The following is a 57671-nucleotide window of genomic DNA, read 5'->3' on the forward strand; positions in this document are numbered from 1 at the left end:
CGGATAAATTTGCATCAAAAGCGGTCAAAAGAGCACGTTATTTCTACAGTTCTCTAAATTTATCTGCGAAAAGAGCCACTTTTTCCCAATTGGTGTACTCCACCTCTTTGGTCGTATCGGTTTCGCCACCCGTCATCGACATAATGAACCTAATCATAGTTCTGTCGAACCAGCTATAACGTGGGTAATAAAGTGCACCAGCAAAAACACCGATTAGCGTTGGTTTCCAAGGCGACTTAATTAGGAACTTGCGAATGTAGGCACTACCTTCAGGTGTATCCTTTCCTTGGTCCTCTTTACGAGCGGTTAGGTTTACGCAGAAAAATGCCACTTTATTTTGCTCCAATTGATTGAGATTTCGCTCAATAAACTGGTATAGCTTTTTATTAAGATGACCATAACGAATAGAGGCGCCTATCAACACTCTGTCGTATTGACTGAAGTCAATCGTCTCGACATTATGTAAATCCACCAGCTCACACTCGAAGTCTGGAAGTTGTTCATTTATATAGTGGAGAATTTTTTTAGTCTGCCCTTCGCGGGAAGAGTATAGAAATAATGCTTTTGCCACGATTTCCCCTTAGCTACGCCAAAACGTCGGCGTAAGTAGAATAAGTAAGGTAAAGATTTCCAAACGACCAAACAACATAGAAACAATCAATACCCATTTTGCTTTGTCGTTAACATCACCAAAGTGAAGCGCCACTTCTCCCAAGCCAGGACCGAGGTTGTTCAGAGTCGCAGCCACCGCCGAGAACGCGCTTAGCTCGTCCATCCCTGTAGCAATCAAGCCCAACATACAGACCACGAACACCAAAGCGTAAGCAGAGAAAAATCCCCAAACCGCATCAACGACTCTTTGCGGTAGCGCACTGCCACCCACTTTGATGGTGTAAACCGCACGAGGGTGCACCAAACGTTTTAGTTCACGCGCACCTTGTAAGGTAAGAAGCAGGATACGGATCACTTTCATGCCGCCGCCTGTTGAACCAGCACAACCACCTATAAAGGAAGAGAACAATAACAGCACAGGTAAGAAGAGCGGCCAATCCGCAAAACCTGTTGTCGTAAAGCCCGCTGTTGTGGATATTGATACGGTTTGGAACAGAGCCTGATCGAAAGCATCGTATGTCGATGTGTAAGAGTGATGTTTCAGTAATAATAGAAAGCAAATGATAAATAGCAGCACTTGAATAAACAAGAAGGCGCGAAACTCAGGATCTTTCCAGTAATACTTGGGATGTACGCCACCTGATGCAAATGCAGCAAAGTGCAGTGTGTAATTACATGCAGATATAAGCAGAAAAACCACCGTAATCAGGTTAATCGCGTAACTATCAAAGTATCCGATGCTGGCATCGTGGGTAGAGAAGCCGCCAATAGCAATGGTGGAAAAGCTGTGACTGATGGCGTCAAATGGCGTCATACCAGCTAACCAAAAAGCCGAAGCACAGGCGATAGTCAGGCTCAAATAGATGTACCAAAGCGCCTTAGCAGTTTCTGCTATGCGCGGCGTCACTTTAGTATCCTTGACTGGACCTGGGATCTCGGCGCGGTAAAGCTGCATACCACCGATGCCAAGTACTGGCAAAATCGCCACCGCTAATACGATGATTCCCATACCGCCGAACCACTGCAGTAACTGTCGATAGAATAGAATCGCTTTAGGTAACTCATCCAAACCAACAATAACGGTCGCCCCGGTCGTAGTGAGAGCAGAAAACGATTCAAAAAACGCATCTGTCACTGAGACGTTCGGGTTGTCAGCAATGAGAAAGGGGATCGAGCCTGCACTGCCAAGTACTGTCCAGAATAAGACGACAATAAGAAAGCCATCTCGAGCTTTAAGCTCGTGCTTATACCTGCGGTTTGGGTACCAACAAACGGCCCCACAAAACAGCAGAACAAAAAATGTCGTGACAAAAGGCACACCAGCACCATCTCGATAGATCAGCGCAACGAGTGCTGGCGCAAGCATAGTGACACTAAAGAGTGCGAGCAGTAGCCCGACGATTCGAATAATTGAACGAAATTGCATGGATAAATTGACTAGCGAAGCTGTCCCTGTTGCTTCCTGTTTTTCATTATTGTCCGTCTAGCGGAGTGACAATTGCCTTTGCCCCGCTTTTATTGATGATTGCTTGGGTAAACGCGCTCACTTCTCGAAGCTCAATTTCCACCACTAATACGACCTGATCGCTGTATTCAGCCTCGACTTCTATCGCGCCAAATTGCGGCATGATTGATTGTGCGATAGGCATAAACCCATAGTCTAACGTTAGTCTGAGCTTTGTGGTTATTTTTTTCTCAATAGTTTGAAGCAGCTTGAGCGCTTGTTGAACCCCACCCCCATACGCTTTAACCAAGCCGCCTGTACCTAACTTGATTCCACCAGAGTATCGCGTGACCACAGCCGTGATCTCCCCCACCCCAGATCCAGACAGCTGCGCCAGGATTGGTTTGCCTGCTGTTCCGGACGGCTCCCCATCATCACTAAAGCCCCATTTCATTGAATCTTCCGGGCGACCAGCAACAAAGCCCCAACAGTTATGTCTGGCATCAGCGTGTTTAGCTTTGATTTGATCAACAAATGCTTTTGCTGCTTCGATACTTGGCGTGTGTGCCAAATAAGTAATGAAGACGCTCTTTTTAATTTCTTCTTCAAATTGAGCGGGCTCTGCTGGAATCAGATAAGGCTTGTCATTCATAGGATTATGGATTCATGTCTATTTGCCTGAAGTCTATCACGAGTGTGATTTACCCGTCGCATAAGATCTGCCACAGCGCACAATGTTAAACACTTGTTTAAAAAATGTATTGAAATTAAACAATCCACGATCCAAACTAACTTTACTGGTCAAACCAGAACAAAAATAAAACGACTTCCTCGATACCTATTTGCCGAGGTACACGGCGTCGTTGAAATAGGTATACAGACAATCCACGATTGTATGTCATGGAGATAGACAATGATTTACCAAGCCGAAACCCTACAGGTAAAGGAAATACAAGATGGTATTGCAGAGCTAAGCTTCTGCTCTCCAAAATCCGTCAACAAACTCGACCTAGCGACATTAGAATCGCTAGATAAAGCTCTTGATGCGCTCATTGCCCATCAAGGCCTCAAGGGGTTGTTGCTCACTTCAGATAAAGACGCATTCATTGTAGGCGCAGACATTACCGAGTTTTTAGGTCTGTTTGCTAAAACGGATGCCGAGCTCGACCAATGGCTGCAATTTGCTAATAGCATCTTTAACAAATTAGAAGACTTACCCGTTCCGACCATCTCAGTGATCAAAGGCCACGCTCTTGGTGGCGGTTGTGAATGTGTGCTAGCAACAGACATGCGTATTGGTGACAAAACCACCAGCATCGGCCTACCAGAAACGAAACTGGGAATCATGCCGGGCTTTGGTGGTTGTGTACGCTTACCTCGCGTTATTGGCGCAGACAGCGCAATGGAAATCATCACCCAAGGTAAAGCATGCCGAGCTGATGAAGCATTGAAAATTGGCTTACTCGATGCTGTTGTAGAGACTGATGCTTTATACGAATCAGCACTACAAACTCTTAACTCTGCAATTAATGAGAAACTTGACTGGCAAGCACGCCGAGCACAGAAAACATCGCCTCTAACGCTGAGTAAGCTTGAATCAATGATGAGCTTCACCATGGCGAAGGGTCTGGTGGCACAAAAAGCAGGTCCTCACTACCCTGCCCCAATGACAGCCGTTATCACGATTGAAGAAGGTGCTCGCTTTGCACGTAATGAAGCGTTAGACATTGAACGTAAGCACTTCGTGAAATTGGCTAAATCGGAAGAAGCAAAATCACTCGTTGGCCTATTCCTTAATGATCAATACATCAAAGGCATTGCGAAAAAAGCAGCGAAGTCAGCAAGTAAAGACACGCAACGTGCAGCCGTATTAGGTGCAGGTATCATGGGTGGCGGCATTGCTTACCAATCAGCGCTAAAAGGTGTGCCAGTCTTAATGAAAGACATCGCGCAAGCATCGCTCGACCTAGGCATGACTGAAGCATCTAAGCTGCTGAATAAACGCTTATCTCGCGGTCGCATTGATGGCTTTAAGATGGCGGGTATTTTAGCGTCAATCACACCGAGCTTACATTACGCAGGTATTGAAAACTCTGATGTGATTGTTGAAGCTGTCGTTGAAAACCCGAAAGTAAAAGCAGCAGTTTTGAGTGAAGTTGAGTCCCATGTCGGTGACGACACCGTTATCACCTCAAACACCTCGACGATTCCTATCAACCTATTGGCAAAATCACTAAAACGCCCAGAAAACTTCTGTGGTATGCACTTCTTCAACCCAGTGCATCGTATGCCTCTTGTTGAGATCATCCGTGGTGAGCACACCTCTGATGAAACCATCAATCGTGTTGTGGCGTATGCTGCGAAAATGGGCAAATCACCAATTGTCGTTAATGACTGCCCAGGGTTCTTCGTTAACCGCGTATTGTTCCCATACTTTGGCGGCTTCAGCATGCTACTTCGTGATGGTGCTGACTTTACGAAAATCGACAAAGTCATGGAGCGTAAGTTTGGCTGGCCGATGGGACCGGCGTACTTGCTTGACGTAGTCGGCATTGATACCGCGCACCACGCACAAGCTGTGATGGCTGACGGTTTCCCTGAGCGTATGGGTAAACAAGGTCGTGATGCGATTGATGCACTGTTCGAAGCAGACAAATATGGTCAGAAAAATGGTAATGGCTTCTACAGCTACACCATAGATAAAAAAGGTAAGCCGAAGAAAACCTTCTCCGAAGCGATCTTACCGGTACTTGCTGACGTTTGTGCCGATAAGCAGGACTTTGACGATCAGACCATCATTCAACGTATGATGATTCCAATGATCAACGAAGTGGTGCTGTGCCTACAAGAAGGCATCATTGCCACTCCACAAGAAGCGGATATGGCACTGGTTTATGGTCTTGGTTTCCCTCCATTCCGCGGTGGCGTATTCCGCTATCTAGACAGCGTGGGTATTGCTGAATACGTTGAAATGGCAAAACAACACGCCGAGCTAGGTGCGATGTACCAAGTACCGCAAATGCTGATTGATATGGCGGCGAAAGGTGAAAGCTTTTACGGTGCACAACAGCAAGGTTCTATCTAAGGAGGGATTCTAAAATGACTAATCAAACAAGAAATGTTGTCGTAGTCGATTGTCTACGTACTCCAATGGGTCGCTCTAAAGGTGGTGCTTTCCGTCATACACGAGCAGAAGATCTATCTGCGCGCCTAATGAAAGGCATTCTTGCGCGTAACCCACAAGTGAACCCAAGCGAGATTGAAGACATCTACTGGGGCTGTGTACAGCAAACACTAGAGCAAGGCTTTAACGTTGCACGTAATGCGGCGCTGCTTGCTGGTCTGCCGATTGAAATTGGCGCCGTGACGGTGAACCGCTTGTGTGGCTCATCAATGCAAGCGCTTCACGACGGTACACGTGCCATCATGACTGGCGATGCTGAAATCTGCCTAATTGGTGGTGTTGAGCACATGGGGCATGTGCCAATGAACCACGGTGTAGACTTTCACCCAGGTATGTCAAAGAACGTAGCAAAAGCTGCGGGCATGATGGGCTTAACGGCTGAAATGCTTGGTAAATTACATGGTATTAGCCGTGAGCAACAAGACGAGTTTGCCGCTCGCTCTCACGCTCGTGCGCACGCAGCAACCGTAGAGGGTCGTTTTAAAAACGAAATTCTACCAATTGAAGGCCACGCAGCAGACGGCACACTGTTCACTCTGGATTACGACGAAGTGATTCGCCCTGAAACATCCGTTGAAGGTCTATCTCAACTTCGCCCAGTGTTCGACCCTGCAAACGGTACAGTAACGGCCGGTACATCATCGGCTCTGTCTGATGGTGCATCAGCGATGTTGATCATGAGTGAAGAGAAAGCCAATGAGCTTGGCTTGAAGATTCGTGCACGTATTAAAGGCATGGCCATTGCGGGTTGCGATCCTTCCATTATGGGTTACGGTCCTGTACCTGCGACGAAAAAAGCGCTCAAGCGTGCCGGTCTTTCAATTGAAGACATGGATGTGGTTGAGCTAAACGAAGCATTTGCCGCGCAGTCTCTGCCGTGTGCTAAAGACTTGGGCCTGCTTGATGTTATGGATGAGAAGGTCAACCTTAACGGTGGTGCGATAGCATTGGGTCATCCACTAGGCTGTTCTGGTTCACGTATCTCAACAACGTTGATCAACCTAATGGAAGCGAAAGACGCGAAATACGGTCTGGCCACCATGTGTATCGGTTTGGGTCAGGGCATTGCGACAGTATTTGAACGACCATAACAGTTCAAGACGTTGTTGTAGTGATCGAGCCAACAATCATAAGCAAATGAACTAGTACTAAAATTTTTGGTATTACACTTAAGGGCGACAATTGATGTCGCCCTTTGTTTTACATCAAACATGCATGAAGAGCATACATTAAATGCTCAAGTTTCATTTTATTCATAGACAAAGAAGACATACACTTAGACCAGTTGATATCTTGCTGCATGTGACCCAGAGTCATGCTACCGCACAATCGGAGAACCTTATGTTTAATGCTCTAGTTCTAAATCAAGAAGACAAACGTACTATCGCTAACATCGAGCAAATCGATGAAACACAACTGCCTGAAGGTGACGTTCTGATTGACGTTGATTACTCATCGTTAAACTACAAAGACGGTCTTGCGATCACAGGTAAAGGTAAAATCATCCGTAACTTCCCGATGGTGCCAGGTATTGACCTAGCAGGTACGGTAGTAAGCTCAGAAGACGACCGCTACCAAGCTGGTGACAAAGTTGTCCTTACTGGCTGGGGCGTGGGTGAAAACCACTGGGGTGGTATGTCTCAGCGTGCTCGTCTAAAAGCAGATTGGCTAGTACCACTACCAAAAGGTCTAGACAGCAAGAAAGCAATGATGGTTGGTACTGCTGGTTTCACAGGCATGCTATGTGTTCAAGCACTGCTTGATGCAGGCATCAAACCTGAAAATGGTGAAATCCTTGTAACTGGCGCAAGTGGCGGTGTAGGCTCAGTCGCAGTAACGCTTCTAGCACAGCTTGGCTACAAAGTTGCTGCAGTGACAGGTCGTGTAGAAAAAAATGGCCCGCTACTTGAAAAACTAGGTGCTAGCCGCATCATCGACCGTACTGAATTTGAAGAACCAGCACGTCCACTTGAAAAGCAAGTATGGGCAGGTGCGGTTGATACTGTAGGCAGCAAAGTACTGGCTAAAGTATTGGCGCAAATGGATTACAACAGTGCAGTTGCAGCTTGTGGTCTTGCAGGTGGTTTTGATCTACCAACCACAGTGATGCCGTTCATCCTACGTAATGTTCGCCTACAAGGTGTGGACTCAGTAATGTGCCCAACAGAGAAACGTATCGCTGCATGGGAAAAGCTGGTCGAGCTACTACCAGACAGCTACTTCGAGCAAGCGTGTACTGAAGTTGCTCTTGCTGAAGCACCGAAATATGCAGAAGACATCACCAACGGTCAAGTAACGGGTCGTGTGGTTATCAAGCTATAAACACTGACTCAGTGTAAACAGACGAAGAGCCGGCATTGCTGGCTCTTTTTTGTTAGCAGTTCAGTCCCATATCTTCGATACGTTTAGCTATCAGACGGCTACACTCTTCACGCACAATCGTTCTTAACCATTCTTGAGCGGGAGAATGCTCGCAACGCGCATGCCAAATCATCGAGTATTCAAACGGCGTGAATTGGAATGGTAACGGTTTCACCACTAAGTCATAACGCTCGGCAACCAGATACGCCAAGTCCGCTGGCACTGTGATGATAATTGGCAAGGTATCCATGATCGCCAATGCGGCTTCTAAATGGTACGCCCGCAGGACCATTTTACGCTTAGGTTTCTCCATCAAAGCTTGTTCGATCAGTGCCTTAACACCATCACTGATGGCGATCATGGCATGTGGATGACTCAGATAATCATCCAAGCTCATTTCTTTATTCGCTAATGGATGCTGTTTTGAAAGCATACACAGCACCCCCACTCGCCCCAACACTTCACTGCGTAGAGGCTCCACCGGGCCTGTCGGGCGACAAATCGCTAAGTCTGCACCTTCATAAGTGAGCTGATCTGATAAACGGTCGTGTTGCAGTGGTAAGAAGTTGAAAGACACGTTTGGCGCTTCTTGGTAAATTCTCGGCAAAGCGAACGGTAAGATCGTTTGCATGGCATAGTCGGTGGTCACGATGTTGAAAGTCTGTACGCATTGCAATGGGTCAAACTCAACCGGAGATAACAACTGACGTAAAGACTCTAATGGTTCGCCCAATGAGCGATCGATCTCTAACGCTTTCTGAGTTGGGATCAAATGCTGTCCCTGACGAGTAAACAGCGGGTCTCCCAATAAGTCGCGTAGACGACCAAGCACACGACTCATTGCCGATTGACTCAAGTTCAGACGTGTTGCCGCCTTACTGACACTGTTTTCTTCTATCAGTACTCGCAACGCAACCAGTAAATTTAAATCTCGGCGATAGATGTCTTCCAGTTCCACGAATTAGCCACTTATTTTGTATGTGTTTGGGTAAATTGTACTCTTTAGGCAAAAAAAATCCCGCCTTTCAGCGGGGAAGCCCAAGAAAAATGGGGATAGTGTCGGAATGAAGTGTCGGTAAAAATAGGTGAGCGTTATTAAAAGCATTCTGATCCAAGCAAGAAGCGCTAATTTTCTTGCTCAGATGCGCCAGACCATCTGCGCATCTCGATCCAAATCCCAATAATAGTGGCAACCATGCCTACTAGAGGCGTCAAAGAGGTGTCAGCTGGCGTCCTGAGTACCAATGCACAAAACGAGATAAAACACAGCACTGAGTAAATCGTAAGTCTGTCTAACGCTGTTAACATTGCCTCTCCCTTGCCAGTTGTTACCAAATTGTTAATTTAAGGTAAAACAAAAAATTCGGTTTGCCAAGTGGTTATTGAATATTTTTTCAACGAAAGTAAAATTCAACGCTCAGTTAGTTACGAGAATCACACTATGAGCTTTAATCCTGAACTGGCAAACAAGACATTAGAGGCGGAAGGACTGCGCTGCCCAGAGCCAGTGATGATGGTCAGGAAGACAATTCGCAACATGCAAGATGGTGAGATTTTGCTGGTCAAAGCAGACGATCCATCCACGACTCGAGACATTCCGAGTTTCTGCCGCTTTATGGACCACCAATTAGTTGCGGCACAAACGGAGCAAGTTCCGTATCAGTACCTGATCAAGAAAGGATTGGAATAATCTGGTCGAACTAAAAACGGCAGCCTATATTGGCTGCCGTTTGTTTATTCGTCGTATTCGAGTGTGCGAACTTCTGATTGGAGCTTGTTAAGTTGTTTCTTCATTGCCCGCATCTCTTCATGCATAGGAATGATGTGAGCGACACGAATCCACGCTTCTACTGTCAATCCAGTAAGGACGAACGATCCTGCTACAATCGGTAACCACATATCAGTTAGCACCATCGCTAGTAAACACAGCGCTAAACCAAAAGTGAATAAATAACTCTGACTCTTCGGGGACATCCCCATGTAACGTGTAAGCATAAACTTGCCCTCTCGCTATCATTCACACCATTAAACTACCATGACAAGTATGACACTTATATGTCATCCGTCACGCAACGGAACGATTTAGAGTCAGAGTTTGAACTCGCGCAGCGCGCCACTAATGATTGATAACTCACATCATTTCACGTGTAAAAAATCAGAACAGTGCAGCCCCTATTGCCAGAGCAATAAACAAAAATGCGGTGATTTTACGGATCAGCCCTAAAGGCATCTTGTCGGCCGACAATTTACCAATCAGGACCACAGGTACATTCGCCAGCAGCATACCGATTGTGGTACCGATAATCACCAAACTTAACGCATCCGCGTATTGCGCCCCTAAGATGGAAGTGGCGATCTGAGTTTTATCGCCTATCTCCGCAACGAAGAACGCGATAAAGCTGGCAATAAATGGGCCTCGATTAGAAATCTGCTCGTCATCATCCAGTTTGTCCGGGATCAGAACCCAAGCCGCCATCGCGACAAAACTGACCACCAGCACCCACTTTAAAATCTCAGGTGATAGATAGTCTGCGACAACCACACCTAACCATGCAGCCAAAGCGTGGTTGGCAATAGTTGCCAAAAAGATTGCTGCAATAATTGGGATTGGTTTTCGGTAACGACTTGCGAGTAATAGAGATAGCAATTGGGTCTTATCGCCAATTTCTGCTAACGCTACAGTAGTAATTGAAATAGCTAAAACGCTCACGACATGCTCATTGGGGCAGGGATTATTATTTTTAACCGAAGACAAACCTCACGCCCCTACCCCGGTTCGTGATGATTTGTCTAAGGTCTTGCTAAACTTGAAAGGCTTCAAGTCTCGAACGCCATGGTGATTTTGCACCAATTATGTTGACGGACGAACCAGATGAAACAGAAACTTCATCAGGTAAGCTACTCCCCAAAGACAGGCGCAATTCTAGCCACCTTTGTTGCGCTTCTCAAGAGCCAAAGCAGGCAAAAACTCCCTTTTAGGAAAAATACAGCAGATAACGCGGTAAAAATTCACTAAAGGAGAAAATCGCCCACGAATTAATCAAGATTAGCTCTACTCCCATGCTCAATATCTGGTTATACTAGATTGTTAATTTATTCAACCGTAATTACTCTTTATCGCCGTTGTTAGAGTTGAAAAACTCGGCATAGATGACGAATTAACGAGTAACAAGAGAATCGCGCGAACCTGACTTATGCAAAAATACGATATCAAAACCTTCCAGGGAATGATCCTCGCGCTGCAGGATTATTGGGCTCAAAATGGTTGTACCATTGTTCAACCGCTAGATATGGAAGTGGGTGCGGGTACCTCTCACCCAATGACCTGTCTACGAGCGCTTGGCCCAGAGCCAATGTCGACAGCTTACGTACAACCTTCACGTCGTCCTACTGATGGCCGTTACGGTGAAAACCCTAACCGTCTTCAGCACTACTACCAATTCCAAGTAGCGCTAAAACCATCGCCTGACAATATTCAAGAGTTGTACCTTGGCTCCCTTGAAGTTCTTGGTATTGACCCTCTTGTACACGACATCCGTTTCGTAGAAGACAACTGGGAAAACCCAACACTAGGCGCATGGGGTCTGGGCTGGGAAGTTTGGCTAAACGGCATGGAAGTGACTCAGTTTACTTACTTCCAGCAAGTTGGTGGTCTTGAGTGTAAGCCAGTAACTGGTGAGATCACTTACGGTATCGAACGTCTAGCAATGTACATCCAAGAAGTAGACTCTGTTTACGACCTAGTTTGGAACATCGCACCAGACGGCAGCAAAGTGACTTACGGTGACATCTTCCACCAAAACGAAGTAGAGCAATCAACTTACAACTTCGAGCACGCAGACGTTGAATTCCTATTTGGCTTCTTCGAACAGTGTGAAAAAGAGTGTAAAGAGCTACTTGAGCTTGAAAAGCCACTGCCACTACCTGCTTACGAGCGCATCCTAAAAGCCGGTCACGCATTCAACCTACTAGACGCACGTAAAGCGATCTCAGTAACTGAACGCCAACGTTACATCCTACGCATCCGCAACCTGACTAAAGCAGTTGCAGAAGCATACTACGCATCGCGTGAAGCTCTTGGCTTCCCAATGTGTAAGAAAGAACAAGCGTAAGGGGTAGAGCAACATGGCAAAAGAATTTCTAATCGAGCTAGGTACAGAAGAGCTACCACCAACGCAACTTCGCACTCTAGCTGAAGCATTCGCAGCAAACTTCGAAGCAGAACTAAAAGGCGCTGAGCTTGCTCACGAAGGCGTGAAATGGTTCGCGGCGCCTCGTCGTCTTGCACTTAAAGTAGCAGCACTAGCAGACAGCCAGTCTGACAAAGTTGTTGAAAAGCGTGGTCCTGCGGTTTCTGCAGCGTTTGACGCGGAAGGCAACCCAACAAAAGCAGCTCAAGGCTGGGCACGCGGTTGTGGCATCACGGTTGACCAAGCAGAGCGCATGGTTACAGACAAAGGTGAATGGCTACTGTTCAAACAAGAAGTGAAAGGTCAGCCAACGTCTGAGATCGTAGTTGAACTTGCAGCGAAAGCACTAGCCAACCTACCTATCGCAAAACCAATGCGCTGGGGTAACAAAACAACTCAGTTCATCCGTCCAGTTAAGACGCTAACCATGCTAATGGGCAGCGACCTAATCGAAGGCGAGATCCTAGGCGTAGCCTCTGACCGCACTATCCGTGGTCACCGCTTCATGGGTGAGCAAGAGTTCACTATCGATTCTGCTGAACAATACCCTGCGATCCTAGAAGAGCGCGGTAAAGTAATGGCAGATTACGAAGCGCGTAAAGCAATCATCCTAGCTGACGCACAAAAAGCGGCAGCAGCGGTTGGCGGTATCGCTGACCTAGAAGATGACCTAGTAGAAGAAGTAACGTCTCTGGTTGAATGGCCAGTGGTACTAACAGCGAAGTTTGAAGAAGAGTTCCTAAAAGTGCCTTCTGAAGCGTTGGTTTACACCATGAAAGGTGACCAGAAGTACTTCCCTGTTTATGACGAAAACAAGAAGCTACTACCTAACTTCATCTTCGTATCGAACATCGAATCAAAAGAGCCTCGTTACGTAATCGAAGGTAACGAGAAAGTAGTTCGCCCTCGTCTTGCTGACGCAGAGTTCTTCTTCAACACAGACCGTAAGCGTCCGCTTATCGACCGTCTGCCAGAACTAGAACAAGCGATCTTCCAAAAGCAACTGGGCACGATCAAAGACAAAACAGACCGCATCACAGAGCTTGCTGGCTACATTGCTGAGCAAATCGGTGCTGACGTTGAGAAATCAAAGCGTGCTGGTCTACTAGCAAAATGTGACCTAATGACCTCAATGGTATTCGAATTCACGGATACTCAAGGCGTTATGGGTATGCACTACGCTCGCCACGACGGTGAAGCAGAAGAAGTTGCAGTAGCACTGAACGAGCAATACATGCCTCGTTTCGCAGGTGATGAACTGCCATCAAACGGTGTTTCAACTGCAGTTGCAATGGCAGACAAGCTAGACACTATCGTAGGTATCTTCGGTATTGGTCAAGCACCTAAAGGCAGCGACCCATTCGCACTACGCCGCGCATCTCTAGGTGTACTACGTATCATCGTTGAATACGGCTACAACCTAGATCTTGTTGACCTAGTAGCGAAAGCGAAGTCACTGTTTGGCGACCGCCTAACCAACGACAACGTTGAACAAGACGTTATCGAGTTCATGCTTGGTCGTTTCCGTGCTTGGTACCAAGACGAAGGCTTCAGCGTAGACATCATTCAAGCGGTTCTAGCTCGTCGTCCGACGAAACCAGCAGACTTCGACCAACGAGTTAAAGCGGTTTCTCACTTCCGTGAACTAGAAGCAGCAGAGTCTCTAGCCGCAGCGAACAAACGTGTAGGTAACATCCTAGCGAAATTCGACGGCGAACTAGCAGCAGACATCGACCTAGCACTTCTACAAGAAGACGCAGAGAAAGCACTAGCAGAAAGCGTTGAAGTAATGACAGAAGCGCTAGAGCCAGCATTTGCTACTGGTAACTACCAAGAAGCCCTAAGCAAGCTAGCTGACCTACGTGAACCAGTTGATGCGTTCTTCGATAACGTAATGGTAATGGCAGACGACGAAGCACTTAAGAAGAACCGTCTGACACTTCTGAACAACCTGCGTAACCTGTTCCTACAGATCGCAGATATTTCTTTGCTTCAAAAGTAATTCATTGCTCTTCGAAGTGATTAAGAAATAAGTAAAAGGGAAGCAGATGCTTCCCTTTTTTGTTGCCTTCAAACCGATGAAGGTGATGCTTATTATTCATTTTGTGAACAAGACTAAAATTTGTAGGGTGAGACGCGTTTAACTTGTTGGTGTAGAGCTCGGATTGTAGAGGCACAGTTTTGCTATAACTGGACTGTTTATTCGGGGGAAGGACACAATGAAAAAAACAATTCTCGCACTCTCTATCGGTCTACTGAGCGCCTGCAGCCAGATTCCAGAAAATGCCATCGTATTAAACGTTGGTGATGACACTGCTGTTTTTGAGGAAAACTCACAAGGCTTACTTGTCGCTGAGCAAAAACTCGAAAAAGGCAGCTACACCTTTACCATTGCCGACAGTAATCAAAGCTGTGGCAGTAGCTTTGCCCTAGCAGAAGAAGATCGCATCAAATTCAATCGTCCATTAAAAATGGATAACTGCGCCACTGACGCACAAATGCCGCTGCGCATCTTCAAAGCCAATACCTATCAATTTACGCTCAATCCAACCACCAATGAGCTGACGGTAAAAATCAAACCAAAACAGAGTCAGGACATCACCTACTCTTGCCCTGTCGCAACTGACACGCCAAAAACCATCAACGTTGCCCAAACCTTTAATGATGGCACTGTCGTTCGTGATGCCTTAACCGGACAAGAAACCACTGTCGCCAATGGCAGCGTCACCATGCAACCGGGTCCTATGAGCCAAGGTCTATTGCTGCTAGAAGAAGTTGAACAGCAAGCCGACAAACCGTTCAGTTGGGACAATGCGACGGTGTACTTCGTCATGACCGACCGCTTCTACAATGGCAACCCAGACAACGACAACAGCTACGGTCGCAGCAAAGACGGAAAATATGAGATTGGTACCTTCCACGGTGGTGACTTATCGGGTCTAACGAAAAAACTCGATTACATCGAATCACTTGGTGTCAATGCTATCTGGATAACCTCACCACTGGAACAGATCCACGGCTGGGTTGGCGGCGGCGATAAAGGCGACTTTAAGCACTACGGCTACCACGGCTACTATCACCAAGATTGGACCAAGCTTGATGCCAACATGGGTACCGAAGATGAACTCAGAACCTTCGTCGATACTGCCCATAAGAAAGGTATCCGCGTGATTTGGGATGTGGTCATGAACCACACAGGTTATGCGACATTAGCAGACATGCAGGAATTCGGATTTGGTCAGCTTTACCTTGATGACCAAGAAGCCAAAGAAGTCCTTGGTGAAAAATGGACCGACTGGCAGCCAAAATCAGGACAAAGCTGGCACAGCTTCAACGACTACATCAAATACGGTGATAGCGAAGCGTGGGATAAATGGTGGGGCAAAGATTGGGTCCGCACCGACATTGGCGACTACGATGCTCCGGGCTACAACGACATCACCATGTCTTTGAACTACCTACCGGATCTAAAAACCGAATCGACTCAGAAAACCGGATTACCAAATTTCTTCCGCAATAAAGACACCAATGCGCAAGATGAGCTGCAAACCCCGCGTGAGCATCTGATTAACTGGTTATCCGATTGGGTGCGCGACTACGGCATTGATGGCTTCCGCGTCGACACCGCTAAACACGTTGAAATGGAAGCGTGGGCAGAGTTGAAAGCCAGCACCACTCAAGCTCTGGCCCAGTGGAAGCAAAACAACCCGGACAAAGCCTTGGATGATCTACCTTTCTGGATGACGGGTGAAGTATGGGCACACAGCGTAGTGAAGAGCCCGTATTTCGATAACGGCTTCGATTCCATCATTAACTTCGAGTTCCAATCTGATGTGGCACCAAAAGCACTGAAGTGTTTCGCTCAACTTGATAATGATTACCGCCGCTACGCAGAACGCATCAATACCGATCCTGAGTTCAACGTGTTGAGCTACCTATCTTCACACGATACACAGCTGTTTTGGTCAGCGCGCAGCCGCAGCTTTGATGACCAAGCACGTGCCGCGAATGCACTGATGCTGGCTCCCGGTGCAGTACAGATCTATTACGGTGATGAGATAGCTCGTGATTTTGGCATTACTGGTTCAGACGCCCACCAAGGCACACGCTCAGATATGCCATGGGATAAGATTCATGGCGAACGTGAAGATCTACTGCAACATTGGCAAAAGTTGGGTGAATTCCGTAAACGCCACCCAGCGGTTGCTCAAGGTAAGCACATCACTCGCAATCAAGAAGGTTACTACGCGTTCGAACGCCAATACCAAGACGACAAGGTACTGATTGTTTACACCGGTGAGTAAATCACACTCTCTCCACCAGCAAGGGAAGCATAAGCTTCCCTTTTTTATTGTTCTTTTTGCCCTTTTGTCTCGTTCCTCTGGTCTGATGACGCACTTTTTTCTTTTTCGGCTTAATTCACACTTTGCGTTAATTACACATTGAGGTAAGGTCAAGGATTACTCGATAAGCCGATAAAACATCGGCATAAACATACACAAAGCAATCACAATGAATTAGGTATAAGTCAGCATGCAGTTCTCAAAGTTTGGTGAAAAATTTAATCAGTATTCAGGTATTACGCAGTTAATGGACGATTTGAATGATGGTCTGCGCACACCAGGTGCCATCATGCTCGGTGGAGGTAATCCTGCCGCCATTCCTGCCATGCTCGATTACTTTCACCAAGCCAGTGAGGAAATGCTCGCCAGTGGGGAGCTCGTCGCCGCCCTCGCCAACTACGATGGCCCGCAGGGTAAAGACGCGTTCGTCAAAGCGCTAGCTCAGTTATTCCGTGAAACTTACGGCTGGGATATTTCCGAAAAGAACATCAGCCTAACTAACGGTAGCCAGAGTGGCTTCTTCTACTTGTTCAACTTGTTGGCAGGTAAACAGCCAGACGGTTCGCACAAGAAAGTGCTACTGCCTATCGCGCCTGAATACATCGGTTATGGTGATGCTGGCATTGATGAAGATATCTTTATCTCTTACCACCCAGAAATCGAGCTGTTAGATAACGGTCTGTTTAAATACCACGTCGATTTTGAGCAACTCGCCGTCGACGACTCTGTTGCGGCAATCTGCGCGTCTCGCCCAACTAACCCAACGGGTAATGTACTGACAGATGAAGAAGTACGTAAGCTGGACAAGCTAGCACGTGAGAACAACATCCCACTGATCATCGATAACGCCTACGGTCTACCTTTCCCGAACATCATCTTTGAAGATGTCGAACCGTTCTGGAATGAAAACACCATCCTATGCATGAGCCTATCTAAGCTTGGTTTACCGGGCGTGCGTTGTGGCATTGTGATTGCGAGTGAAGAAATCACTCAAGCGTTAACCAATATGAACGGCATCATCAGCCTAGCGCCGGGCAGTGTTGGTCCAGCGCTGGCAAACCATATAATTGGCAAAGGTGATCTGCTTAAACTGAGTTCAGAGGTGATTAAGCCGTTCTACAAGCAAAAATCACAACGTGCGGTTGAACTGCTCCAACAAGCAATTACCGATGAGCGATTCCGCATCCACAAGCCGGAAGGCGCTATCTTCTTGTGGTTATGGTTTGATGAACTGCCAATCACAACAATGGAACTGTACCAACGCTTGAAAGCGCGTGGCGTATTGATTGTCCCTGGTGAATATTTCTTTATTGGTCAGCAAGACGAGTGGGATCACGCGCACCAATGCCTGCGTATGAACTACGTTCAAGATGATGAGATGATGCAAAAAGGCATTGCGATTATCGCTGAAGAAGTGGAAAAGGCTTACCGCGAAGGTAAATAGACGGATTGAACTCAGCCGTTCTTCTCTTTGAAATTACGGCTTTGAAATAGCGGATTTGAAAACCCCCAAACTAAAAAGAGCGCCCATATGGCGCTCTTTCTCATTCTATAACCGGGTGGTTAACTGATTAGTTGTTCTCAATCAGGTTGTTGCCACCGATAGCAATCTTACGTGGTTGCATGGCTTCAGGGATTTCACGAACTAAATCGATATGAAGCAGACCGTTTTCCATTGATGCACCCACGACTTTTACGTAATCCGCTAGCTGGAATTTACGTTCAAAATCACGTTCTGCAATACCTTGGTAAACGTAGTTTTTGCCTTCTTCTGCTTTACGTTCGCCCTTCACAATCAACATGTTTTCGTTTTGAGTCAGATCGAGCTGTTCTTCAGCAAAGCCAGCAACGGCCATAGTAATACGGTAGTTGTGCTCGTCTTTTTGCTCAATGTTGTATGGAGGGTAACCGCCAGAAGTATTTTTCGCTGTATTCGCTTCCATCAGGTTTAGCAGACGATCAAAGCCAATTGCATTACGGTATAGTGGTGAGAAATCTACATTACGCATAAATCTATCCTCTTAATTAAGCAATAGTCTTAGTTCAGATGAGTTCCATCCTACTGGCGTGTTTATGCAAAAACCAACGCCGAACTAAGAGATTCTTATCATTCCACTGGCCTTGGTTTGGCTCGGAGACATGATATTGAATCTAAAGGTTTAAGTTGTGTGCTAAAACGCCATATCCTCTTCTGAGCGATCTCGTTTTAGCGATTTCAGAGGGCTGGTCTTCTAGTCTCTAGCAAGCCAGTCACCCTCTTCATAACTAGATATAAGGTCGTCAAAAATGACTTTCAAGGGAAAAAATAAAAAATTTTTAAAGCATCCACTATCCCCTTGAACAGCTTAGTTCCTCATCACTTCGCGATCAGTGATAAAAAGCCCGCCGTTCTGGAGGGCTCAATCTACACTTTACTTGCGGGAGGATTTACGCGCTTTTACAACTCCCTTTTCTGCCGCCTTTTCCTGCTTTAGTTTGCGCTTTTCTTTTAGACTCAACTGCGGTTGTTTCTTTTCTTTCTTACTCATGACTTCACCTATATTTATTGGCACAACAGACAACCACACAGCATTTTCTGAGCTGGTGGTTGCGATTGATGAACAATTTCAGTAATCACAAAGCAGCGTCGCTGATTAAAAATTTCCACTTCGAGCGCATCATTTTTAGCTCGACCTAATAGTCGAGACCCCAAATAAGAATCGACCGCGAGCATACCTGTCATGGGTTGCCCCTTGCGCGAGCTGACCAATGTCATGCGATATTGATAGGCGCGTTCAACATCCACTAAGCGAACCGTGTCCCCAACCGCAATACGAGTTCGGTTACGGCAATGGGCTTGTTGCTCGCAGGTTTCAAATAGCGATAACAACCTTAGTGGTGATTGATAGGTTAAAAAGCGACTGGTTAACCACCAAGTTCGCAGCGCCAAGCAGTACGCTGAGAACCAGCGTTCAAACATGATTATTTCCTTCTTAATGCCTTGTCTTACAAATAAATTCAGTGCATTGAACCGGAAGTGCATCACTTCCGGCTTAGTTCAGGAAAGTCATCACCATTTTCTTAGTCTCCTTAATCATCAGCTCTTCAGCACTATAGCGAGCAGAAAAAAGAAAGCAAAAGCGCTCAAGCGAACAAAATGGCGAGAAAAAAAGAAAACAGATATAAAATGGCAGGCTTGATCGGGTTGTTGGCAGTTAGTACCAGAAAAACATCCGCTTTAGCAGAAAGTGGCGATTTTAGCTGGTGGTACAACAAAAAAAGCAGCGATTTCTCGCTGCTTTTTACTATCACGAACAGTGTCGTTATACGTCTAGGTTCGCTACTTTCAGTGCGTTCTCTTCGATGAAGTTACGACGAGGTTCTACTTGGTCACCCATTAGCGTCGTGAACAGTTGATCTGCGCCTACCGCATCTTCAATCGTTACCTGCATCATACGACGAGTTTCTGGGTCCATGGTGGTTTCCCAAAGTTGGTCTGGGTTCATCTCACCTAGACCTTTGTAGCGCTGACGGCTTAAGCCACGCATTGACTCTTTCACTAACCAGTCAAGCGCTTCTGCAAAGTTTGCCACTGGCATAGTACGCTCACCACGTTTGATGTACGCGCCTTCTTCCAGAAGTCCATCAAGTGCTTCTGATAGATCAGCCAACTTGCCGTACTCTTTCGAGTTTAGGAAGTCGATGCTAATTGCATGTTCGTGCGTCACGCCGTGAGTACGAACCACAATCTTAGGCAAGTTTAAGCCTAGCTCTTCGTGCTGCTCAACTTCGTAGCTGTACTGGCTTGCACCCACTTCTTTCGCATTCAGCTGTTCAATAAGCTGCTTCGTCCACGCTTCCACAACTGATGCGTCATGGCATTGCTCTGGCGTTAGGCGAGGAGTGTAAATCAACTCGTTTACCAAAGCACTTGGGTAACGACGGCTCATACGTTCCGCCAGTTTAATACCCGCATTGTACTGTTGAACAAGCTTCTCTAGTGCTTCACCTGCCAATGCTGGTGCTTCTGCGTTTACGTGTAGCGATGCGTTGTCCAGAGCCAATGATACTTGGTATTGGTTCATCGCTTCTTCATCTTTGATGTACTGCTCTTGTTTGCCTTTTTTCACTTTGTATAGTGGTGGCTGAGCGATGTACACATAGCCACGCTCGATAAGCTCTGGCATTTGACGGTAGAAGAAGGTCAACAGTAGCGTACGGATGTGCGAACCATCGACATCGGCATCGGTCATGATGATGATGTTGTGGTAACGAAGCTTGTCCGGGTTGTACTCGTCACGACCGATACCACAACCAAGTGCAGTGATCAGCGTTGCTACTTCTTGCGAAGACAGCATCTTGTCGAAACGCGCTTTTTCTACGTTAAGAATCTTACCTTTTAGCGGTAGGATTGCTTGGTTCTTACGGTTACGGCCTTGTTTTGCGGAGCCGCCTGCCGAATCACCCTCCACTATGTATAGTTCAGAGAGTGCCGGATCTTTTTCCTGACAGTCTGCAAGTTTACCTGGAAGGCCAGCTAGGTCTAGTGCACCTTTACGGCGCGTCATTTCACGAGCTTTACGCGCTGCTTCACGAGCACGTGCTGCATCGATGATTTTCGAACAAACCATCTTCGCTTCTGTCGGGTTCTCAATCAGAAACTCAGACAGTTTTTCACCCATTGCAGACTCAACAGCTGATTTCACTTCAGAAGAAACCAGTTTGTCTTTTGTTTGGCTTGAGAACTTAGGATCAGGCACTTTCACCGAAACAACCGCAGTTAGACCTTCACGCGCATCGTCGCCTGAAGTCGCTGTTTTCGCTTTCTTCGAGAAACCTTCTTTATCCATAAAGCTGTTCAATGTACGTGTTAGCGCAGCACGGAAACCAGCAAGGTGAGTACCACCATCACGCTGTGGGATATTGTTGGTAAAGCAGAAGATGTTCTCTTGGAAACCATCGTTCCATTGCATCGCCACTTCAACTGAAATGCCGTCTTCACGCTCAGAGTTAAAGTGGAAGATTTTTTCGATGATTGGCGTTTTGTTGGTGTTTAGGTGATCAACGAACGCTTGAATACCACCTTCATACATGAAGTGATCATGTTTGTCCGCTTCACGTTCATCAACCAATTTGATCGACACACCAGAGTTCAGGAATGACAGTTCACGCAGGCGTTTCGCCAGAATGTCATAGTGGAACTCAGTGTTAGAGAACGTTTCGGCACTTGGCCAGAAACGAATTTGTGTACCGGTTTTATCCGTATCACCCACAACGGCTAGTGGCGCTTGAGGCTCACCATGGCGGTAGGTTTGCGTATGGATATGGCCACCACGATGAATCGTTAGCTCAACTTTCTCTGATAGTGCGTTTACTACTGAAACACCTACCCCGTGAAGACCACCCGATACTTTGTATGAGTTATCGTCGAACTTACCACCCGCGTGAAGAACCGTCATGATTACTTCTGCTGCAGAGACATTTTCCTCTGAGTGGATTTCTGTTGGAATGCCACGACCATCATCGCTAACGGAAACCGAGTTATCCTCATGAATTGTCACAACGATGTCTTTACAGTGACCTGCCAACGCTTCATCAATTGAGTTATCCACCACCTCGAAAACCATGTGGTGAAGGCCGGTGCCGTCGTCCGTATCGCCGATGTACATTCCTGGACGCTTACGTACCGCATCCAGACCCTTCAGTACCTTAATACTCGATGAATCGTAATTTTCAGACATGAGTTTCTCTCTTCTAGTTTGACTCTATCCTGCCATGTTCCACATGAAACAATTTACCGTTATCGTCCAACATATCGGCGATTTGGCTTTCAGTGATAGAGCTTACAAATACTTGTGCGCCCGTCTCTTTTAAGCAGTCAGCAAGACGCTTGCGACGTTGGCTATCTAATTCCGACGCGAAGTCATCAATTAGGTAAATGCATTGTTTACCGGCCATCTCTGTCAGGTGTTGCCCTTGCGCTACACGCAATGCACACACCATGAGTTTTAATTGACCGCGTGACAGAACATCTTCAACGGGCGTTCCGTTCACTTTAATGCGCAAATCAGCTTTGTTTGGGCCACTAAAGGTGTATCCCAATGCCTGATCACGCTCAAAATTCTTTTCTAGTATCTCGTGGTATGGAGTGTCTTTATCCCAGCCACGATAATACTTCAATTGGATCTCAAATTCTGGCAAAAATGTCTGACAGATAGTTTCTGCGACAGTTTTCATCTGCTCGATGTAACTTGCTCGCCATTGGCTGATGTTTTCAGCCAATCCTGCCATTTCCTGATCCCAATAACTGAGCTCACGATAACTATTGGCGGTTTTCAACAACGCGTTGCGCTGCTTGTTCAGGCGCTTGAACCTTCCCCATGCTTGATAAAAAGCGGGCTCGGTATGAAACACGCCCCAATCAATAAACGCACGACGATGTTTAGGGCCATCTGTCAGTAAATCAAACCCTTCTGGGTGTATCAACTGCAGAGGCAGAACTTGTGCCAACTGCGCTAATTTTTGTCCAGATTGACCGCCTATTTTAACCTCTGTTGAGCCATCACGCTGCTTATTAATGCCGATAGGTAGCTCAAATTGATCCGAGTTCAAAAAACGACCATGAACAAACAGTTCGTCACACTCATTTTGTATCACTCGTCCGGTGAGAGAGCTCTTGAATGAGCGGCCATGCCCGAGCAGATAAACCGCTTCTAAGACACTGGTTTTACCGCTGCCGTTCGGCCCGATAAGAAAGTTAAAGCCTGCTGATAACTCAATATCACAGGCTTTAATGTTTCGAAACTGCTGAATGATGAGACGAGAAAGAGGCATTCAGTTGGCTTATAGACGAATTGGCATCACCACGTACATGGCACTGTCATCGTCGGCATTTTCAATCAACGCGCTAGCGTTAGCATCCGACATCGACACACGTACATTTTCACAACGCAACGTGTTCAGAACATCAAGCACATAGCTTACGTTAAAGCCGATTTCGATGGCGTCACCTTCAAAGCTTACATCAAGCATCTCTTCCGCTTCTTCTTGTTCTGGGTTATTCGCAGTTATGCGCATTTCAGTATCAGCCAGATTCACTCGCACGCCACGGAATTTTTCGTTGGAAAGAATCGCAGCACGAGAGAAGGCTTGGCGCAACTCGTCACAACTGGCTATTAGTGTCTTATTGGTGCTCTGAGGCAATACACGGCGGTAGTCAGGGAAACGACCATCAACCAACTTAGAGGTAAAAGTAAAGTTATTCACCTCAGCACGAACATTGGAGCTACCGATCTGAAGTACGACAGGCTGCTCTGGCGCATCCATCAACTTTACTAATTCTTGCACACCTTTGCGTGGCACGATGATTTGCTTCTGCGCAAAGTCCGCACCTAGCTGAGTTTGCGATACCGCCATACGGTGGCCGTCCGTCGCCACGCTGCGTAGCGTGGTGCCGTCAATTTCAAACAACATGCCGTTGAGGTAGTAACGAACGTCTTGATTCGCCATCGAGAACTGAGTTTTGTCGATCAGCGTACGTAAATCAGCTTGGCTCAGTGATACTTCCACTTCGCTTTGCCAGTCTTCAATATTAGGGAAATCGTTCGCAGGAAGCGTTGCCAATGAGAAACGGCTGCGACCAGAGCGAACTTGTACGCGATCACCTTCTAATACAAATGTGATGATCGCATCGTCCGGTAAACCACGGCAGATATCGAGAAACTTACGCGAAGGAACGGTAATGCTGCCCGCTTCAAAATCACCTTCTAGCATCACTTTGCTTACTAACTCTACTTCAAGATCGGTTGCCGTCATCGACAATACGTTCTCTTCTACTTTAAGAAGTAGGTTACCCAGGATTGGCAGAGTTGGTCGGCCACCTAAAGCGCCCGAAACCTGCTGTAGCGGTTTGATTAAATGACTACGTTCAATGGTAAATTTCATGCTTGGCTCTTTACGCTGTCAGCTCAATAAATGATTTGCTTAGAATACCGTTATTCTAACCGATTACGAAGACAGGGTGCGAATCAAGTTAGAGTAATCTTCTTTAATGTCGTGGCTCTCTTCACGCAGCTGCTCAATCTTGCGACAAGCATGAAGTACGGTCGTATGATCGCGGCCCCCAAACGCATCGCCAATTTCAGGCAAACTGTGGTTGGTTAGCTCTTTTGCTAACGCCATAGCCAGCTGACGAGGACGCGCTACAGAACGAGAACGACGCTTAGACAGCAAGTCCGCTACTTTAATCTTGTAGTATTCCGCCACTGTCTTTTGAATGTTATCGATTGTCACAAGCTTCTCTTGTAGAGCAAGCAGATCGCGCAGCGCTTCACGAACAAAATCAATCGTAATTGGACGGCCAGTAAAGTTCGCGTTCGCAATAACACGGTTCAGTGCACCTTCTAGCTCACGAACGTTCGAACGCAGACGCTTGGCAATGAAGAATGCCACTTCATCAGCAAGGTGGATTTGGTGATCTTCAGCTTTTTTCATCAAGATCGCCACACGCGTTTCAAGCTCAGGCGGCTCGATCGCAACAGTAAGACCCCAACCAAAGCGAGATTTAAGACGATCTTCAACGCCATTAATTTCTTTAGGATAACGGTCAGACGTTAGAATGATCTGCTGATTACCTTCCAATAGTGCGTTGAAGGTATGGAAGAATTCTTCTTGTGAACGTTCTTTATTAGCAAAGAATTGGATGTCATCGATAAGGAGCGCATCCACGCTGCGGTAGTAGCGTTTGAATTCTTCAATCGCATTGTTTTGCAGCGCTTTCACCATGTCTTGCACAAAACGTTCTGAGTGCATGTAGACCACTTTTGCGTTCGGGTTGTTATCCACAATCGCGTTACCCACCGCATGCAATAAGTGGGTTTTACCCAAACCCGTGCCGCCGTATAGGAATAGTGGGTTGTAAGCTGCACCTGGGTTATCCGATACCTGACGCGCCGCAGCCAAACCCAGTTGGTTCGACTTACCTTCAACAAAGTTATCGAACTTGTGTTTTGGGTTCATGTTTGAGCGGTGATTGATAGCCGCAATCGCTTGAGCGTCGTCATCCCAGGTTTTGTGTACTGGCTTACGCGCCTGTAATTGCGCAGGTGCAGATGACTCGGCAGCCACATCTGCAGGCGTACGTGTCGGCGCTGGTTTTGGTGCAGAGACAGGTCGGCTCCCCACTTCAAAACGTAAGTTAGGAATATCGCCACCGCAGTATTCCTGCAGTAAGCGAGTAATATTGTTCAGATACTTATCACGCACCCAGTCCAACACAAAGCGGTTTGGCGCGAATAGAGTGAGAGTATTGTCATTGAGCTCCGCTTGTAGCGGACGAACCCACATGCTGAATTCTGTAGCTGGTAGCTCTTCTTGAAGCTGCTGCAAACATTGCAGCCAAAGCGAAGATGACACGGTGCCCCCACTGAGTAATTGAATTATCGGAAAAGACTGGCAATTTTACCTGTTGATAACCAAGATCGCCAGCGATTGATCGACGATCCAGTGAATAAGATCCAAGTTATTCACAATTATTTCTGCAAACTTGATGAGATCAACACACCTTGCCCCAAATTTGCCCACACAACGATCCACAATTGGGCAAAATTCACAAGATCGAGCGATTGGTGATAAGTCTGTGTATTATTTTATTCCCAATGCTGATTTTGTCGATCATTTCGCTAGGTTCAGTTCGCATTTTCGTCACATTTAACATTCTTCTTCTATTATCTAATAACTCACAGGTCTAGGTTATTGCTCTTGGTTATTTATTTAATTGAGCTAACTAACAGTAGTATTTCCAACCATAAAATTATGGAGATGTATTATGAAAAACTGGATTAAGGTTGCCGTTGCAGCCATTGCACTGTCGGCAGCAACCGTACAAGCCGCTACTGAAGTCAAAGTTGGTATGTCAGGTCGCTACTTCCCGTTTACTTTTGTAAAGCAAGACAAGCTACAAGGCTTTGAAGTCGACATGTGGGATGAAATCGGTAAACGTAACGATTACAAAATCGAATACGTAACAGCCAACTTCTCTGGTTTATTTGGTCTTTTAGAAACTGGTCGTATCGATACGATCTCCAACCAAATCACCATGACTGATGAGCGTAAAGCTAAATACCTATTTGCTGACCCTTACGTTGTAGATGGCGCACAAATTACCGTGCGTAAAGGCAACGACAGCATCAAAGGTGTTGACGATCTTGCGGGCAAAACCGTTGCGGTGAACCTAGGCTCTAACTTTGAGCAACTGCTGCGTCAATACGACAAAGACGGCAAGATCAACATTAAAACGTACGACACAGGTATCGAACATGACGTGGCGCTCGGTCGTGCAGACGCGTTTGTAATGGATCGTCTTTCTGCGTTAGAGCTGATTAAGAAAACTGGCCTTCCTCTGGAATTGGCAGGCGAACCGTTTGAGACCATTCAAAACGCATGGCCTTTCGTTGACAACGAGAAAGGTCGTAAGCTGCAAGAAGAAGTAAACAAAGCACTGGCTGAGATGCGCGCAGATGGTACAGTAGAGAAAATTTCCGTGAAGTGGTTTGGCGCTGACATCACGAAATAAGAACTCTTTGTACTTTAGGCCGCAAAGTGGTATCACTCTCGGGCTAAAATAAACTTACGTAAAGGTGGAACTTGTTTTCCACCTTTTCTTTTCTCTAGCCTTTAGGTAAGCCTTATGGGATTTGACTTTAATTACATGTTGGAACTGCTGCCGATATTGCTGAAATATCTTGGCACAACCATGGAAATGGCGACATGGGGATTGGTGTTTTCGCTGATTTTATCCGTCATTTTAGCCAATATTCGCGTATTTAAACTGCCAGTTCTGGATCAATTAAGCCAACTGTACATCAGCTTCTTCCGTGGCACCCCACTGTTGGTTCAGCTTTTCCTGCTTTATTACGGCTTACCGCAAATTTTTCCATTGATGGTCGGTATCGACGCCTTTTCAGCAGCGGTTATCGGTTTAACGCTGCACTTTGCCGCTTATATGGCGGAAAGTATTCGTGCCGCCATTATTGGCATTGATCGCAGCCAAATGGAAGCGAGCTTATCGGTCGGTATGACGACATCCCAAGCAATGCGCCGAGTGATTTTACCTCAAGCAACGCGTGTCGCACTGCCTTCATTGATGAACTACTTCATCGATATGATCAAGTCAACGTCTCTCGCTTTCACGCTTGGTGTGGCCGAAATCATGGCGAAAGCACAGATGGAAGCCTCATCAAGTTTCCGTTTCTTTGAAGCTTTCCTTGCGGTTGCTCTTATTTACTGGGGCGTGGTGGTGATTCTGACTCGCGTACAAATCTGGGCAGAAGCAAAACTGAATAAGGCGTACGTACGATGATTAAGTTAGAAAATATTCACAAACGTTTTGGTGAGACTGAAGTGCTGAAAGGCATCGACCTCGATATTAAGCAAGGTGAGATCATCGTGATTATCGGCTCAAGTGGTACGGGTAAATCAACCTTGCTGCGTACGGTGAACTTTCTAGAACAAGCAGATGAAGGTCGTATCACGATAGATGACATCTCCGTTGATACTCAAAAACACACTAAAGCCGAAGTATTAGCGCTGCGTCGTCGAACTGGCTTTGTGTTCCAAAACTATGCCCTGTTTGCCCACATGAATGCGCGCCAGAACATTGCCGAAGGTCTAGTGACCGTTCGAGGTTGGAAAAAAGCCGATGCTCTCAAACGAGCGCAACAAATTCTGGATGACATCGGCCTTGGGGATAAAGGCGATAGTTATCCAGCGGCATTATCTGGCGGCCAACAACAACGTGTGGGTATCGGCCGAGCGATGGCGCTGCAACCAGAACTGCTGTTGTTTGACGAACCAACTTCTGCGCTGGATCCTGAATGGGTCGGTGAAGTTCTCTCATTAATGAAGAAGTTAGCTAATCAGCATCAAACCATGCTGGTGGTGACGCACGAGATGCAATTCGCGAAAGAAGTCGCTGATAGAGTGATCTTCATGGCGGAAGGCAATATCGTTGAGCAAGGTTCTCCACAGGATATCTTCGATAATCCACAAGATCCTCGTTTGAAAAAATTCCTTAACCAAGTAGGAATAGAGTAACGATCAAGCATCAGGATCGATTGATCCTTGAGATTTTACTCACACTACGTATAATCGCCCGGCCGGAATTTCGTACTCATTGAGTCATTGACACATTATGTGAGTGTGATTACAATTCCGCCTCTTTGTTGAGAGGCGTCGGTTGTCCTTCTCTATATAAAGAGCTTCTTTATATAAGAAAGCAAATACCCACGCCGGGTTTAACAAGAACCTAAAACTACTGATCAGTAAAGGTAATTATCATGAAACGCACTTTTCAACCTACAGTTCTAAAGCGCAAGCGTACTCACGGCTTCCGTGCTCGCATGGCAACTAAGAACGGTCGTAAAGTTATCAACGCACGTCGTGCAAAAGGCCGTGCGCGCCTATCAAAATAATCGCTAGTTTATTTTGAACACGTACGCGTTTAATCGGGAGTTACGTTTGTTAACTCCCGAGCATTATCAAAACGTCTTCCAGCAAGCTCATCGAGCTGGCTCGCCTCATTTCACCATCATTGCTCGCAATAACAAACTTTCTCACCCACGATTAGGTTTAGCGGTTCCCAAAAAGCAAATCAAAACGGCTGTCGGTCGTAACCGATTTAAGCGTTTGGCTCGTGAAAGCTTTCGTAACAATCAACATCAGCTTCCAAACAAAGATTTTGTTGTGATTGCGAAGAAAAGCGCGCAAGATTTAAGCAATGAGGAAATTTTTAAGTTGTTTGATAAGCTATGGCAACGCCTGTCTCGCCCTTCACGTGGATAGCCATTGGGCTCGTTTATCTGTATCGCTGGTTTATCAGCCCTTTGATTGGTCCTCGTTGCCGGTTCACACCAACCTGTTCCACTTACGCGCTAGAAGCTTTGAGAGCTCACGGTTTTGTAAAAGGATGTTGGTTATCAGGCAAACGTCTATTAAAATGCCACCCTTTGAATGAAGGGGGGTATGACCCCGTTCCACCAGTCCAAAAACAAGACAGAGATAACTAACGATGGATTCTCAACGTAATATCCTGCTCATCGGTTTGGCCCTGGTTTCTTTTTTGCTGTTTCAACAATGGCAAGTTGCAAAGAATCCAGAACCTCAAGCAGTTGAACAGGCTCAATCAAGCAGCACTCTACCTGCACCATCTTTTGCTGATGAACTTGACCCAGTTCCTGGTCAACAGCAAGCTTCTGCAAAAACTATCACAGTAACGACTGATGTTTTAACTCTGTCGATCGACACCGTTGGTGGCGATGTGGTACATGCCAACCTTAACGAATACTCTGCTGAGTTAGATTCATCAGATTCCTTTGTTCTGCTTAAAGACGCTCAAGGTCACCAATTTATCGCTCAAAGCGGTCTAGTGGGTCCTCAAGGTATCGACTTGAGCAGCACAAATCGCCCTCACTACAACGTAAGTGCAGACAGCTTCACAATGGCTGACGGTCAAGATGAACTTCGCGTTCCGATGACATTCACTGCAAACGGCATCGAATACACCAAAACTTACATCTTTAAACGCGGCAGCTACGCGCTTAATGTTGAATACGATGTAGTGAACAACTCAGGCAACAACGCAACATTTGGTATGTACGCTCACCTACGTCAAAACCTAATGGACGATGGTGGTAGCATCACAATGCCTACTTACCGTGGTGGCGCATACTCAACAGAAGATACGCGTTACAAGAAGTACAGCTTTGATGATATGCAGGATCGCAACCTGTCTCTTAACCTAGCCGATGGCCAAGGTTGGGCAGCAATGATTCAGCACTACTTTGCCGCAGCTTGGATCCCACGTAACGAACCAGGTACTAACCTATACACTCGTGTAATTGGCAACCTAGGCGACATCGGCGTTCGTATGCCAAACAAAACTATCGCAACAGGCGATCAGGCTAAGTTTGAAGCAACACTTTGGGTTGGTCCAAAACTGCAAGATGAAATGGCAGAAGTGGCACCTAACCTAGACCTAGTAGTGGACTACGGCTGGTTATGGTTCATTGCGAAGCCTCTTCATATGTTGCTTTCATTCATCCAGAGCTTTGTTGGTAACTGGGGTGTGGCAATCATCTGTCTGACCTTCATCGTTCGTGGTGCAATGTACCCACTAACAAAAGCGCAATACACGTCTATGGCGAAAATGCGCATGCTACAGCCTAAGCTGCAAGCAATGCGTGAGCGTATCGGTGATGACCGTCAGCGCATGAGCCAAGAAATGATGGAACTGTACAAGAAAGAGAAAGTGAACCCACTAGGTGGCTGTTTACCTCTTATCCTACAGATGCCTATTTTCATCGCACTATACTGGGCGCTAATGGAATCGGTAGAGCTACGTCACTCACCATTCTTCGGTTGGATTCATGACCTTTCAGCGCAGGACCCTTACTACATCCTGCCGCTATTGATGGGTGCGTCTATGTTCCTAATCCAGAAGATGAGCCCGACAACGGTAACGGATCCAATGCAGCAGAAGATCATGACCTTTATGCCGGTTATGTTTACCTTCTTCTTCTTGTTCTTCCCATCAGGTCTCGTTCTATACTGGTTGGTGTCGAACATCGTAACGCTTATCCAGCAAACTCTGATCTACAAAGGATTAGAGAAAAAAGGCTTACACAGCAAGTAACCTTTTAGGAAATGATTGAGAAAGGCGGCCAAAAGGTCGCCTTTTTGTTTTTGGCTGATTACAATTCAGCTAATTAATTGTGATGGCTCCCTAGGTATCTTCCCTATAGCCCAGCTCAAAAGGCAAAATTATGACTACAGATACGATTGTCGCTCAAGCGACCGCGCCTGGTCGTGGCGGTGTCGGTATTATTCGAGTTTCTGGCCCTAAAGCCAACCAAGTGGCGTTAGAAGTCACTGGCAAAACACTAAAGCCCCGCTACGCAGAGTACCTGCCGTTTAAGTCAGAAGATGGCACTGTGCTTGATCAGGGCATCGCACTGTACTTCCCTAACCCGCATTCATTTACCGGTGAAGACGTACTTGAGCTGCAAGGCCATGGCGGCCCTGTCGTGATGGATATGCTGATAAACCGCATTCTAGGTATAGATGGTATTCGAGCTGCTCGCCCTGGTGAGTTCTCTGAACGCGCATTTCTGAACGATAAACTCGACCTCGCTCAAGCCGAGGCGATCGCAGACCTCATTGATGCCAGTTCTGAAGAAGCAGCAAAATCGGCACTGCAATCCTTACAGGGCGCATTTTCAGGCCGCATTAATACCTTAGTTGAGTCGCTGATTCATTTGCGTATCTATGTTGAAGCAGCCATCGACTTCCCTGAAGAAGAGATCGACTTTTTGGCCGACGGTAAAGTGGCTGGTGACCTACAAGCCATCATCGACAACCTAGATGCGGTGCGCAAAGAAGCTAACCAAGGCGCTATTATGCGTGAAGGGATGAAAGTCGTGATTGCGGGTCGTCCAAATGCGGGCAAATCAAGCCTACTGAACGCGCTATCGGGTAAAGAATCTGCAATCGTAACCGACATCGCAGGAACCACGCGTGATGTACTGCGTGAGCATATCCATATTGATGGCATGCCACTACACATCATTGATACAGCAGGTTTGCGTGATGCTTCCGATGAAGTAGAGAAAATCGGTATCGAACGCGCGTGGGATGAAATAGCCCAAGCAGACCGCGTGTTGTTCATGGTGGATGGCACGACAACCGATGCCACCGATCCGAAAGATATCTGGCCAGATTTTGTGGATCGCCTACCAGACAACATTGGTATAACTGTGATCCGTAATAAAGCGGATCAAACGGGTGAAGATATGGGGATCTGCCACGTCAATAACCCTACCCTTATCCGTTTGTCAGCGAAGACTGGTGCAGGGGTTGAAGCTCTGCGCGATCATCTCAAGGAGTGTATGGGCTTCTCTGGCAACAGTGAAGGTGGGTTTATGGCTCGTCGTCGTCATCTCGATGCATTAGAACGTGCCGCACAGCACCTTCAAATAGGCCAGGAGCAGCTTGAAGGCTATATGGCTGGTGAAATATTGGCTGAAGAGCTACGCATCACCCAACAACATCTCAATGAGATTACCGGTGAGTTCAGTTCTGACGACTTACTGGGACGAATCTTCTCTTCATTCTGTATCGGGAAGTAAATAATCGAACGCGCGGTGCTGAGCTTAACTCACACCGCGTTTCTTTTTGTACGGCAAGCCATCCATGAGCTTTAGCCGTCGCATTCAATAAGGAAGAAGTATGATCCACATTATTACAGGCAGCACGTTAGGTGGCGCAGAATACGTAGGGGATCACCTGAGTGATCTACTCAACGAGAATGGATTTGAAACAACGATCCACAACCAGCCTTCCCTCAGTGATATCGAAAATCAAGGTACGTGGTTGGTGATCACCTCTACACATGGAGCTGGTGAGTATCCTGATAATATCCAACCTTTTATCGCAGCATTACAAAATACACCGCCAAAAATGACTGATGTAAAATTTGCGGTGATTGCGATTGGTGACTCTAGCTACGATACGTTCTGTGCCGCTGGTCAACACGCTTATGATTTATTAGAGGATATTGGTGCAACCCCTCTCGCAGATTGCTTTAAAATCGATGTACTGAGCCATGATGTGCCAGAAGACGCCGCAGAGATGTGGTTAAAAGAGAATATCGAACGTTTTTAAACTCACGACTTCCCTTCAACAGAGTCGAAATTCGGCTCTGTTTTCTCCCATGTGAATAACTCCCACCAAATTATTTTGTTTAACCGCTCAAAAACCAACCAAACAGACTGTGGATAACTACAATAAGATCCAGTGATTTTCCTTTAGTTATCCCAATAACAACTTTGATCAATTTTATCCCCTGTGTATAACCACCACTTTTGATCCCAGGTAATCCTCGATCTGATCCAATCATGATCACAAGATATGATCCAAAGAAGATCCATGATCTTGTTGATCATTTTTAGGTTATCCACAGAAACGGTCGATCCTAATAGTAGATCTAATAAAAGATCATATATATAGATCTTATATATATTTATCTTGAAGCTTAAAACGGATAAAACGAGAAAACGTTTTTCTCTCTGGCATAAAGCAGGTAAAATACGGCTCCTTTATCTGTCCATTAAATCCCTTTGAATACCTGAGGTCAGTTCATGCTTTATCACGAAAACTTTGACGTCATTGTTGTCGGTGGCGGACACGCAGGAACGGAAGCCGCGCTCGCATCTGCACGCACAGGACAAAAAACGCTTCTCCTTACCCATAACATCGATACATTAGGCCAGATGTCTTGTAATCCGGCGATCGGTGGTATTGGTAAAGGTCACTTAGTAAAAGAAGTAGATGCTATGGGCGGTTTGATGGCTGAAGCCATCGACCATGCAGGTATTCAGTTTCGTACACTAAATGCCTCCAAAGGTCCTGCAGTACGAGCAACTCGAGCTCAAGCCGATCGCGCTCTGTACAAAGCGTACGTTCGTAATGCATTAGAAAATGCGCCTAACTTAACGTTGTTCCAGCAATCAGTTGATGATCTGATTGTTGAACAAGATCGCGCAGTTGGTGTGGTAACTCAAATGGGACTTCGCTTCCATGCGAAAGCCGTTGTGCTAACCGTGGGTACCTTCCTTGGTGGTAAGATCCACATAGGTATGGAAAGCTCGTCTGGTGGTCGTGCCGGGGATCCACCATCGATCGCATTAGCGGATCGACTGCGTGAACTGCCGTTCCGTGTGGATCGTTTAAAAACAGGTACTCCACCGCGCATTGATGCTCGTACTGTTGATTTTTCAGTGCTAGAAGCTCAGCACGGTGATAACCCAACTCCTGTATTCTCGTTCATGGGCAAACGTGAACAGCATCCGCGTCAGATTCCATGTTTCATCACCCACACCAATGAACAAACTCACGATGTGATCCGTAGTAACTTGGATCGCAGTCCAATGTACGCAGGTGTGATTGAAGGTATTGGTCCGCGTTACTGTCCGTCTATTGAAGACAAAGTGATGCGTTTCGCTGACAAAAACAGCCACCAAATCTTCATTGAGCCAGAAGGCCTAACCACGCACGAGTTATACCCTAATGGTATCTCGACCAGCTTGCCATTTGATGTGCAAGTACAAATCGTGCGCTCAATGAAAGGGTTTGAAAATGCACACATCGTTCGCCCAGGTTATGCGATTGAATACGATTTCTTCGATCCACGTGATTTGAAGCAAACGTACGAGACGAAGTTCATCCATGGTTTGTTCTTTGCTGGCCAGATTAATGGTACGACTGGCTACGAAGAAGCCGCAGCGCAAGGCTTGATGGCGGGCCTAAACGCAAGCTTGTTTAGCCAAGACAAAGAAGGCTGGAGCCCACGTCGTGACCAAGCTTACATGGGCGTGTTGATTGATGACTTATCGACCATGGGTACCAAAGAGCCGTACCGCATGTTCACTTCTCGTGCGGAATACCGCCTGCTACTTCGTGAAGATAACGCCGATTTACGTTTAACGGAAAAAGCGCGCGAGCTAGGCTTGATTGATGATGTTCGTTGGGCTCGCTTTAACGAGAAAATCAACAATATGGAAACGGAGCGTCAGCGTTTGAAAGCAACGTGGATGAATCCGAAGTCAGAGGGGGTTGATGAGTTGAACAAGCTGCTGAAAACCCCAATGGCCCGTGAAGCGAGTGGTGAGGATCTTCTGCGTCGTCCAGAGATCACTTATTCGCAACTGACGCAACTTGAAGCGTTTGCTCCTGCTCTTGAAGATCAGCAAGCGGCTGAGCAAGTTGAAATTCAAGTGAAATACGATGGTTACATCAAGCGTCAGCAGGAAGAGATCGAAAAATCACTGCGTCACGAAAATACCAAGTTACCTGCTGATTTGGATTACCGCGATGTAAAAGGTTTATCAAACGAAGTCGTTGCTAAACTGAGCGAGGCCAAACCAGAGAGCATCGGTATTGCATCACGCATTTCTGGTATTACGCCTGCTGCAATTTCTATTCTACTTGTTCACTTGAAAAAGCATGGTTTGCTGAAGAAAGGTGAGGAAGAATAATGAGCGCATTGCGAACAAAGTTGGATTCACTGATCGCGAAAACCGATTTGGAAGTGTCAGAACAGCAACGAGAGCAGTTAGTTGGTTATGTTGAACTGCTCGACAAATGGAACAAAGCGTACAATTTAACATCGGTACGTGATCCGCTTGATATGTTAGTGAAACATATTCTTGATAGTATCGTTGTAAGCGCACACCTGTCCGGTGAGCGCTTCATTGATGTTGGTACTGGTCCGGGGTTACCGGGCATCCCTTTGGCAATCATGAACCCTGAGAAAACCTTCTTTTTGCTCGATAGTCTTGGCAAACGCATCCGTTTTATCAAGCAAGTCGTGCACACATTAGGGCTGAAAAACGTGACACCAATTCAAAGTCGTGTCGAAGAATTCCAACCTGAAGAAAAATTTGATGGCGTTTTGAGTCGAGCTTTTGCTTCAATGATAGACATGGTGGAATGGTGCCACCATTTGCCGAAACAAGAGCACGGGGTGTTTCTAGCGCTGAAAGGACAGCACCCTAAAGATGAAATGGATCAGCTTCCTGAATGGTGCAGTGTGACAGAGATCATATCTTTGGCTGTTCCTGAGTTGGAAGGTGATCGTCATCTAGTAATCTTATCGCGCAAGGAAAATTAGCGAGGTAATCGTGGGTAAAATTGTAGCAATCGCCAACCAGAAAGGTGGGGTCGGCAAAACAACAACGTGCATTAACTTAGCGGCTTCGATGGCGGCAACAAAGCGCAAGGTTTTGGTGATCGATCTCGACCCGCAAGGCAATGCTACGATGGCCAGTGGCGTGGATAAGTATATGGTCGACGCCACCGCATACGATCTTTTGGTCGAAGATACACCGTTCGATCAAGTCGTTTGTACCCAAACAACAGGGAAGTATGATTTGATCGCGGCGAACGGAGACGTAACCGCGGCAGAAATCAAATTGATGGAAGTTTTCGCTCGTGAAGTGCGTCTAAAAAATGCATTGTCGTCAGTTCGCGATAACTATGATTTCATCTTTATTGATTGTCCTCCTTCTCTAAACCTTCTTACAATCAATGCGATGGCGGCAGCTGACTCTGTGCTGGTGCCGATGCAATGTGAATACTTTGCGTTAGAAGGTTTAACTGCTCTTATGGATACAATCAGCAAGTTAGCGGCCGTGGTCAATGAGAACCTAAAAATCGAAGGTTTATTGCGTACCATGTACGACCCACGCAACCGCTTATCGAATGAAGTATCCGATCAACTTAAAAAACACTTTGGGAATAAAGTTTACCGTACTGTCATTCCACGTAATGTTCGTTTGGCTGAAGCGCCAAGTCACGGTAAGCCTGCAATGTACTACGATAAGTACTCCGCAGGTGCCAAAGCGTATCTTGCTCTAGCGGGCGAAATGCTCCGCCGCGAAGAAATCCCAGTTTAACTCTAACCTAAGGAATTCAATCCCATGTCTAAGCGTGGTCTCGGAAAAGGACTGGATGCGTTATTGTCGACCAGTTCGTTTGCTCGTGAAAAACAGCATATTGCATCGCATAGCCAAGAATTATCGGCAGACGGTGAGTTAACCGATTTAGCGATTGGTCAATTGCAGCCGGGCGTATACCAACCGCGTAAAGATATGGCGCCTGAAGCGCTAGAAGAACTAGCGGCTTCGATTCAATCACAAGGCATTATTCAACCAATCGTGGTTCGCCAGGTCGAAAATGGTCAGTTTGAGATCATCGCAGGTGAGCGCCGCTGGCGTGCTGCAAGGCAGGCGGGTTTAAAGCGCGTGCCGTGTTTGGTGAAAAAAGTTGAAGATCGTGCCGCCATCGCTATGGCGTTGATTGAAAACATTCAACGTGAAGACTTGAATGTGATTGAGGAAGCCCAAGCGCTTGAGCGTCTACAAGATGAATTCACGCTGACACATCAGCAAGTGGCCGATGTGATTGGTAAATCAAGAACGACGGTGAGTAACCTATTACGTCTGAATCAGTTGGAAGTTGATGTAAAAGGTCTGGTTGCAGATAAAAAATTGGAAATGGGTCATGCTCGAGCTCTGTTAGCGTTAGAAGGCGAACAGCAAGTCGAAGTAGCTCAACAAGTGGCTAAGAAGCAAATGACTGTTCGCCAAACCGAACAGTTAGTAAAAAAGTGCTTAGCCCCACAAAATGAGCAAAAAGGGCAACAAGAGGATACCGAAGCCGAGCAAATGTCGCATAAATTGAGTCAGCTGCTTGATGCAAAAGTTTCTCTTACCCGTTCTGCAAACGGAAAAGCGAAATTGACGATAAGTCTTGATGAGCCTCACAAATTGGACCAACTAATTGCCAAGCTTGAGGCCTAGATGAGATAATTGATTTAGGTCAATTAATCTAATTAATCGAATTTTGTGCGAAAGTTGTCGTTTTGTAAACAAAACTGTAAGTTTTTGATGCAATCGAATTGCTTTACGTTGAACTGAACGTATAATTTTCGCCAATTTCCCAGCACAGAGAGTTAAGTGCGAAGTGGATATTACTAGAGGTACGAATACATGGTAGCTGCGTTAGCTAGACCAGGACGAGAGCTCGCAAGGCAATTGTTAATGATCCAGTCTGGCGCGGTTATTTTTGTGGCAGCAGGAATGGCGGTAGCCATAAATCCTGACTGGGGATTTTCAGCGCTGATTGGCGGAGGCATTTTTGTTGTTGCCAATGCAGTATTCGCGCTGTGTGCTTTCATGTTTAGTGGAGCTCGCGCTGCCAAGCGCATCGCTGCTTCCTTCTATACGGGTGAAGTACTGAAAATTCTCATCACGGTTGCACTGTTCTATGTTGCCTACATGTATATGCAGGTGGAACTTGTTCCCCTCAAACTAACCTATTTGCTGGTACTAGGTATTAATATCTGTGCACCAGTGCTATTCATTAACAACAAAAAATAGGATGAGTTATGGCTGCGCCAGGTGAAGCGCTAACATCGTCCGGTTACATTGCCCACCACCTTTCTAACCTATCGCTATACAAGTTGGGTTTAGTAGGGTCGGAGACAAGTTTCTGGAACGTACATATCGATAGCCTGTTTTTTTCTTGGTTTACTGGTTTAATTTTCCTCGGAATTTTTTACAAAGTAGCAAAGAGAACAACAGCGGGTGTACCGGGTAAGCTTCAGTGTGCTGTAGAAATGATCGTTGAATTTGTCGCCGATAACGTCAAAGACACGTTCCATGGACGCAACCCACTGATCGCGCCTTTAGCACTGACTATCTTTTGTTGGGTATTTTTGATGAACGTGATGGACTTAGTTCCTATCGACTTCTTACCATACCCAGCAGAGCATTGGCTAGGTATCCCTTACCTTAAGGTTGTACCGTCTGCTGATGTGAATATCACCATGGCTATGGCTCTAGGCGTTTTTGCATTGATGATTTACTACAGCATCAAAGTAAAAGGTCTAGGTGGATTCGCAAAAGAACTTGCACTACATCCATTCAATCACCCACTGATGATTCCGTTTAACCTACTAATTGAAGTGGTATCGCTATTAGCGAAACCTCTATCACTCGGTATGCGTCTATTCGGTAACATGTTCGCGGGTGAGGTTGTATTCATTCTTTGTGCGGCAATGCTACCATGGTACTTACAATGGATGGGTTCACTACCGTGGGCAATCTTCCATATCTTGGTTATTACGATTCAAGCCTTCGTATTCATGATGTTGACAATTGTTTACCTGTCAATGGCACACGAAGATCCTGATCATTAATTTTTTTAAAGCTTTTTATTTGGGCACTAAGCCAACAACTATAAATTGGAGATAGTAATGGAAACTTTACTGAGCTTTTCTGCAATCGCCGTAGGTATTATCGTCGGTCTTGCTTCTCTTGGTACAGCGATTGGTTTCGCACTGCTAGGTGGTAAATTCCTAGAAGGTGCTGCACGTCAACCAGAAATGGCTCCTATGCTACAAGTTAAGATGTTCATCATCGCGGGTCTACTTGATGCGGTTCCAATGATCGGTATCGTAATCGCGCTACTATTCACTTTCGCAAACCCATTTGTGGGTCAACTAGCAGGCTAATTAACAACTCTGTTAATTGTATTTTTGTAGTTGATTCTTAAAAGGGAGTAGCTGTTGTGAACATAAACGCAACTCTGCTAGGTCAAGCAATCTCGTTCGCACTATTTGTGTGGTTCTGCATGAAGTATGTATGGCCACCATTGATGCAAGCGATCGAAGAGCGTCAGAAGAAAATTGCTGATGGTCTTCAAGCAGCAGAACGTGCTGCGAAAGACTTGGATCTAGCACAAGCCAACGCTTCTGATCAATTGAAAGAAGCGAAGCGCACAGCAACTGAGATCATCGAACAAGCGAACAAGCGTAAGTCTCAAATTCTTGATGAAGCTCGCGAGGAAGCTCAGGCAGAACGCCAGAAAATCCTAGCGCAAGCAGAAGCAGAACTTGAAGCTGAACGCAATCGTGCACGCGATGAGCTGCGCAAACAAGTTGCTACTCTGGCTGTAGCTGGTGCTGAGAAAATCCTTGAGCGTTCTATCGATAAAGATGCGCAAAAAGATATTCTCGACAACATTACTGCAAAACTTTAAGTCTGGGGGCGCATATGTCTGATTTGACTACTATCGCACGCCCCTATGCTAAAGCAGCCTTCGACTTTGCTTTAGAGAAAGACCAGTTGGACCAATGGGGCCAAATGTTATCTTTTGCTGCTGAAGTGGCCAAAAACGAACAAATGAACGAACTACTAACGGGTTCGGTTTCTGCTGACAAAATGGCAGAAATTTTTGTTGCAGTTTGCGGCGAACAAGTTGATGCGCACGGTCAAAACCTTTTGAAGGTAATGGCTGAGAATGGTCGTTTAGCGGCCCTTCCTGATGTTTGCACGGAGTTTTTTACTCTGAAAAAAGAACATGAGAAAGAAATTGATGTTGAAGTAATTTCAGCAACAGAGCTTTCTGATGAACAACTTGCAAACATTGGCAGCAAACTTGAAAAGCGTCTTGAACGCAAAGTGAAGCTGAATTGCAGTGTAGATGAGACCCTACTTGGTGGGGTTATTATTCGAGCCGGAGACCTAGTCATCGATGACTCAGCGCGTGGTCGTTTGAACCGCCTGAGCGATGCATTGCAGTCTTAATGGGGATTGGAGCATGCAACTTAATTCCACGGAAATTAGCGATCTGATCAAACAACGTATCGAATCTTTCGAAGTTGTTAGTGAAGCTCGCAACGAGGGTACTATCGTATCGGTAAGCGATGGTATCATCCGCATCCACGGCCTAGCGGACGTGATGCAAGGTGAAATGATTGAATTACCGGGTGGCCGTTATGCACTGGCACTTAACCTTGAGCGTGACTCGGTTGGTGCGGTTGTAATGGGCCCATATGCTGACCTTAAGGAAGGCATGAAAGTTACAGGTACTGGCCGCATTCTTGAAGTGCCAGTTGGTCCAGAACTACTAGGCCGCGTAGTAAATACGCTGGGTGAGCCTATCGATGGTAAAGGTCCAATCGAAGCGAAAATGACTTCGCCTGTAGAAGTGATCGCACCAGGTGTAATCGACCGTAAATCGGTAGACCAACCTGTGCAAACTGGTTATAAGTCAGTTGACTCAATGATCCCAATCGGTCGTGGTCAGCGTGAGCTTATCATCGGTGACCGTCAGATTGGTAAAACAGCACTGGCGATCGACGCGATCATCAACCAGAAAGACTCTGGTATTTTCTCTATCTACGTAGCAATCGGTCAGAAAGCATCGACTATCGCTAACGTTGTTCGCAAACTAGAAGAGCACGGCGCACTACAAAATACTATCGTTGTAGTTGCATCAGCTTCTGAATCTGCAGCGCTTCAATACCTAGCGCCTTACGCAGGTTGTGCGATGGGTGAATACTTCCGCGATCGCGGTGAAGACGCACTGATTGTTTACGATGATCTATCTAAGCAAGCGGTAGCTTACCGTCAGATCTCTCTACTACTTAAACGTCCACCAGGCCGTGAGGCATTCCCAGGTGACGTATTCTACTTACACTCGCGTCTACTAGAGCGTGCAGCTCGTGTAAACGAAGAGTACGTAGAGCGTTTCACTAACGGTGAAGTGAAAGGTAAGACTGGTTCTTTGACTGCTCTTCCTATCATCGAAACTCAAGCAGGTGACGTTTCAGCATTCGTACCGACTAACGTAATCTCGATTACCGATGGTCAGATCTTCCTACAAACTGAGCTATTCAACGCTGGTGTTCGTCCTGCTGTTGACCCTGGTATCTCAGTATCTCGTGTAGGTGGTTCAGCTCAGACGAAAATCATCAAGAAACTATCAGGTGGTATCCGTACAGCACTAGCTGCATACCGTGAACTAGCGGCATTTGCTCAGTTCTCTTCTGACCTTGATGACGCAACGAAGAAACAGCTAGACCATGGTCAAAAAGTTACAGAACTAATGAAGCAGAAGCAGTACGCTCCAATGTCTGTATTTGACCAAGCTCTAACTATCTTCGCGGCAGAGCGCGGTTACCTTGATGATGTAGAACTTAACAAAGTTCTAGATTTCGAGGCGGCTCTACTATCGTACGCTCGCGGTCAATACGCTGAACTAGCAGCTGAGATCGACAAGTCTGGCGCTTACAACGATGAAATCGAAGCTCAGTTGAAGAAACTGACTGACGACTTCAAAGCAACCCAAACTTGGTAATTAGGTCGGTGGCAGTTTCTGCCACCAACTAACGGAGAGTAACGATGGCCGGCGCAAAAGAGATACGTAATAAAATCGGTAGTGTTAAAAGCACTCAGAAAATTACGAAAGCGATGGAAATGGTAGCAGCTTCAAAAATGCGTCGTTCTCAAGATGCAATGGAAGCTTCTCGTCCATACGCTGAAACAATGCGTAAAGTGATCGGTCATGTGGCTAACGCAAACCTAGAGTACCGTCATCCGTACCTAGAAGAGCGTGAAGCTAAACGTGTTGGTTACATCATCGTTTCGACAGACCGTGGTCTGTGTGGTGGTTTGAACATTAACGTGTTCAAAAAAGCCGTTACAGACATGCAAGCATGGAGAGAGAAAGGTGCTGAGATTGAGCTAGCCGTTGTTGGCTCAAAAGCAACAGCTTTCTTTAAACATGGTGGCGCAAAAGTTGCGGCACAGGTTTCTGGTCTTGGAGATAATCCAAGCCTACAAGACCTAATCGGCTCTGTTGGCGTAATGCTGAAGAAATACGATGAAGGTGAACTGGACCGTCTATATGTAGTATTCAACAAGTTTGTTAATACTATGGTTCAGCAACCAACGATCGATCAATTGCTACCTTTGCCTAAATCGGACAGCGAAGAGATGCAGCGTGAGCATTCATGGGACTACATCTATGAGCCTGAACCAAAACCTCTACTGGATACGCTATTAGTGCGTTACGTAGAGTCTCAGGTATACCAAGGTGTGGTTGAGAACCTTGCTTGTGAGCAAGCGGCTCGAATGATTGCGATGAAGGCTGCAACGGATAACGCAACCAGTTTGATTGACGATTTGGAACTTGTGTACAACAAAGCCCGTCAGGCTGCGATTACACAAGAACTATCAGAAATCGTTGGTGGTGCAGCTGCGGTTTAAGCTTAGGTAAAACGAAATAGTTTAGAGGATTAACGATGGCTACAGGTAAGATCGTACAGATCATCGGTGCGGTAGTCGACGTAGAGTTCCCACAGAGCAATGTACCTAGTGTATATGACGCTCTAAACGTAACGGACTCAAAAGAGCGTCTAGTTCTTGAAGTTCAACAACAGCTAGGCGGTGGCGTAGTTCGTTGTATCGTAATGGGTAGCTCTGATGGTTTACGTCGTGGAGTAGAAGTGGTTAACACTGGCGCTCCAATTTCAGTACCAGTAGGTACTAAAACTCTAGGTCGTATCATGAACGTCCTAGGTGACGCGATTGACGAGCGTGGTGAAGTGGGTGCGGAAGAGGTTTACTCTATCCACCGTAGTGCACCAAGCTACGAAGAGCAATCAAACGAAATTGCACTTCTAGAAACGGGCGTTAAAGTAATCGACCTAATTTGTCCATTCGCTAAGGGTGGTAAAATCGGTCTATTCGGTGGTGCAGGTGTAGGTAAGACCGTTAACATGATGGAACTTATCAACAACATCGCACTACAGCACTCAGGTCTATCAGTATTTGCTGGTGTTGGTGAGCGTACTCGTGAAGGTAACGATTTCTACTACGAGATGCAGGAAGCGGGCGTTGTAAACGTTGAGAAGCCTGAAGAATCAAAAGTAGCGATGGTTTACGGTCAGATGAACGAGCCACCAGGTAACCGTCTACGTGTTGCACTGACTGGTCTAACAATGGCAGAGCGTTTCCGTGACGAAGGTCGTGACGTACTACTGTTCATTGATAACATCTACCGTTACACACTTGCAGGTACAGAGGTATCAGCACTACTAGGTCGTATGCCTTCTGCGGTAGGTTACCAGCCAACTCTTGCAGAAGAGATGGGTGTACTTCAGGAGCGTATCACGTCAACGAAATCAGGTTCTATCACGTCTGTACAGGCGGTATACGTACCAGCGGATGACTTGACTGACCCGTCTCCAGCAACAACGTTCGCGCACTTGGATGCAACGGTTGTACTTAACCGTAACATCGCTGCAATGGGTCTATACCCTGCGATCGACCCGCTAGATTCAACATCTCGTATGCTTGATCCACTAGTCGTTGGTCAAGATCACTACGAAGTTGCTCGTGGTGTTCAGCAGACTCTTCAGCGCTACAAAGAGCTGAAAGATATCATTGCTATCCTAGGTATGGACGAGCTATCTGAAGAAGATAAGCAAGTTGTATCTCGTGCACGTAAGATTGAGCGTTTCCTAACTCAGCCTTACCACGTAGCAGAAGTATTTACAGGTGACCCTGGTATTTACGTACCTCTAAAAGAGACTCTACGTGGCTTTAAAGGTCTACTAGCTGGTGAATACGACGACATTCCTGAGCAGGCATTTATGTACTGCGGTAGCATCGACGATGCTATTGAGAATGCGAAGAAGCTATAAGGCTAACTAGGAGGCGATATGGCAGCAATAACCTTTCACCTAGACGTAGTAAGCGCTGAGAAGAAAATCTTCTCTGGTCGTGTTGAAACGTTTCAGGTGACCGGTAGCGAAGGTGAACTTGGTATTTTCCATGGTCACACACCGCTGCTGACCGCTATCAAGCCTGGTATGGTGCGTATTGTGAAACAGCACGGCCACGAAGAAATTATTTATGTTTCTGGTGGTATGGTAGAGATTCAGCCTGGTACAGCGACTGTACTAGCTGATACAGCTATCCGTGGTGAAGAGCTAGACGCAGCGAAGGCAGAAGAAGCCAAACGCCGCGCTGAGGAGCAAATCCAGAATCAGCATGGTGACATGGACTTCGCACAAGCGGCCAGTGAACTGGCTAAAGCCATTGCTCAGCTACGAGTTATCGAGCTGACAAAAAAGCGTCGCTAAGCTCAATTAGCAACGTTGCATGAAAAAAGGCGGCCAATTGGTCGCCTTTTTGATTAATTTTAGTTGGAAATTTACATCCCACCATTAACTAATCCTTCCAAGGTGTTTAAAATAACGCCCAATTAAAATAGAACGTCAATAGGTTATTAATGAAATTCAGTGCTGTGATCCTTGCTGCGGGTAAAGGTACCCGTATGTATTCAAACATGCCTAAAGTGCTACACACTTTGGCAGGGAAGCCAATGGCAAAACATGTGATTGATACATGTACAGGTCTTGGCGCACAAAACATCCACTTAGTATATGGTCACGGTGGTGATCAAATGCAGCAAACGCTAGCAGAAGAGCCTGTAAACTGGGTACTGCAAGCGGAGCAACTAGGTACAGGTCATGCGGTTGATCAAGCGTCTCCGAAGTTTGAAGACGATGAAAAAGTACTGGTGCTTTACGGTGATGTTCCACTGATTTCAGCTGAAACGATTGAAAACCTATTAGATGCACAGCCAACAGGCGGTATTGCACTACTAACAGTGATTCTAGATAACCCGACAGGCTACGGTCGTATTATCCGTAAGAATGGTCCTGTTGTGGCGATCGTTGAACAAAAAGATGCAACAGAAGAACAAAAACAAATTAAAGAGATCAATACTGGCGTGATGGTTGCGACTGGTGGGGATCTTAAGCGTTGGTTGTCTGGCTTAAACAACAACAACGCACAAGGCGAATATTACCTAACTGACGTTATTGCAGCTGCACACGAAGAAGGTCGTGCCGTTGAGGCTGTACACCCAGTCAATGCCATTGAGGTGGAAGGGGTCAATGACCGCGCACAGCTTGCTCGTCTAGAGCGTGCTTTCCAGTCAATGCAAGCTCAGAAGCTACTAGAGCAAGGTGTCATGCTACGCGATCCAGCACGCTTTGATTTGCGTGGTGAGTTACAGTGCGGTATGGACTGTGAAATCGACGTGAATGTTATCGTCGAAGGTAAAGTTTCACTGGGTGATAACGTGGTTATCGGTGCGGGTTGTGTACTGAAAGATTGTGAAATCGACGACAACACCATCGTTCGCCCTTACAGTGTGATTGAAGGTGCAACGGTTGGTGAAGAATGTACGGTTGGTCCATTTACTCGCCTTCGTCCTGGTGCTGAAATGCGTAACGATTCCCATGTGGGTAACTTCGTTGAAGTGAAAAATGCGCGCATCGGAGAAGGTTCAAAAGCGAACCACCTAACTTACTTAGGTGATGCAGAGATCGGTCAACGTACTAACATCGGCGCAGGTACTATCACTTGTAACTACGATGGTGCGAACAAGTTTAAAACCATCATCGGTAATGATGTATTTGTTGGTTCTGATAGCCAGCTGGTGGCGCCTGTCACTATCGCTGATGGCGCAACCATCGGTGCAGGCACGACACTAACAAAAGATGTTGAAGAAGGTGAGTTAGTAATTACTCGCGTCAAAGAGCGCAAAATTACTGGCTGGCAGCGTCCCGTAAAACAGAAATAAGCATTACCTGCACTCTGTCGCTATATTGTCAAAGCCGCTCAACAAGAGCGGCTTTGTTGTTTCTGGCTCAGGCTTCATCGCTAGTAGCTAGGAATGGCAATACGTTTTTCGAGCCAACGAACGGCTTGAGATACAAATAGGATGAGCAACAAGTACTCCAAAACGAGGAAGGTATAAATCTCTAAGGGTAAGTACTCATTCACCACCAGCTCATTAGCACGGCGAGTGAGATCGCTTAAACCAATCACACTGACTAAAGAACTCATCTTGAGGATGTAGACGAATTGATTGCCCAGTGGTGGGAGAATTTGCCGAAACGCTTGGGGAAGAATTACCAAGCGCATCTTTTGCCAATAGCTTAAGCCCAAAGATTCAGCCGCTTCATGCTGGCCACGGCTGATAGCTTGTATTCCACCGCGAAATACTTCCGCCATAAACGCGCTCTCAGCGATAGTCAGTGCAATAACACCCGCCCAAAAGTGATTGAGTGAGACATCCAATAGCGTAGGCATGCCGTAATACACCCAAAGTAGTAAGACTAAAACTGGCACTGAACGGATCACCTCGACATAAATACGGTTTATCCACTTCAGAGAGGCAGAGTCCGACAGAGCGGGTAACGCAACGATCAGGCCCAAGCTCATCGCAAATAACATACTGAGGAGTGATACCTGAATGGTGTCATTAAACCCAGCGATTAAAAACTTTAGATTGGTGATCCCTTGATCCGTCGAAGGGTCAAGTACATACCAGCCCCATTGATAATCTGAACAACCAGTGAGTAATAGCAGTGAAAACAGCCATAGAGTTCGAAACGTCACATTTACTCCCTGAATTAACTAAAAAACTTCCTTTGTTGCTGCTATGTTATCAGTAGAGCTCTAATAAAGGTTAATTATTAAACCGTATAAGGTCATTATTTTTAAGGGAATAAAAATGAGAAAGATTTTACTAGTGCTAGGAATGTGTTTGCTTGCTGCGACTCAAGTCGCTCACGCTGAAAGCCGTCTTCAATCCATTTTAGACAATGGCGTACTCCGAGTTGGAACGACGGGAGATTGGAATCCGATGACGATGAAAGACCCCGCGACAAACAGTTATCGTGGCTTCGATATCGATGTAACAACAGAACTTGCTAAAGATCTCGGTGTAAAAGTGGAGTATGTGCCCACGGATTGGAAGACGCTAGTTAATGGCATTACCGCCAACAAATACGATATTACTGGCAGCGCATCTCTGAACATGTCGCGCGCGAAAGTAGCTGGATATAGCCAGCCATATTTCTACCTTGCCTTTGTACCTGTGGTGCAAAAGAAAGATCTCGCCAAATTCTCTGATTGGGCGGATTTTAATAAACCAGAAGTAAAAGTCGCGGCGACGTTAGGTACGGTACAAGAAAAAATGGTGAAAGAGTTCTTCCCGTCTGCTCAGCATATTGTTATTGAAGCGCCAGCGCGCGACTTCCAAGAACTACTAGCTCGCAGGGCCGATGTATCGGTGACGTCCAATGTGGAAGCAGCGACGTTGGTGGACAAGTTTAAACAGTTGGCGATAGTGCCAGTGACCGCACCGCGTAAACCAACCCCAATTGCTATGTTGTTGCCGCAAGACGATCAAGTATGGATTAATTACATCAATCACTGGGTAGAGTTGAAAAAGACTCAAGGCTTTTTTAAGCAGACTGCCAAGAAATGGGGGTTGAAAAGCTTATAAACAGAAAGAGCCGCATTGCGCGGCTCTTTTTATTATCTGAACGATTAAAGTTCGTCTTCACTCACGACTCGGGCGTTGTCAGGAGTCGTAAAGTGCTTGGATAATTCGCGATTCGACAGAATGTATCCCATCCACAGCCCACCCATACAGATGATGATTGCGATGCCAGTAACCATCTGAGCTTGGCTTGCCATTGCGGCTACCAATGCACTTGAGAAGCTACTTACACAGATTTGCAGGCTGTTTTGCAGACCTGCTGCTGTTGCAGGGCTCTGTTGTGCGCTGGCCAGTGCACGGTTTACCACGATTGGGTACAGTGCGCCGTTAGCAACGGCAATCAAACAGAATGGCGCAAGAATAGGCCAAATCGATGACAGCTCCCACTGTGAAGCAATGAAAATCATTAATGCCGCGACACTAAATAGGCCAATCAGTTGGCGCAGAACCTTTTCATCACCAAATTTTCGAACGCCTACTTTACCTAAGTAGCCACCAGCCATAAACGCGATGGTTTGTGGGATAAAGCTCAAACCAATATCTTTTGCTTCGTAGCCCAGTTGCGCCATGATTTCTGGCATCCCAGTTAGGTAAGCAAAGAATGCAGCTGAAGCCGTCGCAAACATAAACACGTTGCCAAGGTATTTTTTAGAACTCAGCAGCGCTTTGATGTCGGCAGACATACTGGTTTGTTTGATTTCTGCTTTCTCGTCTTTTTGTGCCATGGTCGCAAAGACCAAAAAGACGCCAACTAGTGTTAGCGTAATAAAGATACTGTGCCAGCCGAAGTTATCTGCCAACACAACCCCTAATTGAGGTGCTAGTGCTGGTGATAGCGCGACGAGTGGCATGATTGTCGCAAAAATTTGTTGGCTACTGCTTGAGTAGCGCTTAATGACCATAGCCTGCCAGATAACGGCTGGTGCACACACACCGATAGCTTGGATAAAGCGCAGTGTGAGTAGTTGCCATACTTGATCACAGAAAGCCAAACCGAATGACGCGATAGTAAATAGCACCAACCCGGCTGCGAGTGTATTACGATGGCCAAATTTATCGGATGCCAATCCCCACATTAGTTGGCCAATCGCCATACCAACGAGGAATACCGTTAAAGAGAGCGCAATTTGCTCAGGGCCTGTTGCAAAGTCGATTTCCATCGCTTTGAATGCTGGCAGATACATATCGGTAGCAACGAAGCCAAGCATCGATAATGCTGCCAGATAAATGAGCTGTAGTTTTGAGATTTTCATGATTCAACCAGTCAAATTATTTAATCATTTTTTAATCAACATCAGTTGGCGCCAACCCTGATTTATTTACCTTATTATTCTATTTTTCGATTTTGAGAAAATAAAACGCTAAAATTGTTGGTTATCAATCAAATTTTTTGAAAGGTTAAATCATGTTCTCTAAAGCGTCTTTGGAAATGCTGGATACGGTTGCCCGTTTAGGCAGTTTCACCGCTGCGGCTGAGGTATTGCATAAAGTCCCCTCAGCCATCAGCTATGGAGTAAGGCAGGTCGAGCAAGATTTAGATGTGGTGCTGTTTCGACGTTTACCAAGGAAAGTCGAGCTAACTCCAGCGGGTGAACTTTTTATGGCCGAGGCGCGCTCTTTGCTGCGTCAAATGGAAGAGGTGAAAGCACAAACGCGGCGAGCGGCTCAAGGATGGAAAAGCACGTTAAAGCTGACCTTAGATAACGTGGTGAAGTTAGAAAAACTCAAACCTTTGGTGGAAGATTTCTATCGCGAGTTTGAATTTGCTGAATTGCAGATCAATATGGAGGTCTTCAATGGTTCTTGGGAAGCCATAGCACAAGGTCGAGCGGACATTGTCGTTGGCGCGACATCTGCGGTTCCCGTTGGGGGAGATTTTGAAGTCAAAGATATGGGCGTATTAGATTGGGCATTTGTAATGTCACCCGCTCATCCTTGCGTTCGACAACAAGTGCTTACTGAAGCGTTTGTGAGTCAATTTCCGGCGATCTGTCTTGATGATACTTCGAACGTGCTGCCAAAACGCCATACTGGCCATTATCCGCAACAGCGCCGATTATTATTGCCCAATTGGTATAGTGCGATTGAATGTTTAAAAAATGGGGTGGGCGTGGGTTACATGCCACGTCATATTGCAACACCCTTAATCAATGATGGTGTGCTGGTGGAGAAGGTCATGCCGGATGATAAACCGCTCAGTCACTGCTGCTTAGTATGGCGCAAAGATGATAATCATAAATTGATCCAGTGGATGGTGGACTATCTTGGGTCGCCTAATCAGCTACATAAAGATTGGTTACAGTCATAAAAAAACACCTCGCATTAGCGAGGTGTTTTCATTGATATGTTTGAAATGTGGCGTTTTATGACAAGAAAAACTTATACGATGGGTTGTCTGTCTCGTCTTTGCATTGATAGCCAAGTTCACGTAAATGTGCAGAAAACTGAGCTAAATCGCTTTCATCTAACTCGAAACCACATAAAACACGTCCGTAGTCAGCGCCGTGGTTACGGTAGTTGAACAAACTGATATTCCAGTGTGTGCCGAGTGTGCTTAAGAACTTAAGTAGCGCCCCAGGATACTCTGGGAATTCAAAGCTGTAGAGGCGCTCTTTAAGCGGCTTAGACGGCTTACCACCAATCATGTAGCGCACGTGCAGCTTCGCCATTTCATCATCAGACAAATCAACCACTGGGTAGCCACCATCACGTAAGTCGTGAATGATATGTTCTAGCTCTTCCTGACCGCCTTGCAAACGCACACCGACAAAGATATTTGCCAATGCGTCATCGTTGTAGCGGTAGTTAAACTCCGTTACGGCGCGGCCGCCAATGAGGTTACAGAACTCAAAGAAGGCACCTTGACGCTCAGGAATGGTGACGGCAAGCAAACCTTCACGTTTCTCACCAAGCTCGCAACGCTCAGAAACATAACGTAAGCCATGGAAGTTAGTGTTGGCACCAGACAGCACAGTACCTAAATTCTTACCTTGCAGTTTGTTTTGCTCAGCAAACTTCTTCAAACCCGCCAGAGCAAGCGCGCCAGAAGGCTCTGCAATCGCACGGGTGTCTTCAAAGATGTCTTTTACTGCTGCGCAGATTTCATCGCTAGAGACGGCAATATGGCCATCAATGTACTTTTGGCATAGACGGAAAGTCTCTTCGCCAATGCGTTTTACAGCGACGCCATCGGCGAACATGCTGACTTGGTCTAGTACTACTGGCTCACCAGCATCCAAAGCAGCTTTGAGGCATGACGAATCTTCTGGCTCAACTGCAATCACTTTGATTTCTGGCATCAGTTGCTTCACAAGTACCGCAACACCCGCAGCCAAACCGCCGCCACCGACAGGGACGAAGATGTAATCAAGGTGACCATTTTGCTGCAGCATTTCCATGCCGATGGTGCCTTGACCTGCAATCACCAGTGGATGATCGAAGGGAGGGACAAAGGTGTACCCGTTTAACTCGGATAGACGCTCTGCCTCGGCTTTTGCCTCATCAAAGTTACTGCCGTGCAACACTACATTGCCACCAAAGCTGCGTACCGCATCGACTTTGATGTCTGGTGTGGTTTTGGGCATTACGATGGTGGTCTTGATGCCTAGCTTAGTACCAGAGAGCGCCATGCCTTGAGCGTGGTTGCCTGCCGATGCTGCAATCACCCCCGCGGCTTTTTGTGCTTCAGATAAACTCGCCACCATATTGTAGGCACCGCGCAATTTGAACGAGTGTACGGGTTGGCGATCTTCACGCTTGATCTGCACGTTATTCCCGATACGTGCAGATAAACGAGGCATTTCTTGCAGTGGCGTCACTGTTGCTACTTCATAAACAGGTGCGCGAAGGATTTGGCGCAGATAATCTGCGCCAGTTTGGTTCACTTGTTTTTCGGGTTGAGCTTCCATCATTGCTAGCCCTCTAGCTTCGACTTGTCTCGTACTGCACCCTTGTCAGCACTGGTTGCCATACTCGCGTACGCTTTGAGTGCAAAGGAAACTTCACGTTGGCGGTCAACTGGTTTCCAGCCTAGTTCGTCTTGTTTTGCACGGCGCTCAGCAAGTTCTTGTTCAGACACTTGGAGTGAAATTGAACGGTTTGGAATATCAATTGCGATCATATCACCTTCTTTTACCAGACCAATTGCACCGCCGTTTGCTGCTTCAGGAGAGGCGTGGCCGATAGAAAGACCTGATGTGCCGCCAGAGAAACGGCCGTCAGTCAGAAGTGCACACTCTTTGCCAAGGCCCATCGATTTTAGATAAGTGGTTGGGTAAAGCATTTCTTGCATGCCCGGACCACCTTTAGGGCCTTCGTAACGGATAACAACCACGTCGCCTGCTTTTACTTTGCCGCCTAAGATGCCTTCTACGGCGTCTTCTTGGCTTTCGAAAACTACGGCTGGGCCAGTGAATTTATGAATGCTCTCATCCACACCAGCAGTCTTAACGATACAACCATCTAATGCGATGTTGCCTGATAGAACGGCTAGGCCACCTTCTTGGCTAAAGGCATGATCGATAGTACGAATACAACCTTCCGCACGGTCGTCATCAAGGCGATCCCAGCGGCAATCTTGTGAGAACGCTTGAGTAGTACGAATACCCGCGGGACCTGCGCGGTAGAACTTAAGTACTTCTTCGTCTTCAGTTTGGATGATGTCGTATTTCGCCAGCTGCTCTTTCATCGAAAGGCCAAGCACGGTGCGCGCATCATTGTGTAGAAGACCTGCACGATCTAACTCACCAAGAATTGCCATGACGCCACCAGCGCGGTGTACGTCTTCCATGTGATATTTCTGGGTAGATGGTGCCACTTTACATAGGTGTGGTACTTGGCGTGATAGGCGATCGATATCTTCCATATCGAAATCCACTTCACCTTCTTGCGCTGCAGCCAACAGGTGCAAAATGGTGTTGGTTGAGCCACCCATTGCAATATCCAGTGCCATCGCATTTTCGAACGCATCAAACGTAGCGATGTTGCGTGGCAGTGCTGATTCGTCATCTTGCTCGTAGTAACGACGAGTCAGTTCAACGATGCGACGACCTGCATTAAGGAACAGCTGTTCACGGTCTGCGTGCGTTGCCAGCATAGAACCGTTACCTGGTTGAGAAAGACCCAGTGCTTCAGTTAGACAGTTCATTGAGTTTGCAGTGAACATGCCTGAACACGATCCACACGTTGGACATGCGCTGCGTTCGATCTGCTCGCTTTGCTCATCAGACACTTTTGGATCTGCGCCTTGGATCATCGCATCTACAAGGTCTAGTTTGATGATCTGATCAGAAAGCTTGGTTTTACCCGCTTCCATTGGACCACCAGAAACAAAGATAACCGGGATGTTAAGACGCATAGATGCCATCAACATTCCTGGAGTGATTTTGTCACAGTTAGAGATACATACCATGGCATCGGCACAGTGCGCGTTGACCATGTATTCTACTGAGTCTGCGATCAGTTCGCGTGAAGGCAGTGAGTACAGCATGCCGCCGTGACCCATTGCGATGCCATCATCAACCGCGATGGTGTTGAATTCTTTCGCAATACCGCCAGCTTTTTCGATTTCGCGTGCTACAAGCTGACCCATGTCTTTCAGGTGTACGTGACCCGGAACAAATTGAGTAAACGAGTTTACAACGGCGATGATTGGTTTACCGAAGTCTTCTTCTTTCACACCCGTTGCACGCCACAGTGCTCGTGCACCCGCCATGTTACGACCATGTGTGGTGGTAGCTGATCTATATTTTGGCATTTCCTAATCCTTCTTACTTCTGTTCTGGGTACACATAGTCTAACCAGCCCCACTTATCTTCCGTGGTGCCGTCAAATAGGCCAAAGTAGGCTGCTTGTAGTTCTTTAGTGATAGGGCCGCGCTTACCAGTGCCCACTTCAATCTTGTCGATGGTTGCCACTGGTACAATCTCAGCCGCAGTACCTGTCATGAAGACTTCATCGGCAAGGTAAAGGGCTTCACGAGCAATGTTCGCCTCACGTACTTTGTAGCCTTTATCGCGTGCAATTGTCATGATCGAGTCACGAGTGATGCCCGGTAGAATCGCGCTAGTTGCTGGTGGTGTGGTGATTACGCCATCTTTGATAACGAAGATGTTTTCACCAGCCCCTTCCGATAGGTAACCATCTACGCTTAGCGCAATACCTTCGTCGTAACCGTGACGACGCGCTTCACCACCAACCAGTAGTGAAGATAGGTAGTTACCGCCTGCTTTAGCCGCAGTTGGGATGGTGTTTGGCGCAGCGCGGTTCCAGCTTGAAATCATCGCATCGACACCTTTTTCTAGCGCTTCTTCGCCTAAGTAAGAGCCCCAAGGAAATGCGGCAATGATTAGATCCATCTCAGTGCCAACTGGTGGACATACGCCTAAGCCAACATTACCGACAAAACCCAATGGACGAATGTAAGCGCTGTCGAGTTTGTTTTGGCGCAGTGTTTCGCGGGTCGCTTCCATGATTTCTTCTACTGTGTATGGAATCGGAAAGCGGTAAATCTTGGCAGAATCTTTTAGACGTTGTGCATGCTCACGGTGACGGAAGACAATTGGGCCTTTTGGTGTGTTGTAACAGCGCACGCCTTCAAACACGGATGTGCCATAGTGCATTGCGTGAGTCAGAACGTGAACGTTCGCCTCTGCCCATGGAACCATCTCACCATTAAACCAAATGAAATCTGCAGTTTTCGTTGCCATTTGTTGCCTTCCTTATGCACTTACGTGTTGTTGTAAGTTGTGATTTGGCAGTTCATCGTTGCGGATTTTTAGCACCTCAACCTTACGAACGTCCCACAACTTCTCTATTTGATTGATCAAAAACGAGATTGGTCGATCGCTGTCGACGATGATCTCGACGCTGGCTACTTTGCTTTCGTGGTTTTGCGTAGCAGCGACTTGTTTGATCACGAAGCCTCGGTGACGAATCACACGTAGAACGCGCTCCAACAGTACCGGTTTGTCATCGGCTTTGATGTCGAGTAAATATCTGTCCATGCGATTGTCTCCTATGTATTTTCCAACATATCACTGTTTGATGCGCCAGGTGGCACCAATGGCCACACGTTTTCTTCTTCATCAATCAAAACGTGAAGCATGTAAGAAGTTTCACTCGCTAGCATCTCTTTGAGAGCAGGTTCGACTTCTTCTTTCTTGGTGATGGTTTTGCCCGGGATATCGAACGCTTTTGCTAACATCACGAAATCTGGGTTGTCATCAAGAATGGTTTCACTGTGGCGACCGTCAAAGAACAATGACTGCCATTGGCGAACCATGCCAAGACGTTGGTTATTAAGAAGGACAATCTTCACTGGAATCTGCCGACGCTTCAGCGTGCCCAATTCCTGAACGTTCATCATAAATGAACCGTCACCTGTAATAAGGATAGACTGATCATCAGGACGTGCGACTGCAGCGCCCATCGCTGCTGGCAAGCCAAAGCCCATGGTGCCAAGGCCAGCAGAAGTGATAAAATTTTGTGGTTCGCGTGGCTGGATATGTTGCGCTGCCCACATCTGATGCTGACCGACGTCAGTCGAGACAATTGAGCTATCTGGCATCATGTCAGACAGTTGTTTAAGCAATAGCGGTGCGTAGATTAACTCGCCTGGGTGGTCGTAACGCCACTTAAAGCCGCTGCGCAGACTTTCACTGTGATGAACCCACGGTGAGATATCTTGAGTCAGCTCTAGCTGAGGAAGAATGGTGTTGATGTCGCCACGTAATGGTGCGTTGGCGTGGCGCAGTTTATGAATCTCCGCAGCATCAATGTCGATGTGAATCACTTTCGCATTTGGTGCAAACGTATCGAGCTTACCCGTCACACGGTCATCAAAACGCGCGCCAACCACGATCAATAGATCGGCTTCTTGAACCACTAGGTTGGCGGCTTTGGTGCCATGCATACCCAACATACCAAGATAGTGAGGATCATGGCGTTCAATGGTACCGAGGCCTTTTAATGTGCTAACTGCAGGCATTGGGTTTAAGCGAAGAAATTCGCGTACTGCATCGGTTGCTTTCGCAAGTTGCACGCCACCACCAACATACAACACTGGGCGAGTAGATGCTGCCAGCACATCTTGCGCACGTTTGATATCTTCAGCGCTGACATCTTCGATTGCTGGCGCTATGTATGGAGGAAGAAGGTCTGTAGGTGCTTGAGCGAGTTGAACGTCTTTGGCGATATCGACAATGACAGGACCCGGACGACCGGTTTTTGCGACCTCAAAGGCTTCGGCAAGTGTCGGAGCTAGATCTTCAATTTCGGTCACGAGATAGCTGTGCTTAGTACAGGCTAGGGACATTCCGATCACATCCATTTCTTGGAATGCATCGGTACCGATATGAGAGCTAGCTACCTGGCCTGTGATGGCAACTAGAGGTACGGAGTCAAGGAAAGCGTCGGCAAGGCCGGTAACAAGGTTAGTGGCTCCTGGGCCGGAAGTTGCCATGCACACAGCAACGTCTTGAGTGGAACGAGCCATCCCGATAGCAGCCATAGCGGCCCCTTGCTCGTGACGGCATAGGATGTGTTCCACCCCACCGTCATACAAAGCATCATAGATTGGCATGATGGCCCCGCCGGGGTAGCCAAAAACGGTTTCGATGCCTTGCTGTCTTAAAGCGGCTACGACAAGTTGTGCACCAGTCATCGTAAACCTCCTTTGCTACGTTGTGGCTCGTAGCGATTGCCATATTTATTGCACTTCATGTGCACTCCCATTCTTCCCGTTAAACTGTCCGAGGGTTAGACAGATGACAACTTGTAGTTGTAAAAAAACCCCCGGACTTTTCAGTGCGGGGGTTTTTTGTAATTTGTGGTTACCTTTCGCCCACAATACCCCGCGCGGTGCCAATAATGACCACGATAATCAGGGCTAGCAGTGCGTTGATATGAGCGAAAAGGTTCATCTGTCTGTCGTTCTTTTTTCGTTAAAAAATGTTGTGTAATGTTCTACGAAATTGTTTGCGTCATTAGTGGTATCACACAATTCCGCTGCATGACAAGCAAAAAGTCATTCTTTTTTCACATTAACTCTCAATTGGGACGCGGTATATAACATAACCAACTAGATAAAACATTTGTTTACAGAGTGTTCAAAAAAATTGAGGAACGTATGGGGCTGGCAATCATTCATAGTCGAGCAAGCGTCGGGGTGCAAGCGCCATCGGTTAGTGTAGAAGTTCATATCAGCAACGGCATGCCAGGGTTTACCTTAGTAGGCTTGCCAGAGACAACGGTAAAAGAGTCCAAAGATCGCGTACGCAGTGCGATCATTAATTCTAACTTTCAATTTCCTGCTAAGCGGATCACCGTGAACTTGGCTCCGGCAGATCTACCCAAGGAGGGAGGGCGTTTTGATCTTCCTATTGCATTGGGAATTTTGGCCGCTTCGGAGCAAATCGCGACAGATAAGCTCAAAAACTACGAATTTGTTGGTGAGTTAGCACTATCTGGTGGTCTGAGACCTGTAAAAGGTGTGCTGCCTGCTGCGCTGGAAGCCAGTAAGATTCAACGTCATTTGGTCGTCCCACATGTGAATGGCGATCAGGCGGCGCTAGTGGGGAAGGAACAACATAAATCGGCCCAATCATTACTGGAAGTATGTGCCGAGCTTTGTGGTCAACATCGACTGAATCTTTTTCAAACGCCTAAGCGAAAAACGATCGAAAAACATGGTCGAGACTTACAAGATATTATTGGCCAACAACAAGGTAAGCGAGCACTGGAGATTGCTGCCGCTGGAAACCACAACTTACTTTTCCTTGGCCCGCCAG

The 57671-nt window shown here is 46.6% G+C and carries 54 protein-coding genes (1 of these 54 running past the window's edge); 34 read left to right on the top strand and 20 right to left on the bottom strand.

All coding sequences use genetic code 11. From position 1 onward, the window contains the following. Positions 1–43 precede the first annotated feature (43 nt). The 3 genes from hemG to R7044_RS20755 are packed head-to-tail and all read right to left on the bottom strand — an operon-like array spanning position 44 to position 2708. On the bottom strand, positions 44–571 hold the full coding sequence (gene hemG / locus R7044_RS20745; protein ID WP_225455792.1) for a menaquinone-dependent protoporphyrinogen IX dehydrogenase: 528 nt from the start codon (positions 569–571) through the stop codon (positions 44–46). Positions 572–580: 9 nt separating this feature from the next. Further along, positions 581–2038: a TrkH family potassium uptake protein gene (locus R7044_RS20750; RefSeq protein ID WP_005378893.1), complete on the bottom strand. Its 1458-nt coding sequence runs from the start codon at positions 2036–2038 to the stop codon at positions 581–583. Positions 2039–2084: 46 nt separating this feature from the next. Beyond that, complete coding sequence (locus tag R7044_RS20755; protein WP_005378891.1) at positions 2085–2708, bottom strand: YigZ family protein; 624 nt, start codon at positions 2706–2708, stop codon at positions 2085–2087. A gap of 261 nt (positions 2709–2969) precedes the next feature. Here R7044_RS20755 and fadB point away from each other — a divergent pair, with 261 nt between their 5' ends. The 3 genes from fadB to R7044_RS20770 all read left to right on the top strand — a co-directional run bounded on the left by fadB (position 2970) and on the right by R7044_RS20770 (position 7562). Next, on the top strand, positions 2970–5141 hold the full coding sequence (gene fadB / locus R7044_RS20760; protein ID WP_054579435.1) for a fatty acid oxidation complex subunit alpha FadB: 2172 nt from the start codon (positions 2970–2972) through the stop codon (positions 5139–5141). 14 nt (positions 5142–5155) lie between these two features. Continuing rightward, positions 5156–6331 (top strand): acetyl-CoA C-acyltransferase FadA, encoded by a 1176-nt coding sequence (gene fadA / locus R7044_RS20765; protein WP_006743176.1) that lies wholly within the window; start codon positions 5156–5158, stop codon positions 6329–6331. Between the two features lie 250 nt (positions 6332–6581). Beyond that, on the top strand, positions 6582–7562 hold the full coding sequence (locus tag R7044_RS20770; protein ID WP_005378882.1) for an MDR family oxidoreductase: 981 nt from the start codon (positions 6582–6584) through the stop codon (positions 7560–7562). Positions 7563–7614: 52 nt separating this feature from the next. Here the strand turns inward: R7044_RS20770 and R7044_RS20775 are convergent, their stop codons facing one another. Together R7044_RS20775 and R7044_RS20780 are read right to left on the bottom strand one after the other, a co-directional pair. After that, the gene (locus tag R7044_RS20775) at positions 7615–8559 is read right to left on the bottom strand and encodes a LysR family transcriptional regulator (protein ID WP_017821924.1); all 945 of its coding nucleotides are present in this window, start codon (positions 8557–8559) and stop codon (positions 7615–7617) included. Between the two features lie 167 nt (positions 8560–8726). Further along, positions 8727–8909 (bottom strand): hypothetical protein, encoded by a 183-nt coding sequence (locus tag R7044_RS20780; protein WP_005378880.1) that lies wholly within the window; start codon positions 8907–8909, stop codon positions 8727–8729. Between the two features lie 133 nt (positions 8910–9042). Between R7044_RS20780 and tusA the strand changes: the two genes are divergently transcribed. After that, positions 9043–9291 carry a sulfurtransferase TusA gene (tusA, locus tag R7044_RS20785; RefSeq protein ID WP_005378879.1) on the top strand — a complete coding sequence of 83 codons (249 nt, stop codon included), beginning with the start codon at positions 9043–9045 and terminating at the stop codon, positions 9289–9291. A 44-nt stretch (positions 9292–9335) separates the two neighbouring features. Here the strand turns inward: tusA and R7044_RS20790 are convergent, their stop codons facing one another. Together R7044_RS20790 and R7044_RS20795 are read right to left on the bottom strand one after the other, a co-directional pair. Then, entirely contained in the window at positions 9336–9596 is a 261-nt protein-coding gene (locus tag R7044_RS20790) for a hypothetical protein (RefSeq protein ID WP_005378878.1), read from the bottom strand. A gap of 160 nt (positions 9597–9756) precedes the next feature. Beyond that, a complete protein-coding gene (locus R7044_RS20795) occupies positions 9757–10311 on the bottom strand; it encodes a TMEM165/GDT1 family protein (protein ID WP_005378877.1) in 555 nt (184 codons plus the stop codon). A gap of 484 nt (positions 10312–10795) precedes the next feature. On the opposite strand from R7044_RS20795, the gene glyQ reads away from it, so the two are divergent. The 4 genes from glyQ to R7044_RS20815 all read left to right on the top strand — a co-directional run bounded on the left by glyQ (position 10796) and on the right by R7044_RS20815 (position 17578). After that, a complete protein-coding gene (gene glyQ, locus R7044_RS20800; RefSeq protein WP_005383818.1) occupies positions 10796–11713 on the top strand; it encodes a glycine--tRNA ligase subunit alpha in 918 nt (305 codons plus the stop codon). 13 nt (positions 11714–11726) lie between these two features. Next, positions 11727–13793, top strand: coding sequence for a glycine--tRNA ligase subunit beta (glyS, locus tag R7044_RS20805; protein WP_005378875.1), 2067 nt, complete (start codon positions 11727–11729; stop codon positions 13791–13793). 217 nt (positions 13794–14010) lie between these two features. Next, positions 14011–16095, top strand: a complete 2085-nt coding sequence (locus R7044_RS20810; RefSeq protein WP_225455793.1) for an alpha-amylase — start codon at positions 14011–14013, stop codon at positions 16093–16095. Between the two features lie 229 nt (positions 16096–16324). Beyond that, entirely contained in the window at positions 16325–17578 is a 1254-nt protein-coding gene (locus tag R7044_RS20815) for a valine--pyruvate transaminase (protein WP_017635592.1), read from the top strand. A gap of 127 nt (positions 17579–17705) precedes the next feature. Here R7044_RS20815 and R7044_RS20820 read toward each other — a convergent pair whose 3' ends face one another. The 6 genes from R7044_RS20820 to dnaA form a co-directional block, all read right to left on the bottom strand. Then, entirely contained in the window at positions 17706–18143 is a 438-nt protein-coding gene (locus R7044_RS20820; RefSeq protein WP_005378857.1) for an Hsp20 family protein, read from the bottom strand. Positions 18144–18676: 533 nt separating this feature from the next. After that, positions 18677–19093 carry a GreA/GreB family elongation factor gene (locus R7044_RS20825; RefSeq protein WP_017821918.1) on the bottom strand — a complete coding sequence of 139 codons (417 nt, stop codon included), beginning with the start codon at positions 19091–19093 and terminating at the stop codon, positions 18677–18679. Between the two features lie 343 nt (positions 19094–19436). Further along, positions 19437–21854: a DNA topoisomerase (ATP-hydrolyzing) subunit B gene (gyrB, locus tag R7044_RS20830; RefSeq protein WP_005378841.1), complete on the bottom strand. Its 2418-nt coding sequence runs from the start codon at positions 21852–21854 to the stop codon at positions 19437–19439. A 13-nt stretch (positions 21855–21867) separates the two neighbouring features. Beyond that, positions 21868–22947, bottom strand: a complete 1080-nt coding sequence (gene recF / locus R7044_RS20835; protein ID WP_005378839.1) for a DNA replication/repair protein RecF — start codon at positions 22945–22947, stop codon at positions 21868–21870. A 9-nt stretch (positions 22948–22956) separates the two neighbouring features. Further along, positions 22957–24057 carry a DNA polymerase III subunit beta gene (gene dnaN / locus R7044_RS20840; protein ID WP_186584578.1) on the bottom strand — a complete coding sequence of 367 codons (1101 nt, stop codon included), beginning with the start codon at positions 24055–24057 and terminating at the stop codon, positions 22957–22959. Between the two features lie 63 nt (positions 24058–24120). Continuing rightward, complete coding sequence (dnaA, locus tag R7044_RS20845) at positions 24121–25527, bottom strand: chromosomal replication initiator protein DnaA (RefSeq protein WP_005378835.1); 1407 nt, start codon at positions 25525–25527, stop codon at positions 24121–24123. 412 nt (positions 25528–25939) lie between these two features. Between dnaA and R7044_RS20850 the strand changes: the two genes are divergently transcribed. The 23 genes from R7044_RS20850 to glmU all read left to right on the top strand — a co-directional run bounded on the left by R7044_RS20850 (position 25940) and on the right by glmU (position 46173). Further along, positions 25940–26686 carry an amino acid ABC transporter substrate-binding protein gene (locus tag R7044_RS20850; RefSeq protein ID WP_005378831.1) on the top strand — a complete coding sequence of 249 codons (747 nt, stop codon included), beginning with the start codon at positions 25940–25942 and terminating at the stop codon, positions 26684–26686. Between the two features lie 114 nt (positions 26687–26800). Continuing rightward, positions 26801–27472 carry an amino acid ABC transporter permease gene (locus R7044_RS20855; protein WP_005378829.1) on the top strand — a complete coding sequence of 224 codons (672 nt, stop codon included), beginning with the start codon at positions 26801–26803 and terminating at the stop codon, positions 27470–27472. Continuing rightward, positions 27469–28206: an amino acid ABC transporter ATP-binding protein gene (locus tag R7044_RS20860; RefSeq protein ID WP_005378827.1), complete on the top strand. Its 738-nt coding sequence runs from the start codon at positions 27469–27471 to the stop codon at positions 28204–28206. The genes R7044_RS20855 and R7044_RS20860 overlap by 4 nt, the downstream gene beginning before the upstream one ends. A gap of 242 nt (positions 28207–28448) precedes the next feature. Next, positions 28449–28583, top strand: coding sequence for a 50S ribosomal protein L34 (gene rpmH / locus R7044_RS20865; RefSeq protein WP_005378825.1), 135 nt, complete (start codon positions 28449–28451; stop codon positions 28581–28583). A 46-nt stretch (positions 28584–28629) separates the two neighbouring features. Continuing rightward, positions 28630–28953: a ribonuclease P protein component gene (gene rnpA, locus R7044_RS20870; RefSeq protein WP_005394102.1), complete on the top strand. Its 324-nt coding sequence runs from the start codon at positions 28630–28632 to the stop codon at positions 28951–28953. Next, positions 28920–29177, top strand: coding sequence for a membrane protein insertion efficiency factor YidD (gene yidD, locus R7044_RS20875; protein WP_005378822.1), 258 nt, complete (start codon positions 28920–28922; stop codon positions 29175–29177). The genes rnpA and yidD overlap by 34 nt, the downstream gene beginning before the upstream one ends. Positions 29178–29179: 2 nt before the next feature. Continuing rightward, positions 29180–30802: a membrane protein insertase YidC gene (yidC, locus tag R7044_RS20880; protein ID WP_005383834.1), complete on the top strand. Its 1623-nt coding sequence runs from the start codon at positions 29180–29182 to the stop codon at positions 30800–30802. A gap of 130 nt (positions 30803–30932) precedes the next feature. After that, positions 30933–32294, top strand: coding sequence for a tRNA uridine-5-carboxymethylaminomethyl(34) synthesis GTPase MnmE (gene mnmE, locus R7044_RS20885; protein WP_205391065.1), 1362 nt, complete (start codon positions 30933–30935; stop codon positions 32292–32294). A gap of 100 nt (positions 32295–32394) precedes the next feature. Further along, entirely contained in the window at positions 32395–32829 is a 435-nt protein-coding gene (gene mioC, locus R7044_RS20890) for an FMN-binding protein MioC (protein WP_005378900.1), read from the top strand. Positions 32830–33305: 476 nt separating this feature from the next. Next, positions 33306–35201: a tRNA uridine-5-carboxymethylaminomethyl(34) synthesis enzyme MnmG gene (mnmG, locus tag R7044_RS20895; protein WP_005378901.1), complete on the top strand. Its 1896-nt coding sequence runs from the start codon at positions 33306–33308 to the stop codon at positions 35199–35201. Continuing rightward, positions 35201–35836, top strand: coding sequence for a 16S rRNA (guanine(527)-N(7))-methyltransferase RsmG (rsmG, locus tag R7044_RS20900; RefSeq protein ID WP_149192460.1), 636 nt, complete (start codon positions 35201–35203; stop codon positions 35834–35836). Before mnmG ends, rsmG begins: the two co-directional genes overlap by 1 nt. Positions 35837–35846: 10 nt before the next feature. Beyond that, positions 35847–36620 (top strand): ParA family protein, encoded by a 774-nt coding sequence (locus R7044_RS20905; RefSeq protein ID WP_005383838.1) that lies wholly within the window; start codon positions 35847–35849, stop codon positions 36618–36620. Between the two features lie 24 nt (positions 36621–36644). Further along, positions 36645–37526 carry a ParB/RepB/Spo0J family partition protein gene (locus tag R7044_RS20910; protein WP_005383840.1) on the top strand — a complete coding sequence of 294 codons (882 nt, stop codon included), beginning with the start codon at positions 36645–36647 and terminating at the stop codon, positions 37524–37526. 189 nt (positions 37527–37715) lie between these two features. Continuing rightward, positions 37716–38105 carry a F0F1 ATP synthase subunit I gene (locus tag R7044_RS20915; protein WP_005378921.1) on the top strand — a complete coding sequence of 130 codons (390 nt, stop codon included), beginning with the start codon at positions 37716–37718 and terminating at the stop codon, positions 38103–38105. A gap of 8 nt (positions 38106–38113) precedes the next feature. Further along, positions 38114–38926: a F0F1 ATP synthase subunit A gene (atpB, locus tag R7044_RS20920; RefSeq protein ID WP_005378922.1), complete on the top strand. Its 813-nt coding sequence runs from the start codon at positions 38114–38116 to the stop codon at positions 38924–38926. A gap of 57 nt (positions 38927–38983) precedes the next feature. Beyond that, complete coding sequence (gene atpE / locus R7044_RS20925) at positions 38984–39241, top strand: F0F1 ATP synthase subunit C (RefSeq protein ID WP_005372317.1); 258 nt, start codon at positions 38984–38986, stop codon at positions 39239–39241. Between the two features lie 56 nt (positions 39242–39297). Continuing rightward, entirely contained in the window at positions 39298–39768 is a 471-nt protein-coding gene (atpF, locus tag R7044_RS20930) for a F0F1 ATP synthase subunit B (RefSeq protein WP_005378929.1), read from the top strand. A gap of 14 nt (positions 39769–39782) precedes the next feature. Then, the gene (atpH, locus tag R7044_RS20935) at positions 39783–40316 is read left to right on the top strand and encodes a F0F1 ATP synthase subunit delta (RefSeq protein ID WP_017635596.1); all 534 of its coding nucleotides are present in this window, start codon (positions 39783–39785) and stop codon (positions 40314–40316) included. Positions 40317–40329: 13 nt separating this feature from the next. Continuing rightward, a complete protein-coding gene (gene atpA, locus R7044_RS20940) occupies positions 40330–41871 on the top strand; it encodes a F0F1 ATP synthase subunit alpha (protein ID WP_005378931.1) in 1542 nt (513 codons plus the stop codon). A 44-nt stretch (positions 41872–41915) separates the two neighbouring features. Then, complete coding sequence (gene atpG, locus R7044_RS20945) at positions 41916–42782, top strand: F0F1 ATP synthase subunit gamma (protein WP_005378932.1); 867 nt, start codon at positions 41916–41918, stop codon at positions 42780–42782. Between the two features lie 35 nt (positions 42783–42817). Beyond that, positions 42818–44221, top strand: coding sequence for a F0F1 ATP synthase subunit beta (atpD, locus tag R7044_RS20950; protein ID WP_005383849.1), 1404 nt, complete (start codon positions 42818–42820; stop codon positions 44219–44221). 18 nt (positions 44222–44239) lie between these two features. Continuing rightward, positions 44240–44662 carry a F0F1 ATP synthase subunit epsilon gene (locus R7044_RS20955; RefSeq protein ID WP_005378937.1) on the top strand — a complete coding sequence of 141 codons (423 nt, stop codon included), beginning with the start codon at positions 44240–44242 and terminating at the stop codon, positions 44660–44662. A 149-nt stretch (positions 44663–44811) separates the two neighbouring features. Further along, entirely contained in the window at positions 44812–46173 is a 1362-nt protein-coding gene (glmU, locus tag R7044_RS20960) for a bifunctional UDP-N-acetylglucosamine diphosphorylase/glucosamine-1-phosphate N-acetyltransferase GlmU (RefSeq protein WP_054729802.1), read from the top strand. An 80-nt stretch (positions 46174–46253) separates the two neighbouring features. Here glmU and R7044_RS20965 read toward each other — a convergent pair whose 3' ends face one another. Beyond that, entirely contained in the window at positions 46254–46994 is a 741-nt protein-coding gene (locus R7044_RS20965) for an amino acid ABC transporter permease (RefSeq protein ID WP_222716958.1), read from the bottom strand. Between the two features lie 115 nt (positions 46995–47109). On the opposite strand from R7044_RS20965, the gene R7044_RS20970 reads away from it, so the two are divergent. Continuing rightward, positions 47110–47886, top strand: a complete 777-nt coding sequence (locus tag R7044_RS20970; RefSeq protein WP_005378944.1) for a transporter substrate-binding domain-containing protein — start codon at positions 47110–47112, stop codon at positions 47884–47886. 44 nt (positions 47887–47930) lie between these two features. Here the strand turns inward: R7044_RS20970 and punC are convergent, their stop codons facing one another. Continuing rightward, a complete protein-coding gene (punC, locus tag R7044_RS20975) occupies positions 47931–49136 on the bottom strand; it encodes a purine nucleoside transporter PunC (RefSeq protein WP_005378946.1) in 1206 nt (401 codons plus the stop codon). A gap of 152 nt (positions 49137–49288) precedes the next feature. Between punC and punR the strand changes: the two genes are divergently transcribed. Further along, on the top strand, positions 49289–50191 hold the full coding sequence (gene punR / locus R7044_RS20980) for a DNA-binding transcriptional activator PunR (RefSeq protein WP_005378948.1): 903 nt from the start codon (positions 49289–49291) through the stop codon (positions 50189–50191). Positions 50192–50246: 55 nt separating this feature from the next. Here punR and ilvA read toward each other — a convergent pair whose 3' ends face one another. From ilvA to ilvG, 5 genes are read right to left on the bottom strand one after another with little or no spacing between them, the layout of a single operon-like run. After that, the gene (gene ilvA, locus R7044_RS20985; RefSeq protein WP_065274979.1) at positions 50247–51794 is read right to left on the bottom strand and encodes a threonine ammonia-lyase, biosynthetic; all 1548 of its coding nucleotides are present in this window, start codon (positions 51792–51794) and stop codon (positions 50247–50249) included. A 2-nt stretch (positions 51795–51796) separates the two neighbouring features. Then, the gene (gene ilvD / locus R7044_RS20990) at positions 51797–53638 is read right to left on the bottom strand and encodes a dihydroxy-acid dehydratase (protein ID WP_005383859.1); all 1842 of its coding nucleotides are present in this window, start codon (positions 53636–53638) and stop codon (positions 51797–51799) included. Between the two features lie 13 nt (positions 53639–53651). Beyond that, the gene (gene ilvE / locus R7044_RS20995; protein ID WP_213874944.1) at positions 53652–54590 is read right to left on the bottom strand and encodes a branched-chain-amino-acid transaminase; all 939 of its coding nucleotides are present in this window, start codon (positions 54588–54590) and stop codon (positions 53652–53654) included. Positions 54591–54602: 12 nt separating this feature from the next. Further along, positions 54603–54887, bottom strand: a complete 285-nt coding sequence (gene ilvM, locus R7044_RS21000; protein WP_005378958.1) for an acetolactate synthase 2 small subunit — start codon at positions 54885–54887, stop codon at positions 54603–54605. Between the two features lie 11 nt (positions 54888–54898). Further along, on the bottom strand, positions 54899–56545 hold the full coding sequence (gene ilvG, locus R7044_RS21005) for an acetolactate synthase 2 catalytic subunit (RefSeq protein ID WP_005378960.1): 1647 nt from the start codon (positions 56543–56545) through the stop codon (positions 54899–54901). Between the two features lie 465 nt (positions 56546–57010). On the opposite strand from ilvG, the gene R7044_RS21010 reads away from it, so the two are divergent. Continuing rightward, positions 57011–57671 carry the start of a YifB family Mg chelatase-like AAA ATPase gene (locus R7044_RS21010; RefSeq protein ID WP_005383862.1) on the top strand. It continues 863 nt past the right edge of the window, so only the first 661 of its 1524 coding nucleotides appear in the window; it begins with the start codon at positions 57011–57013; its stop codon lies beyond the right edge, outside the window.

Source organism: Vibrio sp. 1402, from assembly GCF_033340275.1.

Bases quoted from the DNA above. Each gene is read 5' to 3' on its own strand.
- R7044_RS20750 (WP_005378893.1), bottom strand. From the start codon at position 2,038: ATGCAATTTCGTTCAATTATTCGAATCGTCGGGCTACTGCTCGCACTC.
- R7044_RS20755 (WP_005378891.1), bottom strand. From the start codon at position 2,708: ATGAATGACAAGCCTTATCTGATTCCAGCAGAGCCCGCTCAATTTGAA.
- fadB (WP_054579435.1), top strand. From the start codon at position 2,970: ATGATTTACCAAGCCGAAACCCTACAGGTAAAGGAAATACAAGATGGT.
- fadA (WP_006743176.1), top strand. From the start codon at position 5,156: ATGACTAATCAAACAAGAAATGTTGTCGTAGTCGATTGTCTACGTACT.
- R7044_RS20770 (WP_005378882.1), top strand. From the start codon at position 6,582: ATGTTTAATGCTCTAGTTCTAAATCAAGAAGACAAACGTACTATCGCT.
- R7044_RS20780 (WP_005378880.1), bottom strand. From the start codon at position 8,909: ATGTTAACAGCGTTAGACAGACTTACGATTTACTCAGTGCTGTGTTTT.
- tusA (WP_005378879.1), top strand. From the start codon at position 9,043: ATGAGCTTTAATCCTGAACTGGCAAACAAGACATTAGAGGCGGAAGGA.
- R7044_RS20790 (WP_005378878.1), bottom strand. From the start codon at position 9,596: ATGCTTACACGTTACATGGGGATGTCCCCGAAGAGTCAGAGTTATTTA.
- glyQ (WP_005383818.1), top strand. From the start codon at position 10,796: ATGCAAAAATACGATATCAAAACCTTCCAGGGAATGATCCTCGCGCTG.
- glyS (WP_005378875.1), top strand. From the start codon at position 11,727: ATGGCAAAAGAATTTCTAATCGAGCTAGGTACAGAAGAGCTACCACCA.
- R7044_RS20810 (WP_225455793.1), top strand. From the start codon at position 14,011: ATGAAAAAAACAATTCTCGCACTCTCTATCGGTCTACTGAGCGCCTGC.
- R7044_RS20815 (WP_017635592.1), top strand. From the start codon at position 16,325: ATGCAGTTCTCAAAGTTTGGTGAAAAATTTAATCAGTATTCAGGTATT.
- R7044_RS20820 (WP_005378857.1), bottom strand. From the start codon at position 18,143: ATGCGTAATGTAGATTTCTCACCACTATACCGTAATGCAATTGGCTTT.
- R7044_RS20825 (WP_017821918.1), bottom strand. From the start codon at position 19,093: ATGTTTGAACGCTGGTTCTCAGCGTACTGCTTGGCGCTGCGAACTTGG.
- gyrB (WP_005378841.1), bottom strand. From the start codon at position 21,854: ATGTCTGAAAATTACGATTCATCGAGTATTAAGGTACTGAAGGGTCTG.
- recF (WP_005378839.1), bottom strand. From the start codon at position 22,947: ATGCCTCTTTCTCGTCTCATCATTCAGCAGTTTCGAAACATTAAAGCC.
- dnaN (WP_186584578.1), bottom strand. From the start codon at position 24,057: ATGAAATTTACCATTGAACGTAGTCATTTAATCAAACCGCTACAGCAG.
- R7044_RS20850 (WP_005378831.1), top strand. From the start codon at position 25,940: ATGAAAAACTGGATTAAGGTTGCCGTTGCAGCCATTGCACTGTCGGCA.
- R7044_RS20855 (WP_005378829.1), top strand. From the start codon at position 26,801: ATGGGATTTGACTTTAATTACATGTTGGAACTGCTGCCGATATTGCTG.
- R7044_RS20860 (WP_005378827.1), top strand. From the start codon at position 27,469: ATGATTAAGTTAGAAAATATTCACAAACGTTTTGGTGAGACTGAAGTG.
- rpmH (WP_005378825.1), top strand. From the start codon at position 28,449: ATGAAACGCACTTTTCAACCTACAGTTCTAAAGCGCAAGCGTACTCAC.
- yidD (WP_005378822.1), top strand. From the start codon at position 28,920: ATGGCAACGCCTGTCTCGCCCTTCACGTGGATAGCCATTGGGCTCGTT.
- yidC (WP_005383834.1), top strand. From the start codon at position 29,180: ATGGATTCTCAACGTAATATCCTGCTCATCGGTTTGGCCCTGGTTTCT.
- mnmE (WP_205391065.1), top strand. From the start codon at position 30,933: ATGACTACAGATACGATTGTCGCTCAAGCGACCGCGCCTGGTCGTGGC.
- mioC (WP_005378900.1), top strand. From the start codon at position 32,395: ATGATCCACATTATTACAGGCAGCACGTTAGGTGGCGCAGAATACGTA.
- mnmG (WP_005378901.1), top strand. From the start codon at position 33,306: ATGCTTTATCACGAAAACTTTGACGTCATTGTTGTCGGTGGCGGACAC.
- rsmG (WP_149192460.1), top strand. From the start codon at position 35,201: ATGAGCGCATTGCGAACAAAGTTGGATTCACTGATCGCGAAAACCGAT.
- R7044_RS20910 (WP_005383840.1), top strand. From the start codon at position 36,645: ATGTCTAAGCGTGGTCTCGGAAAAGGACTGGATGCGTTATTGTCGACC.
- R7044_RS20915 (WP_005378921.1), top strand. From the start codon at position 37,716: ATGGTAGCTGCGTTAGCTAGACCAGGACGAGAGCTCGCAAGGCAATTG.
- atpB (WP_005378922.1), top strand. From the start codon at position 38,114: ATGGCTGCGCCAGGTGAAGCGCTAACATCGTCCGGTTACATTGCCCAC.
- atpE (WP_005372317.1), top strand. From the start codon at position 38,984: ATGGAAACTTTACTGAGCTTTTCTGCAATCGCCGTAGGTATTATCGTC.
- atpH (WP_017635596.1), top strand. From the start codon at position 39,783: ATGTCTGATTTGACTACTATCGCACGCCCCTATGCTAAAGCAGCCTTC.
- atpA (WP_005378931.1), top strand. From the start codon at position 40,330: ATGCAACTTAATTCCACGGAAATTAGCGATCTGATCAAACAACGTATC.
- atpG (WP_005378932.1), top strand. From the start codon at position 41,916: ATGGCCGGCGCAAAAGAGATACGTAATAAAATCGGTAGTGTTAAAAGC.
- atpD (WP_005383849.1), top strand. From the start codon at position 42,818: ATGGCTACAGGTAAGATCGTACAGATCATCGGTGCGGTAGTCGACGTA.
- R7044_RS20955 (WP_005378937.1), top strand. From the start codon at position 44,240: ATGGCAGCAATAACCTTTCACCTAGACGTAGTAAGCGCTGAGAAGAAA.
- glmU (WP_054729802.1), top strand. From the start codon at position 44,812: ATGAAATTCAGTGCTGTGATCCTTGCTGCGGGTAAAGGTACCCGTATG.
- R7044_RS20970 (WP_005378944.1), top strand. From the start codon at position 47,110: ATGAGAAAGATTTTACTAGTGCTAGGAATGTGTTTGCTTGCTGCGACT.
- punC (WP_005378946.1), bottom strand. From the start codon at position 49,136: ATGAAAATCTCAAAACTACAGCTCATTTATCTGGCAGCATTATCGATG.
- punR (WP_005378948.1), top strand. From the start codon at position 49,289: ATGTTCTCTAAAGCGTCTTTGGAAATGCTGGATACGGTTGCCCGTTTA.
- ilvA (WP_065274979.1), bottom strand. From the start codon at position 51,794: ATGATGGAAGCTCAACCCGAAAAACAAGTGAACCAAACTGGCGCAGAT.
- ilvD (WP_005383859.1), bottom strand. From the start codon at position 53,638: ATGCCAAAATATAGATCAGCTACCACCACACATGGTCGTAACATGGCG.
- ilvE (WP_213874944.1), bottom strand. From the start codon at position 54,590: ATGGCAACGAAAACTGCAGATTTCATTTGGTTTAATGGTGAGATGGTT.
- ilvM (WP_005378958.1), bottom strand. From the start codon at position 54,887: ATGGACAGATATTTACTCGACATCAAAGCCGATGACAAACCGGTACTG.
- ilvG (WP_005378960.1), bottom strand. From the start codon at position 56,545: ATGACTGGTGCACAACTTGTCGTAGCCGCTTTAAGACAGCAAGGCATC.